The 55878-nt window shown below is 70.4% G+C and carries 47 protein-coding genes and 1 tRNA gene; 19 read left to right on the top strand and 29 right to left on the bottom strand.

All coding sequences use genetic code 11. The annotated features are described in order from the left end of the window. Window positions 1-154 precede the first annotated feature (154 nt). Entirely contained in the window at window positions 155-1003 is an 849-nt protein-coding gene (locus ACI1V7_RS22950; protein ID WP_404534593.1) for an aldo/keto reductase, read from the top strand. A 13-nt stretch (window positions 1004-1016) separates the two neighbouring features. Here ACI1V7_RS22950 and ACI1V7_RS22945 read toward each other — a convergent pair whose 3' ends face one another. From ACI1V7_RS22945 to ACI1V7_RS22935, 3 genes are read right to left on the bottom strand one after another with little or no spacing between them, the layout of a single operon-like run. Beyond that, window positions 1017-2807: a putative bifunctional diguanylate cyclase/phosphodiesterase gene (locus ACI1V7_RS22945; protein WP_404534230.1), complete on the bottom strand. Its 1791-nt coding sequence runs from the start codon at window positions 2805-2807 to the stop codon at window positions 1017-1019. Between the two features lie 13 nt (window positions 2808-2820). Further along, window positions 2821-4140 (bottom strand): sensor domain-containing diguanylate cyclase, encoded by a 1320-nt coding sequence (locus tag ACI1V7_RS22940; protein ID WP_404534229.1) that lies wholly within the window; start codon window positions 4138-4140, stop codon window positions 2821-2823. Window positions 4141-4147: 7 nt separating this feature from the next. Further along, window positions 4148-4537, bottom strand: a complete 390-nt coding sequence (locus ACI1V7_RS22935; RefSeq protein WP_404534228.1) for a phosphonate transporter — start codon at window positions 4535-4537, stop codon at window positions 4148-4150. 175 nt (window positions 4538-4712) lie between these two features. Here ACI1V7_RS22935 and ACI1V7_RS22930 point away from each other — a divergent pair, with 175 nt between their 5' ends. After that, a complete protein-coding gene (locus ACI1V7_RS22930) occupies window positions 4713-5930 on the top strand; it encodes an AMP-binding enzyme (protein WP_404534227.1) in 1218 nt (405 codons plus the stop codon). A 6-nt stretch (window positions 5931-5936) separates the two neighbouring features. Here ACI1V7_RS22930 and ACI1V7_RS22925 read toward each other — a convergent pair whose 3' ends face one another. Next, entirely contained in the window at window positions 5937-6377 is a 441-nt protein-coding gene (locus ACI1V7_RS22925; protein WP_404534226.1) for an acyl-CoA thioesterase, read from the bottom strand. A 91-nt stretch (window positions 6378-6468) separates the two neighbouring features. Here ACI1V7_RS22925 and ACI1V7_RS22920 point away from each other — a divergent pair, with 91 nt between their 5' ends. Further along, complete coding sequence (locus ACI1V7_RS22920) at window positions 6469-6822, top strand: hypothetical protein (RefSeq protein WP_404534225.1); 354 nt, start codon at window positions 6469-6471, stop codon at window positions 6820-6822. Here the strand turns inward: ACI1V7_RS22920 and ACI1V7_RS22915 are convergent, their stop codons facing one another. From ACI1V7_RS22915 to ACI1V7_RS22905, 3 genes are all read right to left on the bottom strand, one after another. After that, window positions 6823-7479, bottom strand: a complete 657-nt coding sequence (locus tag ACI1V7_RS22915; RefSeq protein WP_404534224.1) for a hypothetical protein — start codon at window positions 7477-7479, stop codon at window positions 6823-6825. 94 nt (window positions 7480-7573) lie between these two features. Beyond that, window positions 7574-10237 (bottom strand): aminopeptidase N, encoded by a 2664-nt coding sequence (pepN, locus tag ACI1V7_RS22910; protein ID WP_404534223.1) that lies wholly within the window; start codon window positions 10235-10237, stop codon window positions 7574-7576. Window positions 10238-10415: 178 nt separating this feature from the next. After that, the gene (locus ACI1V7_RS22905) at window positions 10416-10907 is read right to left on the bottom strand and encodes a type II secretion system protein (protein WP_404534222.1); all 492 of its coding nucleotides are present in this window, start codon (window positions 10905-10907) and stop codon (window positions 10416-10418) included. A 171-nt stretch (window positions 10908-11078) separates the two neighbouring features. On the opposite strand from ACI1V7_RS22905, the gene ACI1V7_RS22900 reads away from it, so the two are divergent. Next, window positions 11079-11219, top strand: coding sequence for a hypothetical protein (locus ACI1V7_RS22900; protein WP_404534221.1), 141 nt, complete (start codon window positions 11079-11081; stop codon window positions 11217-11219). Window positions 11220-11236: 17 nt separating this feature from the next. On the opposite strand, the gene ACI1V7_RS22895 is transcribed toward ACI1V7_RS22900, so the two are convergent. Next, the gene (locus tag ACI1V7_RS22895; RefSeq protein ID WP_404534220.1) at window positions 11237-12211 is read right to left on the bottom strand and encodes a succinylglutamate desuccinylase/aspartoacylase family protein; all 975 of its coding nucleotides are present in this window, start codon (window positions 12209-12211) and stop codon (window positions 11237-11239) included. Between the two features lie 225 nt (window positions 12212-12436). Between ACI1V7_RS22895 and ACI1V7_RS22890 the strand changes: the two genes are divergently transcribed. After that, window positions 12437-13021 carry a hypothetical protein gene (locus ACI1V7_RS22890; RefSeq protein WP_404534219.1) on the top strand — a complete coding sequence of 195 codons (585 nt, stop codon included), beginning with the start codon at window positions 12437-12439 and terminating at the stop codon, window positions 13019-13021. A 12-nt stretch (window positions 13022-13033) separates the two neighbouring features. On the opposite strand, the gene ACI1V7_RS22885 is transcribed toward ACI1V7_RS22890, so the two are convergent. The 3 genes from ACI1V7_RS22885 to ACI1V7_RS22875 form a co-directional block, all read right to left on the bottom strand. After that, window positions 13034-13513: a hypothetical protein gene (locus tag ACI1V7_RS22885; protein ID WP_404534592.1), complete on the bottom strand. Its 480-nt coding sequence runs from the start codon at window positions 13511-13513 to the stop codon at window positions 13034-13036. A 126-nt stretch (window positions 13514-13639) separates the two neighbouring features. Continuing rightward, window positions 13640-14515, bottom strand: coding sequence for a pirin family protein (locus ACI1V7_RS22880; RefSeq protein WP_404534218.1), 876 nt, complete (start codon window positions 14513-14515; stop codon window positions 13640-13642). Window positions 14516-14576: 61 nt separating this feature from the next. Then, entirely contained in the window at window positions 14577-15167 is a 591-nt protein-coding gene (locus ACI1V7_RS22875) for an FMN-dependent NADH-azoreductase (RefSeq protein ID WP_404534217.1), read from the bottom strand. 117 nt (window positions 15168-15284) lie between these two features. Between ACI1V7_RS22875 and ACI1V7_RS22870 the strand changes: the two genes are divergently transcribed. Beyond that, window positions 15285-16196 (top strand): LysR family transcriptional regulator, encoded by a 912-nt coding sequence (locus ACI1V7_RS22870; RefSeq protein WP_404534216.1) that lies wholly within the window; start codon window positions 15285-15287, stop codon window positions 16194-16196. Window positions 16197-16311: 115 nt separating this feature from the next. Here the strand turns inward: ACI1V7_RS22870 and asd are convergent, their stop codons facing one another. Further along, window positions 16312-17163, bottom strand: coding sequence for an archaetidylserine decarboxylase (gene asd, locus ACI1V7_RS22865; protein ID WP_404534215.1), 852 nt, complete (start codon window positions 17161-17163; stop codon window positions 16312-16314). 182 nt (window positions 17164-17345) lie between these two features. On the opposite strand from asd, the gene ACI1V7_RS22860 reads away from it, so the two are divergent. Continuing rightward, window positions 17346-19592 carry a TonB-dependent receptor plug domain-containing protein gene (locus tag ACI1V7_RS22860; protein ID WP_404534214.1) on the top strand — a complete coding sequence of 749 codons (2247 nt, stop codon included), beginning with the start codon at window positions 17346-17348 and terminating at the stop codon, window positions 19590-19592. Here the strand turns inward: ACI1V7_RS22860 and ACI1V7_RS22855 are convergent. The 5 genes from ACI1V7_RS22855 to ACI1V7_RS22835 all read right to left on the bottom strand — a co-directional run bounded on the left by ACI1V7_RS22855 (window position 19589) and on the right by ACI1V7_RS22835 (window position 23755). Continuing rightward, a complete protein-coding gene (locus ACI1V7_RS22855; protein ID WP_404534213.1) occupies window positions 19589-20488 on the bottom strand; it encodes an EamA family transporter in 900 nt (299 codons plus the stop codon). The genes ACI1V7_RS22860 and ACI1V7_RS22855 overlap by 4 nt on opposite strands. Then, a complete protein-coding gene (locus tag ACI1V7_RS22850; protein ID WP_404534212.1) occupies window positions 20485-21711 on the bottom strand; it encodes a TCR/Tet family MFS transporter in 1227 nt (408 codons plus the stop codon). Before ACI1V7_RS22850 ends, ACI1V7_RS22855 begins: the two co-directional genes overlap by 4 nt. Window positions 21712-21784: 73 nt before the next feature. Then, the gene (locus ACI1V7_RS22845) at window positions 21785-22432 is read right to left on the bottom strand and encodes an HD domain-containing protein (protein ID WP_404534211.1); all 648 of its coding nucleotides are present in this window, start codon (window positions 22430-22432) and stop codon (window positions 21785-21787) included. Then, window positions 22422-23111, bottom strand: coding sequence for a ribonuclease HI family protein (locus ACI1V7_RS22840; protein WP_404534210.1), 690 nt, complete (start codon window positions 23109-23111; stop codon window positions 22422-22424). Before ACI1V7_RS22840 ends, ACI1V7_RS22845 begins: the two co-directional genes overlap by 11 nt. 86 nt (window positions 23112-23197) lie before the next feature. After that, window positions 23198-23755, bottom strand: a complete 558-nt coding sequence (locus ACI1V7_RS22835; protein WP_404534209.1) for a hypothetical protein — start codon at window positions 23753-23755, stop codon at window positions 23198-23200. Between the two features lie 163 nt (window positions 23756-23918). On the opposite strand from ACI1V7_RS22835, the gene ACI1V7_RS22830 reads away from it, so the two are divergent. From ACI1V7_RS22830 to ACI1V7_RS22800, 7 genes are all read left to right on the top strand, one after another. Then, on the top strand, window positions 23919-27089 hold the full coding sequence (locus ACI1V7_RS22830; protein WP_404534208.1) for a penicillin-binding transpeptidase domain-containing protein: 3171 nt from the start codon (window positions 23919-23921) through the stop codon (window positions 27087-27089). A gap of 107 nt (window positions 27090-27196) precedes the next feature. Beyond that, window positions 27197-28543: a hypothetical protein gene (locus ACI1V7_RS22825; RefSeq protein ID WP_404534207.1), complete on the top strand. Its 1347-nt coding sequence runs from the start codon at window positions 27197-27199 to the stop codon at window positions 28541-28543. After that, window positions 28530-29111, top strand: coding sequence for a hypothetical protein (locus ACI1V7_RS22820; RefSeq protein WP_404534206.1), 582 nt, complete (start codon window positions 28530-28532; stop codon window positions 29109-29111). Before ACI1V7_RS22825 ends, ACI1V7_RS22820 begins: the two co-directional genes overlap by 14 nt. A gap of 15 nt (window positions 29112-29126) precedes the next feature. Next, window positions 29127-30272, top strand: coding sequence for a hypothetical protein (locus ACI1V7_RS22815; RefSeq protein WP_404534205.1), 1146 nt, complete (start codon window positions 29127-29129; stop codon window positions 30270-30272). Further along, the gene (locus ACI1V7_RS22810; RefSeq protein ID WP_404534204.1) at window positions 30269-31294 is read left to right on the top strand and encodes a hypothetical protein; all 1026 of its coding nucleotides are present in this window, start codon (window positions 30269-30271) and stop codon (window positions 31292-31294) included. Before ACI1V7_RS22815 ends, ACI1V7_RS22810 begins: the two co-directional genes overlap by 4 nt. Window positions 31295-31403: 109 nt before the next feature. Further along, window positions 31404-33425 (top strand): coiled-coil domain-containing protein, encoded by a 2022-nt coding sequence (locus ACI1V7_RS22805; RefSeq protein WP_404534203.1) that lies wholly within the window; start codon window positions 31404-31406, stop codon window positions 33423-33425. Next, window positions 33422-35722, top strand: a complete 2301-nt coding sequence (locus tag ACI1V7_RS22800; protein ID WP_404534202.1) for a bifunctional serine/threonine-protein kinase/formylglycine-generating enzyme family protein — start codon at window positions 33422-33424, stop codon at window positions 35720-35722. The genes ACI1V7_RS22805 and ACI1V7_RS22800 overlap by 4 nt, the downstream gene beginning before the upstream one ends. A 137-nt stretch (window positions 35723-35859) precedes the next feature. Here the strand turns inward: ACI1V7_RS22800 and ACI1V7_RS22795 are convergent, their stop codons facing one another. The 8 genes from ACI1V7_RS22795 to ACI1V7_RS22760 all read right to left on the bottom strand — a co-directional run bounded on the left by ACI1V7_RS22795 (window position 35860) and on the right by ACI1V7_RS22760 (window position 46564). Further along, window positions 35860-37452, bottom strand: a complete 1593-nt coding sequence (locus ACI1V7_RS22795; RefSeq protein WP_404534201.1) for a methyl-accepting chemotaxis protein — start codon at window positions 37450-37452, stop codon at window positions 35860-35862. A gap of 439 nt (window positions 37453-37891) precedes the next feature. Continuing rightward, window positions 37892-39448, bottom strand: a complete 1557-nt coding sequence (locus tag ACI1V7_RS22790; protein ID WP_404534200.1) for an FHA domain-containing protein — start codon at window positions 39446-39448, stop codon at window positions 37892-37894. 127 nt (window positions 39449-39575) lie between these two features. Further along, on the bottom strand, window positions 39576-40550 hold the full coding sequence (locus ACI1V7_RS22785; RefSeq protein WP_404534199.1) for a PP2C family protein-serine/threonine phosphatase: 975 nt from the start codon (window positions 40548-40550) through the stop codon (window positions 39576-39578). 80 nt (window positions 40551-40630) lie between these two features. Further along, window positions 40631-41122, bottom strand: coding sequence for an SH3 domain-containing protein (locus ACI1V7_RS22780; RefSeq protein ID WP_404534198.1), 492 nt, complete (start codon window positions 41120-41122; stop codon window positions 40631-40633). Next, entirely contained in the window at window positions 41119-42708 is a 1590-nt protein-coding gene (locus tag ACI1V7_RS22775; protein WP_404534197.1) for a hypothetical protein, read from the bottom strand. Before ACI1V7_RS22775 ends, ACI1V7_RS22780 begins: the two co-directional genes overlap by 4 nt. Next, window positions 42678-45041 carry an FtsW/RodA/SpoVE family cell cycle protein gene (locus ACI1V7_RS22770; RefSeq protein ID WP_404534196.1) on the bottom strand — a complete coding sequence of 788 codons (2364 nt, stop codon included), beginning with the start codon at window positions 45039-45041 and terminating at the stop codon, window positions 42678-42680. The genes ACI1V7_RS22775 and ACI1V7_RS22770 overlap by 31 nt, the downstream gene beginning before the upstream one ends. Beyond that, entirely contained in the window at window positions 45038-46009 is a 972-nt protein-coding gene (locus ACI1V7_RS22765) for a protein kinase domain-containing protein (protein ID WP_404534195.1), read from the bottom strand. The genes ACI1V7_RS22770 and ACI1V7_RS22765 overlap by 4 nt, the downstream gene beginning before the upstream one ends. Window positions 46010-46114: 105 nt before the next feature. Continuing rightward, complete coding sequence (locus tag ACI1V7_RS22760; RefSeq protein WP_404534194.1) at window positions 46115-46564, bottom strand: PXPV repeat protein; 450 nt, start codon at window positions 46562-46564, stop codon at window positions 46115-46117. Window positions 46565-46814: 250 nt separating this feature from the next. Between ACI1V7_RS22760 and ACI1V7_RS22755 the strand changes: the two genes are divergently transcribed. Both ACI1V7_RS22755 and ACI1V7_RS22750 read left to right on the top strand, forming a co-directional pair. After that, window positions 46815-47951, top strand: coding sequence for a metallophosphoesterase (locus ACI1V7_RS22755; protein ID WP_404534193.1), 1137 nt, complete (start codon window positions 46815-46817; stop codon window positions 47949-47951). Window positions 47952-48047: 96 nt separating this feature from the next. After that, on the top strand, window positions 48048-49556 hold the full coding sequence (locus ACI1V7_RS22750) for a M20/M25/M40 family metallo-hydrolase (RefSeq protein WP_404534192.1): 1509 nt from the start codon (window positions 48048-48050) through the stop codon (window positions 49554-49556). Window positions 49557-49666: 110 nt separating this feature from the next. Here the strand turns inward: ACI1V7_RS22750 and ACI1V7_RS22745 are convergent, their stop codons facing one another. Further along, window positions 49667-50011, bottom strand: a complete 345-nt coding sequence (locus tag ACI1V7_RS22745) for an Lcl C-terminal domain-containing protein (protein ID WP_404534191.1) — start codon at window positions 50009-50011, stop codon at window positions 49667-49669. Window positions 50012-50482: 471 nt separating this feature from the next. Here ACI1V7_RS22745 and ACI1V7_RS22740 point away from each other — a divergent pair, with 471 nt between their 5' ends. Beyond that, a complete protein-coding gene (locus ACI1V7_RS22740; RefSeq protein ID WP_404534190.1) occupies window positions 50483-52042 on the top strand; it encodes a choice-of-anchor Q domain-containing protein in 1560 nt (519 codons plus the stop codon). Between the two features lie 74 nt (window positions 52043-52116). On the opposite strand, the gene ACI1V7_RS22735 is transcribed toward ACI1V7_RS22740, so the two are convergent. Further along, window positions 52117-52788 carry an SOS response-associated peptidase gene (locus tag ACI1V7_RS22735; RefSeq protein ID WP_404534189.1) on the bottom strand — a complete coding sequence of 224 codons (672 nt, stop codon included), beginning with the start codon at window positions 52786-52788 and terminating at the stop codon, window positions 52117-52119. A gap of 236 nt (window positions 52789-53024) precedes the next feature. Here ACI1V7_RS22735 and ACI1V7_RS22730 point away from each other — a divergent pair, with 236 nt between their 5' ends. After that, complete coding sequence (locus ACI1V7_RS22730; protein WP_404534188.1) at window positions 53025-54230, top strand: GGDEF domain-containing protein; 1206 nt, start codon at window positions 53025-53027, stop codon at window positions 54228-54230. A gap of 39 nt (window positions 54231-54269) precedes the next feature. Beyond that, a tRNA-Leu gene (locus tag ACI1V7_RS22725) sits at window positions 54270-54356 on the top strand. Window positions 54357-54427: 71 nt separating this feature from the next. Here the strand turns inward: ACI1V7_RS22725 and ACI1V7_RS22720 are convergent. Then, the gene (locus tag ACI1V7_RS22720; protein ID WP_404534187.1) at window positions 54428-55468 is read right to left on the bottom strand and encodes a tyrosine-type recombinase/integrase; all 1041 of its coding nucleotides are present in this window, start codon (window positions 55466-55468) and stop codon (window positions 54428-54430) included. Window positions 55469-55472: 4 nt separating this feature from the next. Then, a complete protein-coding gene (locus ACI1V7_RS22715) occupies window positions 55473-55718 on the bottom strand; it encodes a DUF4224 domain-containing protein (RefSeq protein WP_404534186.1) in 246 nt (81 codons plus the stop codon). Window positions 55719-55878 lie beyond the last annotated feature (160 nt).

The raw sequence follows: 55878 nt of genomic DNA, 5'->3' as shown, positions 1-55878 counted from the left end.
CCGTTAGCACCAACCGACGTCGTCCCTGCGCAGGCAGGGACCCAATGTTTCCGCGCTGCCGAGCTGCATGCGAAATTGGGTCCCTGCCTGCGCAGGGACGACGTTTTTCATTTTGCGGTATGGTGGATGCCACGACGTCGAACGAGGAGGCATGATGAAACATCTCACCTTATCCAGCGGCCGCACGATCCCCGTCCTCGGCCAGGGCACCTGGTACATGGGCGAAGACCCGTCCGCCCGCGCCGCCGAGGTCGCGGCACTGCGCCTGGGCCTGCAGCTCGGGATGAACCTGATCGACACGGCCGAGATGTATGGCGAGGGCGGCGCCGAGGAAGTGGTGGGGGAGGCGATCGCCGGCCGCCGCGACGACGTCTACCTGGTCAGCAAGGTCTATCCGCACAACGCCAGCCGCGCCGGCGTGCGGGCCGCCTGCGAGCGCAGCCTGCGCCGGCTGGGCACGGACCGTCTCGACCTGTACCTGCTGCACTGGCGCGGCAACGTGCCCCTCGCGGAAACGCTGGACGCCTTCGTGCAGCTGAAGGACGAGGGCAAGATCCTCGACTACGGCGTCTCCAACTTCGACCTCGACGACATGCTGGAGGCAGTGGCCTTGCCGGGCGGGGCCGGCATCGTCGTCGACCAGGTGCTGTACAACCTGGCCCAGCGCGGCATCGAATGGGACCTGCTGGGATGGTGCCGCGAGCGCGGCATGCCGGTGATGGCGTATTCGCCGCTGGAGTCCTTGACCTCCGAGCAGGCGGGGCTGCTGGGCCGGCCGCAATTGCGCGCCGTGGCGGCGCGTCATGGCAAGACGCCGGCGCAGATCGCGCTGGCCTGGGTGCTGCACCAGGAGGGCGTGGTCGCGATCCCGAAGGCCGTGCGGCTCGAACACGTGCGCGCCAACCGGGAGGCGCTGGACATCCGGTTGAGCGCGGAAGACCTGGCCCAGCTCGACGCCGGCTTCCCGCCGCCGCAGCGGCGCCGGCCGCTGGCGATGCGCTGATGGCGCGGCGGCGTCAGGCGGCGGCTGCGCTCGACGGCGCGGCCGTCGCGGCCAGCCAGTCGAGCAGGTCGCCGGACGGCAGCGGGCGGCTGAACAGGTAGCCTTGTCCCTTGGCGCAATGCAGTTCGCGCACCACGCGCGCCTGCGCCTCCGTCTCGATGCCTTCGGCCACCGTGTTCATGCCCAGGCTCTGCGCCACCTTGACGGTGGCTTCGATCAGCACGCGGTGGTGATTGCTCGTGTCGGCCTGGCACACGAAGGAGCGGTCGATCTTGACCGTGTCCACCGGCAGCAGGTGCAGGCTGGACAGCGAGGAATAGCCAGTGCCGAAGTCGTCCAGCGCCAGCCTGATGCCGAGCGCCTTCAGCTCGTGCAGGCGTTCCTGGACCTGCTGGTCCTGGGCCGCCAGGCTCTCGGTCACCTCGAGCTGGAGCTGCTGCGGCTGCATGCCGACTTCGCGCAGCACGGCGGCGACGGTGGCGGGCAGGTCGGCCTGACCGAGCTGGGCGCGCGACAGGTTCACGGCGATCAGGCGCGGCGCGCCCGGCCCCAGTTCGCGCTGCCAGGCGGCGAAGTCGCGGCAGGAGCGGCGCAGCACGAAGTCGCCGAGCGCGCCGATCAGGCCCGATTCCTCGGCCACCTGGATGAAATCGATCGGCGGCACGATGCCGCGCACCGGGTGGCGCCAGCGCACCAGCGCCTCGACGCCGGCGGCGTGGTCGACCGTGCCGGCCGGCGCGAAGCCGACCACGGGCTGGTACACCACGAACAGCTGGTCGTCGGCCAGCGCCAGGCGCAGGTCCGCCTCGATGTCGGCGCGGCGCGCGGCGCGTTCGCGCATCGCCGTCTCGAACACCACGCAGCGGGCGCCGCCGGCGCGCTTGGCCTCGACCATCGCGATGCTGGCGTCGCGCAGCATCTCGCCGGCCAGCCCGCCCGCATCGTCGCTCCATACGAGGCCCATGCTGAGGCGGCAGGTGATGTCCTGGCCCGGCAGCTGGTGCGGCTTGGCCAGCGCATCCAGCAGGCGCGCCGCCACGCGCTCGGCATCCTCGCGCCGGCGCATGCCGTCCAGCACGACGGCGAATTCGTCGGCGCCAGTGCGCGCCGCCAGCTGGCCGCTGCCCGCGGCCAGGTCGATGCGGTCGCTGGGCGGGCGCAGCGCGGCGCGGATGCGCTCGCCGACCTGCACCAGCAGGCGGTCGCCGACGGCCTGGCCGTGGGCGTCGTTGATCTGGCGGAAGCGGTCGCAGTTCAGGAACAGCAGGGCGAAGCCGCTGGACGTCTCTCCCGCGGGCCGCGCCAGCATCTGCTGCAGCTGCTCCAGCAGCGCTTCCCGGTTCGGCATGCGCGTGAGCGCGTCCGTGCGCGCCTGGCTTTTCAGGCGGCGCGCCAGGCGTTCCTGCTCGCGCAGCATCTCGGCGGTGGCATCGGTCACGGTGGCCATCAGGCGCGTGCCGTCGAGCTTCAGCACGGACAGCGACAGCACCTGCGGCCCGCCCGGCGTTGCGGCGTCGCCCAGCGGCAGGCGCAGGCCCTCGCACACGACGCCGGACGGCTCGGCGAAGGACGCGGCCAGTTCGCGCAGTTGCGGCGCCACGTCCTGCAGCACGGTGAACAGGTTGTCCAGGCTGCCGTCGCGCGCCAGCGGCATCAGGAGGCTGGACGACATCGGGTTGAGCATGTCCACGGTCCCGTCCAGGCCCGCCTGCACCAGCCCGATCGGGGCGCGGTACAGGAACTGGACCAGCGCCTCGTAGGCATCGATCTTGTCGGCGTGCTGAGCGATTTCGTCGTGTGTCATCGGATCCTCGAGGTCAGGAAGCAGACCAGCATTCGATGCGGTTGCGCCCGTTCGCCTTGGCGGCGTACAGGGCGCTGTCGGCGCGCTTCATGAGCGTGTCCAGGCTCACCGGCTCGCCGTCGGTCGCGGCCACGCCGACGCTGACGGTGCACTCGATCTGGCGGCCGTCGAACACGATCGGCTGGCGCGCGATCGCGAGGCGCAGGCGCTCGGCGACGGCGGCCGCGCCGGCCAGCGTGGAAGAGGGCAGCAGCACGGCGAATTCCTCGCCGCCCACGCGGGCCACCACGTCGACCTGGCGGAAGGTGCGCGTCAGCAGGCCCCCCAGCGCGTGCAGCACGGCGTCGCCGCCGGGGTGGCCGTAGCGGTCGTTGACGTCCTTAAAGTGGTCGGCGTCGATCAGGATCAGCGCCGTCGGGCGCGGCGCGCGGCGGTTGCGCTGCAGTTCCAGCTCGGCCGCCTCGAAGAAGGCGCGGCGGTTGGCGACCCCGGTCAGGTGGTCGGCAAACAGCGCGTGACGGCGCTGCTCGATGGCGTCGTGCTTGTCGCTGATGTCGCGCACTACCATGCAGTAGGCCGGTTCGCCCGGTTCGTCGATGCCGTCCAGGCCCGCCTCGTCGCGGTCGGGCAGCGGCGAGATCATCGTGCTGCCCCAGAAACGGCGGCCGTCGGCGCGCTGGCGCGGGCCTTCGTCGAGCGACCAGCCGTTCTGGTCGGCCTCGCGCAGGCGGTCGCCGACCTGGTCGGCCGTGGTCGCGTCCTGCGGATAGAACACGGAATACGGCTGGCCCACGACGCTGTCGTCGTGGCCTGTCACGCGGCCGATCGTTTCGTTCCACTCGCTCACGCGCCCGTCGCGGTCCAGGCCGATGAGCGCATAGTCGGTGATACTGGTGAGCAGGGCGTTCAGCCAGGCGTCGTTCTGGCGCAGCTGGCGCTCGCGCCGCACCTGTTCGCTGACGTCCTGCAGCACGGCCATGAGGCGGCTGTCGTCCAGCTTCAGGAGGCTCAGCGACAGCACTTGCGGGCGCCGCCGCGCGGGCACGCCGCCGCCGTTCAGGTGGATGTGCAGGCCGTCGCAGACCATGCCGCTCGGTTGCGCGAACTGCGCGCACAGGTGCCGCAGTTCCGGGGCCACGCGCTCCAGGGCCGTGAACAGGTTGGTCAGGTTGCCGTCGCGCTGCAGCGGCATCAGCAGTTGCGCCGAGATCGGGTTGATCATGACGATCTCGCCGTCGGTACTCGTCTGCACCAGGCCGACGGGCGACAGGTACAGGAACTGGATCAGGGCCTCGTGCTCGGCGGCGAGCTGGGCGCAGGCGTCGTGCGTCATCGCTGCATCACACCTTGCGCTGGACCAGCACGTAGCGCGTCGCCTTGCCCGGTTCTGCCAGCAGGCGCAGCGCCACCTTGATGGGCCGCATGCGCAGCGTCAGCACGTAGTCGATGGTGTCGTCCAGGCTCGTCGCATCGTCCTGCGCATCCTCGAAACGCTGGGCCACCATGAAATTGTTCAGGCACGGGGCGACGTTGGTGAACAGCGGCTGCCCCACCACGCGCGGCGCGGTCAGGCCGGCGGCTTCCGATTCGACCCGGTTGTAGCGGCTGACGTTGGTGTCGCCGTCGAAGCCGATCACGCCGAAATCGAGGTTGTCGAGCGCGTCGGCATCGAGTTGTTCGAGGCGGGCGAACAGGCCCGGGGCGGAGAAGGTGAGGTCGGCGGCGTTCATGATGTCTCCAGCGGGAATTTGGGCGAGAATGTTGCAGGTGAGAAATGTATAGTGACATGGCGCCATGTCGCTGTCAAATCAATCGTGCGCAGGTATTGACATGGGTGCGGCTGGCGATTTGACAAGCCCGGGACATGGGTTATGCTGCGTTCCCCGTCACCTTCGCGATGCCGCCATGCCTGATTCTAGCCTCCCTGACGCCTCCTGGTGGGAGGATGCGAGCGCCCTGCGGCGCTTCGTCGCCGACCTTCTCGCCGCCGAGCTGGCGCTGGCGCGCCCCGGCCGGCCGCCGCTCGCACCGCCCTGGCCGGACGCGCTCGACCTGGCGCGCGACGTGGGCGCCGATTCGCTCGAACTGATGGGCATGTCGACGGCGCTGGCCGAGGCCTTGCACATGGAGAAGGGCAGCGCCGACGCTCCCCTGCTGTCCGCGCCGCGGCTCGCGCACTGGCTCGCGGCCGCCGCGGCGTCGCTGCGGGCCGACGGCGGCCGGCTGACCTTCCGTACCTCCGGCAGTTCCGGCAGCCCGAAACCCTGCACGCACGCACTGGCGACACTGTGGCAGGAAATCCACACGCTGGCCGATCTGCTGCCCGGCCGGCGCCGCATCCTGTCGGCCGTGCCGTCTCACCACATCTACGGCTTCCTGTTTACCGTGCTGCTGCCGCGCCGCCTCGGCATCGGGGACGTGGTCGACCTGCGCGCTGCCGGTCCCGCCGCGCTGGCCGGCATGCTGCGTCCGGGCGACCTCGTGGTGGCCCATCCGGGTTGGTGGGAGGCCGTCGCGCGCCTGGCGCCGGCATTCCCGGCCGACGTCGTGGGCGTGACGTCGACGGCGCCGTGCCCGGATGCGCTGGCCGATACGCTGGCCGCCGCCGGCCTGCGCCTGCTGCAGGTGTACGGCAGCTCGGAGACGGCCGGCGTCGGCTGGCGCACCGGGGGCGGGGCGCCGTTCGCGCTGCTGCCGTACTGGTCGCGCACGGACGACGCGGCGCAACTCGCGCGCGCACTGCCCGACGGGAGCACGGCGCGCTATTCGCTGCAGGACAAGCTGGCGTGGGACGACGCGGGCCGCTTCCTGCCGGCCGGCCGCATCGACGCGGCCGTGCAGGTGGGCGGCACCAATGTGTTTCCGGCCTATGTGGCGGACGTGCTGGCCATGCATCCGTCGGTGGCGCAGGCCAGCGTGCGCCTGATGCGTCCGGATGAAGGGGTGCGCCTGAAGGCCTTCGTCGTGCTGCGCGAGGGTCTATCCACGTCGCCGGAGGCATTGCTGGACTGGTGCGCGCAGCGCCTGTCCGTGCCGGAGCGCCCGGCGGCCGTCACGTTCGGCGGCCGCCTGCCGCGCCAGGCCAGCGGCAAGCCCGCGGACTGGATCATCGACGCGCAGTAGCAGGCGTCACGGAGCAGCGGCCACCACCACCGGCATGTAGGTATCGAGGAATTCCTGCGGCATGCGGCGCGGCCGGCCGCTGCTGATCTCGATGCAGACGAGGTCCCACCGTCCGCGCAGCACGGTGGCGCCGTCGCGCTCGCGCACGAGCTGGAAGCGGCGTTCCATCGCCAGCTTGCCGTCGCCGCCCACGAGCCAGGTCGCGATCAGCAGCGCCTCGCCTTCGGCCGTCGGCAGCAGGTAGTCGTATTCGCCGCGCCGGATCGCCATCGCGCGGTCCAGGCGCCGGTAATCCTCCAGCGACAGGCCCAGCGCTTCCGAATGCGCCCAGCCCACCTGCTCGCACCAGCGCACGTACACTGCATTGTTCGTGTGGTTCAGGCCGTCGATATCGGCCGGCTGCGGCGTGCGCGGCAGCGTGAACGGATTCGGGTAGTCCCAGTCCAAGTCGTTTCCTCGTTCGGTCGGTGCAGCCGTATTCTACGCTGTCGCGGCGTTTGCGATAATGACAAGAAAACGGAGTGCGAGAAAGGCCCCCATGTATACGATGATTCTCTTGATGTACCTGCAGCAGAACCTCGACGTCTCGCTCGACCAGGCCAGGCTGCGCGGCCAGTACCTGCGGCAAGCGGATTGCGAGGCGGCGGCGCGCAAGCTGCGCGGCCCCGTGCCGATTCCGGCCAACTATGCGGCCGCCTGGCAGGACGTCATGTGCGTCAAGGTCGCCAACAACGTGCGCGTGAACGAGTCCGCGCCGCTCGACCTGGCCAGGGCGCTGCAGGCCCACGCGCCGCTGCGCTGCCAGGCCGAGGGCGCGTGGGAGCGGCTGGCTGCCCAGTGCCGCCCGGCGGAGTCGAATGGATCGGCGGAGGACAGGGCGGCGCGCCGCTAGTCAAGGATCGCGCTGCCAGGTGGCGCCGCTGGGGCAGGGCACGTTCGCGGCCGACCCCGCTTCCGCCATGCTCTGCGGGAGCACGCCCACGCCGCCGCTCCTCCGGCAGCGCACGCTCTTGCCCTGGCGGTAGCGGTAGTAGATCACGCCGTCGGGCGACGTGTAGGTGTCCGTCGTCAGCGTGAGCGAACTGTCCACGTGGGCCGCGTCGAGGCCGCGCCGGAAGCGCGCCCACGGCGTGTGGGCTTCGACAGGCACGCCGGATTTTCCCTTGCGCAGTTCGCGGTCGATACGGCCGGCCTGGCGCCGGGCCAGGCCCAGCGCGAAGCTGTTGCCGGCCGACGTGTCACCGGTGGAGGGCGGCGTCGCAGGTGCTTGCTCGGTGGGCGCGTCCGCGGCGGGCGGCGTATCAGGCTGCGCTGTCGGCTCGGCGGTGGCGTCGGGAACTGCTGCCGGCGTGGCTGGCGCCGTCGCGCGAACGGCCGGGTGCAGCGGGATGGGGATGGGAGACGGAAGGGGCGCCGGTGCGCGTGGAATCACGGTCGGCGCCCTTGGTGCGGGCGGTTGCAGCAGGACGCCGACGACTTCCGGCGCCTGCGGGTCCTGTGGGTCCGGCGGGCGGGTCTGCTGGCGCAGGAACAGCAGCAGCGCCAGCACGTGAACGGCACAGGTGAACCCCAGCGCCAGCCGCCTACGGGCGGTGTCTCGCGACCCGTCCCACATGGCGGTGGCGCCGGTGCTCATGCGTGCGTCACTTCGCCGTCATGGCCTGCCTGATCGCCACGCAGCGCTGGTCTTCCTGCAGCGTGTCGAGCAGGTTGCGGCGCGTGCCGGCCGTCAGGTCCTTCATGGAGTCCGCGGCCGCCTGCAGGCGCTTGACGCTGGCCGGCGTGCAGCCGACCGGGATCATCGAGGCGCCGTAGGCACGCATGAACACGGGGCCCGCGGCCTTGTCGATCGCGGCCAGGCCGTCCAGGCGCTGCTGGGCCGTCGGCTCGCTCAGCGCGTTCTGGCCGGCCGGGTACATATTGCCCATGGCCGTGCGCACGCGCGAGAACTGCAGCTTGGTCTGCAGGTCCTGGATCTTGCCCAGCCACTCGGCCTTGACGGCGGGATCCGGACGCACGACGGTCGCGCCCAGCGCCGCGGCCTGGCCCGTGTCCGACTTGTCGCGCGCCTGCTCGGCCGCGACGAGGGCGGCGGCGCCCGGATAGTCGTGGCGGTTCAGGCGGTTGATGATGGCCCAGCGCAGGTCCTGGTCGACCGTGAGGCCCTGCACCTTCTGCTTGCCGTCCAGCAGGGCGGCCAGGCGGTCCAGCGCGGGACGCGAGCTGGCCACGGACAGGTAGGTGCTCAGCCAGCGGCGCTGGAAGTTGGCGTCGGCGCTGTTGGCCTCCATGGCCGTCCACGCCATGTCCTCGAGCTGGCGCGTGGCGGCCTGGGTGTAGGCGCCGTTCGGGTCGATATTGTCCAGGTAGCGCTTGGCTGCGTCGATCTTGCCCGTGATGTCGCCCAGCAGCGTGTAATCCTTCTCCTGCGGCGCATTGTTCAGGGCCGTGGCGATGAAGTCGTTGAGCGGCAGCTTGGCGTCGCGCACGCCGTCCCACAGCGCCTGCCACAGCATGGCGCGCAGCAGCGGGTCGTCGACCTTCGCCAGGTGGGCGCGCGCCGTGTCGAACGAGCGCCCGTCGAGCTGCACCTTGACGAAGCCCCAGTCGCCGTAGTTCGGGTAGACCAGGTCCGGGCAGGCGGCGCCCGCCAGCGCGGGCACGGCCGTCTTGCCGCCCTTGTAGATCACGGGGACGGTGCGGTCCAGCTTGACCTCCTTGCCGTCCAGCTTGAAGGTGGCGATCTGCACGCGCTGCTCGCGCAGCGTCGGCAGGGCCTTGCTCGGCGCCGTCTGCTCGATGGAGAAGGACGTCACCTTGCCGTTCGCGCAGGTGAAGTTGGCGGCGATGGTGTTCACGCCGGCCTGGTACAGCCATTCCTTCGTCCAGCCCGAGAGGTCGCGGCCGGCGGCCTGGCCCAGCGCGCCGATGAAGTCGTCCAGCTTCGCGTTCTTGTACTGGTACTTGACGAGGTAGTTGTGGACGCCTTTGCGGAACACGTCCGCGCCCAGCAGGTGGCGCAGCTGCATCAGCGTCGACGCGCCCTTCGAGTACGTGATCGCATCGATATTGTCGAAGGCGTTCTCGGTCGACGGCACCGGCACCTCGATCGGGTGCGTGGTCACGCGCTGGTCCTGCGCGTAGGCGGCCTGCTTGCCCTGCGAGTAGAACGCGCGCCAGGCATCCTTGAATTCCGTCGCCTCGGCCGTCGCCAGGGTGCCCATGAAGGACGCGAAGCTCTCGTTCAGCCACAGGCCGTTCCACCACTGCATGGTGACGAGGTCGCCGAACCACTGGTGCGCCATCTCGTGCATGATGACGCCGGCCAGGCGCGCGCGCTGCTCGGCCGTCATGTCGGCCTTGAACAGGAAGCCGCCCTCGGCGAAGGTGATGGCGCCCGCGTTTTCCATCGCGCCGTACAGGAAGTCCGGCACCAGCAGCTGGTCGTATTTCTCGAACTGGTAGGGGATGCCGAAGTAGTCGTCGAAGAAGGCCAGTCCGGCCTTGGTGTAGCGGAACCATTCTTCCGGCTTGACCTGGGCGGCGACGGACTGGCGGGCCATCAGACGCATCGGGTACTTGCCGCTGTTGTCTTCCCAGATCTTGTAGGGGCCCGCGTGCATCGAGAAGTTGTAGGGGCTCAGCTTCTTGGTCTGCTTGAAGGTCCAGCGTTTGGCGTCGCCCACCGTGTCCACCCTCGTTTCGCGCGTGGTCGACACGACGGTCCAGTCGGCCGGCGCCGTGGTGGTGACCGTGTAGGTGGCCTTCAAGTCCGGCTGGTCGAACACGGGGAACATCTGGTGCGCTGCGGCCGGCTCGAAGTGCGAGTAGGTGTAGACGCGGCCGTCGACGGGGTCGACCATGCGGTGCAGGCCTTCGCCATTGGTGCTGTGCTTGCGCTCGTAGGCGACGACGACGGTGTTGCGGCCCTTGGCGAGGTCCTTCGCCGCCAGCGTGATGAACCAGCCGTTGTACTGCGGCGTGACTGTCTTGCCGTTCACCGTCAGCGACGTGATGGTGGCCTTGTCCAGGTCCACCGTCAGCGGACTCGCCGTGTCCTTCAGGTCGAAGGCGAGCGTGGTCGTGCCCGAAAAGGTTTCCTTGCCCGTCAGCGTGAAGTCCAGCTTGTAGTCGACGTTCGACACGCGCGCCGCGCGGGCCGCGGCATCGGCCTGCGACAGGAAGGCATTCTCGGCGCGCGCTGCCTTGGCGGTTGACCCGGGGGCGGCGTGGGCGATCGAGATGGAGGCGAGTGCCAGCGCGGAAGCGACGGCGAGCGACATCAGGCGGGGGACGAAGGGTTTCACGATGATCCTTGCGAGCGTTAGTTGCGGGCATTAGTTGCGCGCATTAGCGACATGGGCGCGGCTTGTGGCCGCACCCTTGGGAAGTTCGCAAGAATAGCATGAGGGCAACGCTATCCGGACAGCATGGAAACGGTTTTTTTGCGCGGCGCCGCCCTGGCTATATGCATGCGGTCGGGCGTCAGCTGCAGTCCGCCGTCGTGATGGCGATCGTGGGGGCCACGCCTGGCGCCGGTGCTTGCTGGTATGTGACGTTGCACCGCTCCACGGCATGCACGCCGGCCGGCGCGACGACGACCTTCCCCTCGGCGGACGCGACCTGCCAGTTCGACTCTCCATCCTCCGTCATGAGACCGGCAGCGGCGGCCAGGCCGGTGTCGGCCGCCGGATAGCCGTTGCGCACGGTGACGGTGGCGGATTCGAGCCGCAGCGCGCTGCCTTCGCCGCGCGATTGCGGATCGGCCAGGTGCCGGGCATGAACCGTGTGCGCGACCGTCGACAGCGATGCCCGGGCCGACTGCAGCACGGCCGCGCGCGCATCGGACTGCAGATGCGCATAGGCTGGCAGGGCCGTGGCGGCAAGCACGCCGACGACGGAGATCGTGGCGAGCAGTTCGATCAGCGTGAAACCTGACTGCGCGGACGGCGTGCCCTTGACGGTGATGGTGTGCATCGGGTCCTCATCCTTCATGGAAGCGTTGGACCCGATTGTATTGTTAGCAATAATGCAATGGCGCGCGATTGGGGACGCTCGCTTGCACGCGCAAAAGTGCGTGGTTATGCTTGGGTCATCCTGCGGCCGGTCAGCCCGGCGGCGACACCGATAGATGACTCAAGGAAAACCATGAAAGACGTGAAAGTAGACGTGCGCGTGAATGTCGGCGTCGACGCCGCGAGCGTGATCCTGCTGCTCGCCTCGGCGGCGACGGCCCTGTTCCTGTACAAGCAGCACAGGGAAGACAAGTTGAAGCTCGCCGGGTCCTGAGCGGACGCCGGCCGGGCTTATTCCCGGCCGAAGTCGGGATTGCGGCGTGTCATGTAGTACCACTCCTGGTTCGGGCCAGCGTTGGTGTCCGGGAACAGGATGCGGCCCGAGAACTCGGCCAGCACGGGCGTGCCGTCCGCGCGCGTGCCGATCCGTTCGCCTTCCTCGACGGGATCGAAGCTCGCCCAGACGCGGCTGAACGTGTCACCCGCGTCCAGCTTGTCGTGCACGACGACCATCTGCAACGCTTCCATCTCCTCGAACGGCACCGGCTGCGGCGCCGGCGCATCGACGATCTTCAGGTGGGCCAGCGTGTTCATGATGGCGCGGTAGGCCACTTCCGGCGCCTGCGGATCGAGGTGCTGGCCGCATTCCAGCGTCAGCGCATAGCCGCCCGTGCTGCGCATGTATTCCGTCGTGCCCACGCCATAGCGCAGCACCGTTTCCAGTTCCACCGCATTGCCGCGCGCACGGCGCTGCACGCCGCCGCCGTAGGCCGCCATCCAGCCCGTGACGAAGCGGCGCACGCCCAGCACGCGGGCCAGCGCGCGCTCCTCGCGCATGTGCGTGAACGGTTCGATGGGGCCGTCGTTGTCGAGCGGGCCGACCATGACGAAGGGCTCGCCGTGCGCCGCATTGAACGAGTGCAGGTCGAGCAGCACGTCGTGCTGCGCCAGCAGGGGGCACAGCCAGTTGGCCACGTGGTCCTCGAAATCCTGCGGCGCGGCCTTCGGGAACAGGTCGCGGTTCAGGTTGCGGTCGCCCGAGCGGGTGTCCTTGTCGTAGGCGAGCGGGTTCACGATGGGCACGAAGGTCACGCTGCCCGCCGCGACGCGCAGGCGCCCGCTGTCGAGGTCCTCGATGACGCGGCGGATCGCGATCGTGCCGCACTTTTCGTTGCCATGGGTCGCGCCCATGATGATGACCTTCGGGCCCGGCTGCATGCCGGTGTAGTTGACGGACTTGAACTGGTACTGGCTGGCGGCGCTCATGCGGCGGCTTCTCCGTGGATTGAATCCGGGAATTCTAGCGGAACTTCGGGGCCGGATGACAATGTGTGAGTATTTGCCGGTCTTGCCCTCGCTATGCTGGGTCCCGCTGTCGCCCGCGCGGCCCGGAGTGCGAGGGAGCCGTCCAGGGCGATATGCTGGTTCGACAGGGGGACATGGGGAAGGCTTCGGATGTTACTTGATAGTGCGTGCAGGATCCTCGGCAGCGTGGCAACGGCCGCGGCATTGTGCCCTTGCCTGGCGTGGCTGAAGCCGGGCAGCAGCACGGCGGACAAGGCCATGGTACGGGGCGCCCTCGGCCAGGCGCTCCTCGTGGCCATCGTGGCGGCAGGCGCGGCGATGGGGTGGACGTTCTCCCACCATGGCGCGAATGTGGTTGCCGTCGTCGCGGCCTTCGGCGCGGCCGCGCTGTTGACGCTGTTCGTTTTCACCATGCGTCCGCGGTCCGTGGCGCTGGGGCTGGGAGGATTGTGTGTCATGGCATGGGTGTCCGCGGCCCTGCTGGCCTTGCTGCTGGGCGCTTTCGAGGGCAACTCGGCGGCGGTCGCCGACCTGGGCGGCGGCATGGCATGTCGGGTGTCCGTGTATGGCTCCGCAGCCGCCGACTCCGGCGAGGATATCGAACTCTTCGAGCGTCACTGGCTGTTCGACTACCGGCGCGCATGGATCAGGCAATCGGCGGTCCATCCGGAGGACGATGCAGCCCTCGGCCCCGGGATGTCGGAGCTCGCGGTGTTGTGCCGCGCGCGGGTGGAGCAGCAGCGCACTCGAGTCGCGGGTCCGCGACCATGACGGACCGTTGGTTCAGTGCCGTCCCGGCGCCTCGATGACGTCGAACGCCGCCGGCATGTCCAGCAGGTACGCCTGCAGGTGCGCCACGCGCATCGACGGGTCGTAGCCCTGCGTCGAGGCGATGGCGGCGCGCAGGCTGGGCAGGGCTTCCGGCGTGTGCGGACTGTCGTAGGCGTCGACCAGCATGGCGACCAGGTCCGTCGGTGCGCTGGCGCCGCGGCGCAGGCGCGCGTGGATGACGCCCAGGAGCGTGCGCTGCATGCGCGGGGTCGGGTGTTCGATCCAGGCGAACACGCTGGGCGTGTTGGCGATCGCGTCGCAGATCGCCGTTTCCATCTGGTCGGCCTTGAGGTCGGAGGCGATGTCGAAGTAGGCGCGGTCCCAGCGCGTGCGCGGGTACTGGTGGCCGGGCGGGAAGCGGTCGACGCTTTCCAGGCCGAGGGCGCGGCTGGCGCGCGAGAGCAGGTTCGAGAGGACGTGCAGCAGCGGCATCGTGGACAAGAGAGCTACGTTGGAATGCCGCGTAGTGTAGCGCAAGAGAGGACACCGCAAGCCATGAGCGCGGGGGCGGCCGCAAGGACCGCCCGCCCGCGCGGAAAACGGTGGGGGAGCCGCCCCTCAGGCGGCGGCGAAGCGGCCGGCGCGGAAGTCTTCCACGGCCTGGAAGACCTCGGCCTGCGTGTTCATCACGAACGGGCCGTACTGGGCGATCGGCTCGTTCAGCGGACGCCCGGCGATGAGCAGCAGGCGGGTCGGCGCGACGGCCTTGATGCGCACGCCGTCGGCGCCTTGCGCATTGTCGAGGATCGCCATGCGCGCCTGCGGCACGCCCTTGCCCTCGACCACGGCTTCGCCGCGGAAAACGTACAGGAAGGCGTTGTGCCCGGCCGGCAGCGGCTGCTCGAAGGTCGCGCCTTCCGGCAGGTCGATGTCCAGGTACAGCGGCTGGGTGCCGTCGCGCTGCACGGCGCCATCGACGCCATGGCTGCTGCCGGCGATCACCTGCACGGTGGCGCCGGAGGGCAGGGCGAAGCGCGGCACTTCCCCGTTCGGGATGTCGCGGTACCACGGCGCGCTCATCTTGTCCTTGGCAGGCAGGTTGAGCCACAGCTGGAAGCCTTCCATCAGGCCTTCTTCCTGCTCCGGCATCTCGGAATGGATCACGCCGCGGCCGGCCGTCATCCATTGCACGCCGCCGTTGGTGACGAGGCCTTCGTTGCCGGCGCTGTCGCGGTGGCGCATGCGCCCCGTCAGCATGTAGGTCACGGTCTCGAAGCCGCGGTGCGGGTGTTCGGGGAAGCCGGCGATGTAGTCGCCGGCCTTGTCGCTGCCGAAGGCGTCCAGCATCAGGAACGGGTCGAGGCGGCGCTGCAGCGGCTGCGTCAGCACGCGGTTGATCTTGACGCCCGCGCCGTCCATCACGAACTGGCCGCCGAGCACGCGCTCGACGCCGCGCGTCCTGGTCACGGTCTGGGTTGCCACTTGCTGGGTCATGATGTCGGTCTCCTTCGGAAAACGCCGCCCGGACGAGTGCGGGCGGCGGTGGTGCGCTTGCTTAGATGGCGGCGACGGCGGCGTCGGCGGTGGCCTGGCCCTTGGCCGCGGCTTCCGGACCCATCGCCAGGCCTTCCGAGTAGATGAAGGTGCTGTCGGTCATGCCCAGGAAGTTCAGCAGCATGCGGATGTGCGGGACTTGCGGGTCGGCGTCGGCCGGGTACACGCCGCCGCGGGCGATCGTGACGTAGACCTTCTTGCCCTTCAGCAGGCCTTCCGGGCCGGTCTCGGTGTAGCGGAAGGTGGTGCCGGCGCGGCAGATGGCGTCGAACCACGACTTCAGCTGGCTCGGCATGCCGAAGTTGTACATCGGCGCGCCGATGACGACGACGTCGGCGGCCTGGATCTCGGCGATCAGGGCGTCATCCTGCGCCACGCGTGCCGACTGGGCGGCGCTGCGGTTCTCGGCCGGGGTGAACAGCGCGCCCAGGGCGGCGCCATCCAGTTGCGGCAGCGGATTCGCGCCGAGGTCGCGCACGGTCACTTGCGCACCGGCGTTGGCGGCGGTCAGCTTGGCGACGATCTGCTTGGCGACGCGGGTCGATTCCGAATCGGTGGCGCGCTGGCTCGAGTTGATTTGCAGGATGTTCATGTGTTCTTCCCTTCGTCGTTGGTGTGGGTTGGACTTGCGATGGAGACACTTTAGCGGTTCCAAATAACGAACGGAAGACGGTAGAATGGATAACATTATTCAACCGATGGAACAATAATGGACGTCGAACCGAACGACCTGCTGCTGTTCGCCCGCATCGTGGAAGCGGGGAGCTTCAGCATGGCGGCGCAGCGCCTGGACCTGCCCAAGTCGACCGTGTCGCGCCGCATCGCGCTGCTCGAAGCCAGCGTGGGCGAGCGCCTTCTGCAGCGGACCACGCGCCGGCTGATGCTGACGGAATTCGGCACCAGCCTGCTGGAACACGCGCGCAAGGTGGCCGAGGAGGTCGAGGCGGCAGGCGCCCTGGCCCAGCACCGCCAGGCGGAACCGAGCGGCAGGCTGCGCGTGTCGGTCCCGAACGACTTCGCCAACATCGGCATGACGGAACTCATCCCGCGCTTCTGCGAGCGCTATCCGGCCGTGTCGCTGGAACTGGACCTGTCGCCGCGCCGCGTGGACCTGGTGGCGGAGAACTTCGACGTGGCGATCCGCATGGGCGACCTGCCGGAGGATTCGACGCTGGCCGCCCGCCGCATCGCCGTCGAGCGCTTCGGCCTGTACGCGGCGCCGCGCTACATCGCCCGGCGCGGCCTGCCGGAACAGCCGGACGACCTGCTGGCCCACGACCTGCTCTGCATCCTGAGCCGCAGCGGCGGTCCCATGCCCTGGGTGCTCACCCGCGGCAAGGTGAAGTGGGAGCGCGCGCTGCCCGCGCGCCTGACGGCCAATTCGCCGGAGCTGCTGGCGCGCATGGCGCGCGGCGGCGCGGGCATCGCGGCCAGCTCGGACCTGTTCGTGGCGGACTACGTCAAGAAAGGGGAACTGGTGCGGGTATTGCCGGAGTGGGAACTGCCGACGGCGACCGGCTGGGCCGTGTTCCCCGGACGGCGGCTGATGCCGGCCAAGACCCGGGTATTCCTCGACATGCTGGAAGAGATGTTCTGCAAGGACCGGGAGAAGGACGCTTGAATCACAGGTAGAACGCCGTCGCCCCTGCGCAGGCAGGGGCCCAAGGTTGCATGCGTAAGCGCAGCGCGTCGAAAATTGGGTCCCCGCTTGCGCAGGGACGACGTGCTTGTGTCGCTCAGGCCGGCCGGTTGCCCATCAACTCGCCCAGCCGCACGGAGCGTTCCGGCGCCCAGTCGCCATTGAAGGCGATCGTGTCCTGCTGGAACAGCATGACGATGGTCGAACCGAGCAGGAAGCGGCCCATTTCCTCGCCTTTCTTGAGGACGATGTCCTGGTCCGCATACGTCCATTCGGACACCTTGTTGGTGCGCTTCGGATTGACGACGCCGTGCCACACCGTGGCCATGCTGCCGACGATCGTCGCGCCCACCAGCACCAGCACGAACGGGCCGTGCTCCGCCGACTCGAACACGCACACGACGCGCTCGTTGCGGGCGAACAGGTTCGGCACGCCGCGCGCCGTCGTCGGGTTCACGGAGAACAGGGCGCCCGGCACGTAGATCATGCGCGTCAGCTTGCCGTCGCAGGGCATGTGTAGGCGATGGTAATCCTTGGGCGACAGGTACAGGTTGGCGAAGCTGCCGTGGCGGAACTGCGCCGCCAGCGTGGCGTCGCCGCCCACGAGTTCCGTCGTCGTGAAGCGGTGGCCCTTGGCCTGCAGGATGTGGTGGTCGTCGATGCTGCCGAACTGGCTGATCGCGCCATCCACGGGGCACACGAAATCGGCCTGCGCGAGCGGGCGCACGCCGGGCTTCAGCGGGCGTGTGAAGAATTCGTTGAAGCTCTTGTAGCTGGCGATGTCCGGGTTCTCGGCCTCGTTCATGTCGACCCCGTATTTACCCACGAACCAGCGGATCAAACGGGTCGTCATCGTGCCGCCCTGGGCGCCCGCGACGCGGCCGGCAAAGGAGGTCAGGCGCTGCTTGGGCAGCAGGTATTGGGGCAGGACTTTCAGACGATCGGACACGGTAAACCTCGGATGGAAGACGGTTCATTATAGCCGCACGGGCGGGAGGGGGAATGGTTTTGCCGACCAGCCCCCCTGGCCGGACATGCATATCAAATTTATTTTCGTAAGAGCAACAAAAAGATTGCAAGATCGAGCACAATATCGCCGCTTCCACTTCGACGATCCCGCCCGACTCTCCCATGCCTGCCACCGCATTCCCGTTCCGCCCGACGCTGCTCGCCACCGCGCTGTCCCTCACGTTTTGCGCCCATGCCCAGCAGGCCGCGCCGGCACCGGCACCCGACCGGGCGCCCGACGCCGCGCCAGTGACCCGCACGCAGGCAGGCAAGACGCAGGAGCCGCGCAAGACCGAGAAGATGCAGACGGTCGAAGTGAAGGGCGCAGCCGAGTCCTACGACCCGCGCCGCGACGACACGGCCAGCAAGATCGTCGTCAACCACGACGAGATCACCAAGTACGGCGACACCAGCGTGTTCGACGTCCTGAAGCGCGTACCGGGCGTGACCGTCAGCGGCAGCGGCGGTCGCGGCAGCGAGATCCGCATGCGCGGCCTGGGCGCCGGCTACACCCAGATCCTGCTCAACGGCGAACGCGCGCCGGCCGGCTTTTCGCTGGATTCGCTGGCGCCGGACTCGATCGAGCGCATCGAGGTCCTGCGCGCGGCCAGCGCCGAGTATTCGACGCAGTCGATCGCCGGCACCATCAACATCATCCTCAAGAAGACGATCAAGACGGCGCAGCGCGAGGTGAAGACGCACTATGGGTACGCGTCCAACGGCCAGAACCGCGGCGTCAACGCGCTGCTGTCGGACAAGGCCGGCCAACTGTCCTACTCCGTGAACCTGAACCTGTTCCGCGGCCACTTCATGAACGAGAGCACGTCGACGGAGGAATTCTTCGACGCCGCCGGCAACCGGTCCGGCCTGCGCCTCGGCGTGGAGCGCGGCCCGGGCACGTTCACGGCCATCAACCTGGGGCCGCGCCTGAACTGGACGTTTGCGAACGGCGACACGCTGACCTCGCAGACCTTCGTCAACATCCTGCATTTCAGCCAGCACAACGACGAATCGGTCGACACGGTGTCCGGCCGGCCGCCCGCATATCCCGTCAACGCGCAATCGATCGCCAACGACAACCGCTTCTTCCGCGAGGAGCTGAACTGGGTCCACAAGTTCGCCTCGGGCGGCAAGCTGGATGCCAAGGCGAGCGCCTTCTTCGCGAACACGGCCAGCGACAGCTGGCGCTACGGCGACGGCAACCCGGCCGTCGGCGACCTGCACGACCGGATCCTGAACGACGGCGTGGAGCGCGGCGCCTCCAGCCAGGGCAAGTACACGAGCGCGCGCTGGGAAGGCCACGCGCTGGCCTTCGGCTGGGACGGCGGCTACTCGACCCGCGGCGACGCGCGCCGCGAAAGCGACTACCTGCGTCCGGAACTGCCGCTCCCGGGCGGCATCGAGGACTACGATTCCTCGCTGGCGCGCCTGGCCGTGTACGCCCAGGACGAATGGAACGTCACGCCGCGCTGGTCCGTCTACCTGGGCGCGCGCTGGGAAGGCATCCGCATCCGCACGGAGGGCGAATCGTTCGGCGTGGGCCACTCGCGCTCTTCCGTACTGAGCCCGCTGATGCAGACGCTGTACAAGCTGCCCGACACGAAGGGCGACCAGGTGCGCTTCGCCATCACCCGCACCTACAAGGCGCCGGGCCTCGGCAGCCTGATCCCGAGCCGCAACATCTCCGTCAACAACAGCCAGACCGAGCCCGACTCGATCGGCAATCCGGACCTGAAGCCCGAGCTGGCGCTGGGCTTCGACGCAGCCTACGAGCATTACTGGGCCGAAGGCGCGCTGCTGTCCGTGAGCGGTTCCACGCGCCGCATCGAGGACTACACGCGCAACCTGACCGTGTTCGACGGCGCGCGCTGGGTGTCGACGCCGTCCAATGCCGGCAATGCCCGTACCTACGGCCTGGAACTGGAAGCGAAGTTCCCGCTGAAGGCGGTGATCGACACGAAGGAAGCGCTGGACCTGCGCGCCAGCCTGTCGCGCAACTGGTCGAACGTGGACTCCGTCCCGGGGCCGGACAACCGCCTGAACGCCCAGACCCCGCTGTCCGCCACGCTGGGCGCCGACTACAAGAAGGGCCCGTTCACGGTGGGCGGCACCTACGTCTTCAAGAACGGCGGGCCGGTGCGGGTGTCGGTCAACCAGTACAGCTACCAGTCGGTGCGGCGCGACCTCGACCTGTACGCGCTGTGGAAGTTCGATCCGAAGCTGCAGCTGCGCGTGGCCGGCAGCAACCTGCTGGCCCAGGACTGGATCAACGCGGGCAGCTACCTGACCCCTGGCGTGGGTGCGCAGACGCTGCGTACGCTGCAGCCGGGCCACCGCAGCGTGCGCGCGACGCTGGAGATGCGCTTCTAGCCGAGCCGCATCGCCGCCGCCCCGCAGGCGATCAGGCAGGCCGCCGCCACGCGCGCGCGACCGACCCGTTCGCGCAGCACGAAGGCGGCGATGGCCGTGGCGAACAGGATCGACGTTTCGCGCAGCGCGGCCACCGCCGCCACCGGCGCGCGCGTCATCGCCCACAGCGCGATCCCATACGAGGCGAGCGATGCCAGGCCACCCAGCGGCGCCACCAGCGGCCGGGCGCGTGCCTGCGCCAGCAGGGCGGGCAGCCGCCGGCGCGCCGCGAGCAGCCACACGGCCAGGCCCGTGCACAGGAAGATCCACAGCGTGTAGGCCGCCGGCGCGCCGGACCGCCGCACGCCGGCGCCATCGACCAGCGTGTAGGCGGCGATGACGCAGGCCGTCAGCAAGGCCAGGCCCGTCGCCCGTCCGCGGCCGCGCGCGCCCAGCCACATGGCCAGCACGCCGCCGCAGATCAGGCCAGTGGCGAGCCATTGCGCGCCGTCCAGGCGTTCCCCCGTCAGCGGACCATTGACGAAGGCCACCAGCAGCGGCGCGCTGCCGCGCATCAGCGGGTAGGCGTGGCTGACGTCGCCCGCGCGGTAGGTCGCGGCCAGCAGCAGGTAGTACGCGCACTGCAGGACACTCGAGGCGGCGATGAACGGCCAGCTGGCCGGCGACGGCGCGTCCAGGAACGGCAGCAGGATGGCGGCGCAGCCGGCGGCGCCCGCGACCACGAGCAGCGTGGCGACGAGCGGGTCGCCGGCGTTGGAGTCGGCGTTGGAGTCGGTGCTGGCGTCGTTGTTGGCGTCGACCTCGCGGTGCTTCAGCAGCGCATTCCATCCCGCATGCAGCAGCGCGGCGCCGAGCACGGCGCCCAGCACGGACGGCGGCATCGCGCCGGCGCTCACGTCCTGGCGCGGAAGTGGTGGCGCGCCGCGAGCAGCGCCGCGGCCTGCATCGCCGCGCACAGGAAGAAGGTGCCGCCGACGCGCCAGTCCTGCGGCGGCAGGTGGCTGGCGGCGCCGAGGATGGCGCTGCCCAGCAGCGGCATCAGGACCAGGCCCAGGCTGGCGATCGATTGCAGGGATCCCATCAGCTCGCCCTGCGCGCGGGCCTCGGTGGTCTTGGACAGGATGCTCTGCAGCGCCGGGCCGGCCGCGAACGCGAGCACGTTACACAGGATGAACACGTACATCATCCAGCCGCGCGTGGCCAGGCCGTACAGCAGGTAGGTGATGGCGCCCGAGCCCAGGCCCAGCAGCGTCAGGCGCACCTCGCCGAAGCGGCGGATCAGCAGCGACAGCAGGCCGGCCTGCACGGCGATCGAGCACACGCCCACGCAGAACAGCGACAGGCCGTTCTCGCGCGGGCCCCAGGCGAAACGGAAGGTCGTGTACAGCACCCAGGTCGACTGCAGCATCATCTGGGCGAACTGCAGCAGCGTGTAGCACACGAGCAGGGCGCGGATGTCCGTGCGGCGCACGAGCCGCAGCAGCGCGGAGAAGGGATTGATGCGGTCCCAGGCGAAGGCCGAGCGGCGTTCGGGCGGCAGCGATTCCGGTACCGCCACCCAGCCGTAGACGAAGTTCGCGGCGGACAGCGCCGCGGCCACGTAGAAGGGCAGGTGCAGGTCCTGGTTGCCGAGCAGGCCGCCCAGCACGGGCCCGCACACGAATCCCAGGCCGAAGGCGGCGCCGATCTTGCCGAAGCTTTTCGCGCGCGTTTCCGGCGTCGAGACGTCGGACGCGTAGGCGGAAGCCACCGACATGCTGGCGGACGACGCGCCGCCGATCACGCGGCCAATGAACAGCCAGGCCAGGCTCGGCGCCCAGGCCGTGCTGAGGAAGTTGATGCACATGCCGGCCATCGAATACAGCAGCACGGGCCGGCGTCCGACGCGGTCGCTGAGCGCGCCGACCATGGGCATGCACAGGAACTGCATCAGCCCGAACACGGCGCCCATCACGCCGTACCACAGCGCCTGTTGTTCGCGCCCCTGCACGTAATCGCCGACGAGGGCCGGCAGCACGGGCACGATCAGGCCGATGCCAAGCATGTCGACGAACACGCAGATCAGGACGAAGTTCAGGTTGCCGGCCGGCGGCTTGGCCAGGGTCGCGCTGCTGGTCATGGGAGGCTGCTCGCGGAAGAGGGACTCCCATGGTAGCACTGATTGCTACAAAGACATCACAACCCGGCGGCGATCAGCTGCCGCGCCACTCGGCGGCGAACGTCGCCCGGAAGTCTTCCAGCAGTGCCAGCCGCGCCTCCGCCAGGGCGCGCCCCGCGGCCGTCTGCATCATGCCCGGCAACAGCGCGAGCTTGACGGGGATGTGGTCGAGCGCATAGCGCTTGTCGTCCAGCGGGCGGTCGCACGCGAGCGGATCGCCGTCGTGCGCCAGGCTGCTGCCCATCCGCCCGGCGATGTAGAACATGCGCGCCAGGCCGACCGCACCCAGGCCGTCCAGGCGGTCGGCATCCTGCACGATCTGCGCTTCCAGCGTCTCGGCTGGAATGGCCGCCGAAAAACTGTGGGCGGCGATCGCGTGGGCGACGGCGTCGAGCCGGTCGGCCGGGAAGCCCTGGTCGGCCAGCAGGCGGCGCGCCAGGTCGGCCGACAGCGTGGAGGCCTGGGCGCGGCGCGGGTCGTTCTTTTCCAGGTTGACGAGGTCGTGCAGGTAGCAGGCCGCCAGCACGACGAGGCGGTCGGCTTCCGGATGGTGTTCCATGATCGACTCGGCATTGCGGCGCACGCGCTCCAGGTGGCTGGCGTCATGGGCGCCGTCGTCGCCGGCGGCGCTCCTGGCGATGGCGGCCAGGCGCGGCTGCCAGGTATCGAGTTCAGTCTGCATCGGGTTCCATCGTGAGGGTGCGTTCGAGCGCGCGCTGCGACAGCGCGTCGGCATCGAGGTTCTTGTGGCGAGGCACCCAGCGCAGCGTGGCCTGCGGCAGGCGCGCCAGCAGGGCTTGCGCCCGGGTGCGCCAGGGGGCCAGCACGGGTGCAGCCATGGCGTCTGGCGCCGCGACGTCGTCGATCACGACGCGGCTGTCGCCGTAGACGGTGAGGTCGGCCGCGCCATGGGCCAGCGCCGCTTCGAGCACGGCGACCAGCGCCGCGTATTCCGCTTCGCTGCTGTTGCCATGGCCGACGTCGCGCGCGATCTCGACGGAGAATCCGCCCGGTCCCGTCAACAGCGCGCCGATGCCACAGCGGCCCGGATTCGGCCGCGCGGAGCCGTCGAACCACGCGCGCCAGGCCGTCGGCCGGCCCGCATGCCGGGCGTCCCGCCTTGCCTTGGCGGCGGCGCGCAGCGCGATCCGCGCCGAGGCGCGTTCGGCGTCGCGGGCGCGCAGCAGCGCGCGGTCCGCCAGCAGGGCAGGCAGGCCGGCCTGGCCGGCGCTCGCCACCAGCGTGCGCCGCAGCGCTTCCGCTTCGCTGAGGCCGTGCGCGCGCGCCAGGCGGCGGCTGGCCGTGCGCTCGCTCTTGTAAGCGGCTTGCAGCAGGTCCTGTTCGTCGACTACGTCATTCATGCCGGGAGGATACCCGATTTTGGCGCCGTGCCGCCTGAAAGCAAAAAAGCGCCCGGAGGCGCTTTGTCGTGGAGACCGGCGGCAGCTCAGCGCCGCCAGGCATTGTCCGGGCGGTGATCGTAGCGGTTCGGGACGCCGTCGCCGTCGCGATCGCGGTCGTAGCGGTTCGGGATGCCGTCGCGGTCCTCGTCGTAGCGGCCGCGGTGGGGGCGCTCGAAGCGGTCGGGGACGCCATCACGATCGCGGTCGCGGTAGCCCGGACGGTCGTAGCCGTAGCGCGGGCCGTCGTAGCGGCGTTCGAAGCGGTCCGGCACGCCGTCGCGGTCGCGGTCCGGGCCGTAGGGCGTACACGCCGCCGGGCGCATTGCCCAGCCGCCGCGCGACTGGTACCAGACCGGCGCGCTGTAGGCATAGCCCGGGCGCTCGACGACCCACACGCCGCGCGACCATACGTGACGATGGCCGTTCCACTCCCAGTGGCCGGGCGCCCAGACGTAGCCGTGGCGCGGGGCCGGCACGACCTCGTACAGCGGCGGCGGGGGCGCCGTCGAGACGAACAGGCTGACATTGGCCTGGGCCAGCGAGGGGAGCGGGGCGGCGATGGCGCCAACGGCGATCAGGGCGGCGAGTGCGAAGGGTTTCATGTCTGTCTCCAAAAAAACCGGGATTCCGATGGCTTCACTATAGCGTGGTCCGCAGTGAAAAAAGCCTGTTGAAGCAACTACTTACATCTGATACGACTTTGTTCGGCCGACGTTTTCGGCACCCCTCGGCTAGGGACAGGAAACATGCACGGGGAGAGGACGGATGATCGGAGCGGTAGTCGAGGCCCTGGCGGCCAACCGGACGCGCTGGCGGCGCGCGCGCAACCTGCGCGCGGGGGCGCGCGGGAGTGCTCCCGCCACGCTCCGCCCGCACCGGGGCTGGCGCCTGGCGTTGCCGTCGCCCCTGGGTTGGCTGACGGCCGGCTGCGCCGTGCTGGCCGTCGCCGGTGCCGTCGTCATCGCCCTGCATGCGCGCTGGCTTGCGGGCGCCGCCGGCGCGGCGGCCGAAGGCGATGCGCGCCTGGCTGCCTTCCAGCCCCTGCTGCCGGGTGCCGCCTTCACGGTGCCGGAGCACGCGGGCGTGCAGGTCCAGGTCCATGGCGGCACGGCGCTGCTGATCCTGTCCGGCATGCGCGCCGAGCCGGCCCAGCGCATCGACCTGTGCACGCAAATGCTCGATCCGTCGCGCCCCGGGCGGCTGCTGGCCCTGCGCGCCGGCTGGCGCTTCGACGACGTGGCGGCCCTGGCGGCGCGCAACGCGGCCGCAGCCAGCCCCGTCGCGCTGCGCAACATCGTCCTGGCCGCCGATGCCATGCCGCGCATCGTCGTCGACGGCTGGGCCGCGCCGGACTTCCGCCAGCCGGGCGCGCGCGGCCTGGCGCTGCGCTGGGAAGGCCAGGCGGCGCAGTGGCTGGGCGGCGGCGCGCCCCTGGCCAGCACGCCGACTGGAGAAGCGACACTGGGCGCGGGCGGCTGGCTGCTGTGGGGCGACCGCGCGCTGCGCATCGCGCGCCATGCCAGTCGCAGCTGCCCGACCGCCGGCGAGATCACGTTCCAGCTGTATCGCCCGGCCGCGCCGGAAGCGGTGCCGGCGCGCGCGCTGGTGGCCGCCTTGCCCGCCGCCGGCGATTCCCTCGAGACCTGGCTCGCGCCCGGCGACTGGCGCGTCCCGGCCGCCGTCCCCGCGGCGCGCGAAGACCAGCAGCTGTTCGAGCGCCTGAGCGCGCGCGGCCTCGTGCGCCTCGGCGCCGGCGGACTGGCCGAGCTGGCGCCGCCGGACCTTGCCGCCTGGCGCACGCTGGACCCGAAGGCGTGGGAAGGCGTCACCGTCGACGACGAGGCGAAGCGCCTGCTGGAACAGCTGTACCGCCGCGCCGACGGCGCCTACGTGCGCGAACAGGTACGCATCTTCAACGGCGAACGGCGCCTGCTGGCATGGCGCACGAGCGCCGGCCAGCCGCTCGCCGCCCGTGCGGAGGCCTGGGTCGACGCGGCGCGCGGCGACGCCATGCCCGTGCCGCTGGCCGACGACATGCCGGCGGCGGCCGCCCGCCTGTTCGCGCGCCTGCCGCAAGGCTGGGCGCCGTGGCAGCGCATCGCGTCCTGGCCGGCGGCGGGCGGCGGCGCGCGCCTGCGCCTGCAGGCGCCAAGCGGGCAATCGGTGCGCCTGATGCTGGCCGGCCGCCTGCTGGGCGTGCAGGGCGCGCAGCTGCGCGGTGCCCCGCTGGCCGCGTGCGACGGGCGCGCCTGCCGCCAGCCGGACGAGGTGCAGGTGCTGGACCTGGTGCCGCAGGCGGGCAGCCGCGAGATCGTGCTGGACGTCGCACCGCTCGGCATGGACGCGCTGGCGACGCCGGGCGACGCGCGCTACCGTCACCTGGCCGTCAAGGATGGCCGCCTGGCGTGGCAGACGCTGCCCATCGGCGCCGGGACGGCGCGGCCCGCGACGGCCGACGTGGCGCTGGCCGACCGCAACGGCCGGCCCCTGTGGCGCGCCGGCGCGCCCGTGGATGCGGCGCGCGACGCGGGCCTGGCCACGCTGCTGGGCGCGCACGCGGGCCAGGACGGCGGCGTGGCCGGCATGCTGGGACGCCTGCGCGGCCCGCGCCACGCGGCCCGCCTGACGCTCGACCTGGACCTGCAGCAGGCAAGCCAGGCCGCGCTGGACTGCATCGGGCTGCGCGGCGGCCACTGGGACGGCAGCGCGTGCAGCGGCGCCGGCGCGGTGCCGGCCGGGCGCCAGGCCGGCATCGTCGTGCTGGACACGGAAACGGGCGATATCCTGGCCGCGGCCGGCGCCGGCAACGGCCGCGTCGATGCCGGCAACTGGCGCGAGGCGCGCGACTTCGACCGCATCGACCCCGCCGCGAGCCCGCTGCGGCTGCCCGCCTGGCAGCACGACGGCGGTGCCGAACGCAGTCCCGGCTCGACGTTCAAGATCGTCAGCGCGCTCGGCCTGGAGCTGGCGGCCCGGCGCGACCGCGAGCTGGATGGGCTGCTGGACGGGATGCCGCTGTCCGCCATCAATGCCCTGGCAGCGCGCCGCGGCTACGCCTTCCGCACCGATGCCCCCTTCTATCCGCTCGACCGGGGCGCGAAGATCACGAACTTCCGCGACCAGGGCCTCGACCGGCGCGCCCAGGACGGCCGCCTGGGGCTGTCCCAGGCGCTGACCTACAGCCTGAACACCTGGTTCGCCTGGACCGGCGAGCTGTCCGACCGCAGCCTGCTCGGCAAGCCGGACGGCGGCGCGCCGGACCTGCAGCCGCTGCAGGCGGACAGCCTGGACGACGTCCGTCCCATCGTCGCCATGGCGCGCCGGCTGGGCTTCGGCACGGCGCTGCGCCTGGATGGCGGCCTGCTGCCGCCGGAATACCGCTGGTCGGCCTGGGATGCGCTGCAGGCCAGCGCGGCCGGCATCGACCCCGTGCACACCCGCCACGAGCTGCGCCAGATGGCCATCGGGCTGCGCATGCAGGCCACGCCGCTGCAGATGGCCCTCGTCGCCGGCGCCGTCGGCCAGGGCCGCGCCGTGGTGCCGCGCCTGCTGGCGGAGCTCGACGGCCAGGCGGCGGCGCCGCGCAAGGGGGCGGAGCTGGGCGTGCGCCTGGACCGCATCCGCGCCGGCATGAAGGGTGTCGTGGACGCCGGCACCGCGTCGGGCGCCTTCCGCGGCGCCGGGCTGGAAGGCGTGCGCCGCGGCCTGTCCGGCAAGACGGGCACGGCCCCCATCGGCGACGGGGACCTCGCCACGGTCTGGTTCACGGGCTGGCTCGAACCCGGCAGCCTGCCGGACCAGCCGCACCGCCTGGCCGTCGCCGTCTTCGTCAGCCGTTCCGACGGCACGGGCGGCGGGCATGCGGCGCCGGTGGCCGCATCGGTGCTGCGCTGGATGGCGCAACGGGGCCATAAGGACAAATTGACGGGTAAATAAGCGTCTGCTGCGCGCCTCGACGATGTGTTTGTGTGGCATGATTTAGTGAAAGGATTCACGCAAGTCAGCCAGGCCGGCGCCCGCGCCGGCACATCGAAGAGGGAAGTATGCGTTTGCCGGGCACCCGGTACCAGGAACCTGGTTGGGAAGAAGTGCGCAAGCTGCTGGGGCAGTGTTCGCTGGCCGCCTTGCGCGGCTGCGATCCGGCGCGCCTGCTCGACCCCGCTGCGCGCGCCGCCCTGCTGGACGATTACGTGGAGGCGGCCGGCGTGCAACTGCACGCATCGCGGGGGAGCGCCCGCGCCCAGGCTGCCGGCAACGGTTACGGCGACAGCGTGCTGGAGCTGGCCACGGACCTGCTGTTCGAACTGCAGGCACGGCAGGCCGACTGGGACGCGTTCTGCGCGGCCGTGGCGGGTGAAACCGCCCGCGACCCCGCGTTCTGGGGCCCGGCCGGCGAGGGCCTGCTGCGCAAGAAAGTGAACGACATGTATGCGCAGCTGCGCGACAAGGTCGACGCCGACAATTACCAGGCCGCCTGCGGCCGCGCGTGCAGCCCGAACCGCATGTATGCCTACCGGATGCTGGACACGGCCTACGGCGAACTGGCGCGCCTGTTCGCCGGCTGGGAGCAGCACCGCGGCCAGGTCGGCGCCATCCTGGGCCGCGACGTCCCGCCCGGCGTCGCGCCCATCGAGGTACGCCAGCTGCGCTCCATCGGCGACTGCCGGCCCGAGTGGATCCTGCGCTGGAGCGCGACGCTGCAGGAATTCGGCGGCGCCCCCGGACCCCTGCATACCCGCTCCAAGCGCTTCGCCAGCCTGAAGACGAGTCCCGACAAGATCGGCGCCATGTTGCGCGAGATCGGCGACTACGAGGCCTTGTCGGCGAACCGCGACCAGGATTGGCTGCAGGACCTGGACGACGCCTCCGTCTGGGTGGAAGATTACTGGCGCGTGATCCAGGAATCGCAGGAGTCCGCGACGCCCGGCCCGGACCGCATCCTCGAAGCGGCCCAGGATGCGCTGGACGCGGGCGAGCCGGAGTCCGCGGACGACGCCGACCCGGCGGACGCTTTGTCCCCCGGCACGGCTCCCGACCCGGCCTGGCCGGCCCTGGCGCTCTCCGTTTCACTGCCCCCCGGCTTCATGGAAGCGGCGGGCCAGCCGGCCGGCGCGCTCGGCCCGGCCGAGCGCCTGCTGGCGCAGGACGGCGTGCCGGTACGGCTGGCCGTGTATGCGAAATTGCTGGGGCCGGGCGACGAGTCCTATCCGGACGGCTGGCGCGATCCGGCCACGGGCGAGTTGCCGACCATGCAGCAGCTGGCAGCGCTGGCCCGGGTATCGCTGCCGACGCTGCGCAAGCGGCGCGACGCCGCCATCTCGCGGCTGGAGGCGGCGCTGGGCCGGTCGATGGCGAACGAGGTACAGGAGGAGGCGGATGCGCATGGATAGCAAGGGATTACCGACGACGCGCAGGCTGGAGGAAAGCCTGCTGCTGGGACGCCGCGTCGACGGCGACCGGCTGGTGCTGGACGACGCGACGCTGGCCGCGGCGCTGGACGGCAGCCGTCCCCTGACGGCAGGCGAACGGGCGGCGCTGCAGGCATCGCCCCTGACAACGCGCCGGCTGCGCCACCTGGCGCTGGAGCGGCGTGCGCGCCAGGCGCCCGTGCGCTGGCACGGCAGCCGCGGCATGCTGCGCGCCGCCAGTACGGGAACGGGCAGCGGCGGGGGCGGCAAGCTGCAGTTGCACACGGACGACGGCTGGTGGACGCTGCACCTGGTGCCCGATGGCGGCGCCGGCTGGCGTGCGATTTTGCAGCTGGCCCCGCAGGCGCCGTTCGCCGGCGCGTTGCTGGCCGAGCGCGCGCCGCTGCGGGTGCTGGACGGCGCCGGCCACACGCTGCTGGAAGGCTGCCTGGATGCCGACGGCGAATGCGAGGCCGACTGGCCGTTCGCCGGCACCCCGTCCGGCCACCTGCAGGAACACGGCGCGGCGTTTTCCGTCGCTCCCGCTTGAGACCATGAGGACACCATGATCGGATTCTTCAAACGCGCCACCCCGCCCGCCGAAGCCTGCGACCTGGGCCGTTCGGCGGTCGCGTTGCCCATGCGTGCCGGCTGCGCCGCGCCGCCGGGATGTCCGGTCGTGATCGTCGATGCGGGCGGGCGCACGCGCCGCGCCACGGCGGCGGCCGGCAAGCCCGTGCCGCTGCGCGACGGCGAGCTGGCCTGGACCTATCATCCGGGGCCGTACACGGTCGATCTGGTGCCGTTCGCCCAGGCGCCGGAACTGGGCCTGCGCACCAGCTTCGCCGTGGATGCCGCGGAAGCGCTGGCGCAGCAGCGCTTCGACCTCTACCTGTCGGCCGAGGCGGCGGGAAGGCTGGACCTGGCGGAGCTGGGCGGCGCCATCGAGGCCGCGCTGCAGCGCGAGCTGGCGCAGGGCGGCCTCGACCTGCCGCCGTGCACGACGATCGAGGAGTGGAACGCCTTCCGCCAAGGCCTGAACCAGCTGCTGTACATGCGCTTCGGGCTGACCGTCGACGATTGCGTGCCCGTGGACCTGGGCGAGACGCGCGACCATGCGGCGCTGCTGGCCGCGCGCGCTGCCGGGCAGCCGGCGACGCAAGCGCTCGACGGCGCGCCGTTGCCGCCGCCCGTGCCGGCCTTGCAGCACGAGAGCGGCGAGCGCTTCGAGCCGGCCGTGGCCGATGCGCGCGCGCTGCGCCGCCTGTTCCTGGAATTGCCGTGCCTGATGTGCGGCCTGCGCGGGGCCGCGCTGCCGTCCGGCCAGGACCTGTTCCGGCGCCAGCAGGCGCTGCTGCAGCGCCTGGATGTGCTGAGCGTGGGCGCGAACGCGATGCCGGCGCTGGCGCTGGCGGCGCCGGGCCAGCCGCTTGACGCCGGCGGCCAGTTGCGCCGCGCGCGCCACAGCCGGCGCGCCACGGTGGCGCTGGATGAGGCCTGGGCGCTGCTGGCGCGCATGCGCCACGGCGGCCAGAGCGCGCCGATGGGCGACGCCGAGCTGGGCAACCTGTACGACGAGGCCGAGCGCATCGTCGCCAACCTGGAGGCCGATTGCGCCAGCCGGCGCGCCGTACGGGCCGATGTGCAGGCCGACTTGCAGGCCGACATGCAGGCCGACGCGCAGGCCAGCGCGGCAGGGGAGGCGGCATGAACGCCGCACCGACCCAGGCAGTCTGCCGCAGCCGGCTGGCCGACGGCACGCTGCTGACCGTGACGGCCACCCGCCGCAGCCGCGACGGCCGCGCCGACGTCAAGTGCAGCGCCCCGGGCGACGCCCGCCTGGCCGAGCGCATGGCCGAAGTGGTGCGCCTCGCGCGCCACACGGAAGCGCGCTTCGACAGCCGCGACCAGGTGGTGCTGGGCATCGACCGGCTGCCCGCGGCCGGCGCGGGCAAGGTCGAGCGCGACTGGGAACTGGCGCTGGTGCTGGCCGACCGCATGGTGCGCGGCCTGTGGCAGCCGCGCGGCGAGATCGTCGCCAACGGCTGGTCGGACAGCTGGCAGCTGGGCCGCGTCGACGGTCACGGCATCGAGGGCGCGCCGTCCGGCACGCTGCTGGGCGGCGCGGACGGGCTGGCCCACCTGGGCCAGCTGCTGGGCCATCCGGATCCGGCGGCCGCCGTGTCCAGCGCGCGCGCCTGGTTCCCCCTGCACAGCGGCGGCGTGGCCGACAGCCTGGGCTGGGTCGACGTCAGCGTCCATCCACTGGCGCGCGACGGCCAACCGGCGGAGGACGAGGAGCAGTCGATCGCCGTGCCGGGCCAGGACGCGGCCCTCCAGCTGGCCGTGCGCCAGGCGCTGGCGGCGGCGCGCCACTTCGACGGCCGCGGCCTGGGCCGCTGGCGCACCACCGTGCGCTTCGGCGCCGGCCGCTTCCAGGGCCGTTCCTACGAACTGGCGCTGGTGCTGGCCGACCGCATCGCGCGCGGGCGCGAGTTCGTCCCGCGCGGGCGCCTGCTGGCGACGGGTTGCTCTGACGCCTGGCATGCCGGCCGCGTCGAGACGGTCGACGGCCTGGGGCCGAAATGCGCGCTGCTGCTGCGCGAAGCGGCGCCGGGCGACCGCATCCTGCTGCCGCGCGCCTGGCAGGACGGCCTGCCGCAGGGCTTCGCTGCCGGCATCGCCGCGGCCGGCGCCAGCCTGGCGTGCGTGGAACGGATCGGCATCATATAGACGGGCAATCGGCAAGGTATGAGCGGGCGTGCGCGCCGTGGCGCGTACGCCGGATTTCGCGGCCGGCTGCTAGAATCCGCCGGTTGCACAGGGCAAGAAGGAGACGGAGATGGTGAAGATGTTCGGATTCGGCGGCGCAAGCTGCCCGCGCTGCGACCGCAGGCACCAGGCGGCGGACGGCTATTGCGCCGGCTGCGGCCTCACGCTGGGCGCGCCGCGCAACCCTCCCGTGCTCGTGGACAACCGCTGGATGCCGGGCCCGGACGAACTGGCCGTGTTCTTCGGCGTGCGCGAACTGTCGGGCGTGTTCGTCAAGACGCTGCGCGTGCCCGCCACCGCCAGGGCCTTCATCCTGCAGGGCGACGGGGCGACGGAGGTGCCGCAGGGCGAGTACGAGATCGAGGGATTCTTCACCCGCCTGAACCACCTGCTGCGCGACCAGCATGCGGAGATCCTCGTCACGCGCAGCAGCGCGCTGCCGGTGGACTTCGACTTCGACGACCTGCCCAGCGCCGAGCACCTGATGGTGAGCGCGCGCCTCGTGCTGCAGCTGCGCATCGAGAACGTGCCCGCGTTCGCGCGCCATGTCATGACCATGCCGGGTACCATCGGCGCGGCCCAGCTGCGCGAGCTGCTCGCGGCGCCGCTGCGCCAGCTGGCCGCCGAGTTCGTGGCCGCGCGCTCGCTGCGCGACATGGCCGGCCGCGCCGAGCTGCGCCCGGAGCTGGACCAGCATCTGCAGGGCGGCCTGGCGCTGCTGCTGGCCGACCACGGCCTGGCCGTCGTGCGCGTCGAGACGCTGGCGTTGCGCCACGACCGCTTCGACGCCAACCGCCAGCGCATCGCCAGCCTGTGGCTAGCGGCCGACGAGACGCGCGTGCGCATCGAGCACGCGGCCCAGCTGGACACCCTGTACACGGAGGAAGAGTGGCGCAAGATCCGGCGCGAGGAGCAGGATTACCGCCTGCGCCACAAGCGCACCGAACTGCGCCAGGAACACGGCCTGGAGCGCGCCGAGTTGTCGCTGCAGAACGCCGAACGGGCCCAGGCGATCCGCGCGCGCGAGATCGAGCTGTACGGTCGCATCGTCGAATCGCGCACGCGCAAGCAGGCGATCGAGCGCGGCGCCCAGGACCTGGTCGCGGAACTGGAGCACGAGCTGGCGCAGAAACGGGGGGCGCGCACCGACCAGGACGCGGAATGGGCGCACCTGCGTGAACTGGCCGCCCTGCGCATGCGCGAGGAAGTGGCGCTGGCCCAGGCCGACGCCGCGCAGGTGCGCACGGTGGCGGCCCAGCGCTTCACCCACCAGCTGCTGCAGCAGCAGATCCGCAACAAGATCGAGCAGGCCAGGCAGATCGAGGATGCCGCGCGCCAGCGCGCCGAGCTGGCGCGGCTGCACGAGGCCGAGCAGGATGCGGCCCGGCGCGCGCGCGACATCGACGCCGAGGAGCATGCGGGGCGCCTGAAGCAGCTCGAGCTGGCCCATGCCGCGCGCCGCCGCGAGGCCGAGCGCGGCATCGAATGGGACGATGCCCAGCTGCGCCAGCGCATCGAGGCGCTCGACACCGAGTCGCGCCACGACAAGCTGCTGCGCACGATCGAGGCCGACGCGCTGCTGGCGCGGCGCGAGCAGGAAGTGCTGCTCGATGCGGAGCGCACGCGCACGGGGCTGCGCCTGGAAGAGCAGGATGCGCAGCGCCGCCACGAGCTGCAGCGCATGGAGACGCTGGGCGCCCTCGACGATGCCGCCAAGCTGGCGTTCGCGCCGGAGCCGAATGCGGCGCTGCTGGCCGAGCTGCTCAAGACGCGCGTGCATGCCGGCATGGACGCGGATCAGCTGGCGGCGCTGGCCGGCGTGACCCCGCAGGAGGCACAGGCCATGGCCCGCGCCCAGGTCGAGGAAGAGCGCCTGCGGCGCGAGCGCGAGGTCGACAAGGACCGCCGCCACCAGCTCGACCTGCTCGACCGCCAGAACGACGTCAACAAGGCGGCGCTGGCGACCCAGGCCAGCCTGGGCGCCGGCCTGCTGGCTGCCGCCCCCGCCGCGGGCCGCTGCGGCCACGCGGCGGCCCGTCCCGAAGACCGTTTCTGCGCCGATTGCGGCGCGGCGCTGCCGGCAAGGGGATGATGCAGACGGCGATGGACAAGCTGCGCGAATTGCGCGCGCTGCACGAAGACGGCTTGCTCAGCCGCCAGGAGTTCGACAGCCGCAAGAACGCGATCCTGGACGCCGCCTACGCGGCGGCGCCGTCCCCGTCCGCCTCCAGTTCCACCGCGACCGATCCCGGACTGGCGCGGGCCGGCACCGAGATTGGCCTCATGGCGGGCCAGGAAGTGGGGCCGCCGAACCGCCGCTACCGGCTCGAAAGCCTGATCGCCTACGGTGGCATGGGCCAGGTGTGGGAAGCGACGGACCTCGCCACCCATGCCGAGCTGGGACACAGCGCGCGCGTGGCCCTGAAGATCCTCCCGCCCCAGCTGACCGAGCAGAGCGCATGGGCCAGGCTGCTGGTCGAGGAAGCGGCAAGGGCGCGCCAGCTGGCGCACCAGCACATCGTGCGCGTGTACGACTGGGCGCGCGACCCGGCCACGGCCAGCTATTTCATCATCATGGAATGCCTCGAGGGCGAGGACCTGGACAGCCTGCTGGCGCGCGAACGCCGCCTGCCGCTGGCGCGCGCGCTGGACCTGCTGGCGCCCTTGGCCGATGCGCTCGACTACGCCTGGGACAAGCACCGCCTCGTGCACCGCGACATCAAGCCCGCCAACGTGTTCCTGGCCGGCGGCGACGTCAAGCTGCTGGACTTCGGCATCGCCGCGCGCGCCCGCGCCAGCACCGCGCAAGGCGTGGAAGCGCCGGCCACCTCGGGCACGGCGGGCTACCGCGCGCCCGAGGCGGGGCACGGGGACGGCGCCCCCGGCCGCTCCCTCGACGTGTATGCGACCGCCGTGATGGCTTACCAGATGCTCGCGGGGACGATGCCGTTCGCCGGGCAGCGCGCGGCCGGCGACGTCCCCGCGCGTCCCGACGGCTTGCTCGACGCCCAGTGGGAAGCGCTGCAATCCGGTTTCGCCTGGGACGCGCAGGCGCGCCCCGCCAGCGTGCGCGATTGGCTGGACCGGCTGCTGGCGGCGGGCGACGCGGCGGCGCGCCAGGCTGAGGAACAGGGCCGCGCGGCCGCCGAGGCCGCGGCCCGCGCGCAGGCCGCGCGGCGCGAGCAGGAAGAAACCCGGCGCGCGGAATTGCGCGCCCGCGTGCAGGCCGAGGCCACGGCGGCCGCCAGGGCGGCCATCGAGCGCCAGCGCCGCGAGCAGGAAAGGCTGGCGCGCGCGGCGGCCGAAGAGGCGCGCCAGGCGCGCAAGGAAGAATTGCGGCGCCAGCTGCACGAGCGCCGCGCCATCGAGGCGGAAAAGGCGCGCCAGGAACGCGAGGAAGCGCTGCGCAAGGCGGCGCTGGCGAAGGCGGCGGCCGCCCAGCTGGCGCAACAGAAGCGTGCGCGCCCCGATGCCGCGGGCCAGGACGAAGTTGCCCCGCCGGCCGCCCCATTGGCCGCCCCCGCTGCGGAAGCCTCCATCCTCGCCGCGGCACCCGTGCCCACGGAGGGCGTACTCACCGAAAGCGTGCTGCGGGACCGCTTCCTGGACGGTTCCTCGACGGGCCCGGAACTGGTGGTGCTGCCGACGGGGCGCTTCGAGATGGGCTCGCCGGAGCACGAGCGCAAGGTCGCGACGCAGGCCGGCGCCCAGAAGGGCTGGCTGGCGCGCGAACTGCCGCAGCACTGGGTCGGCATCGCGCGCGCGGTGGCGATGGGGCGCTATCCCGTGACGGTGGGCGAGTGGCGCGCATTCGTGCAGGCCACGGGCTGGACCCAGGGCGGCGATGTCGACTGGGAGGCGCCGGGATTCCCGCAGGATGCGCGCCACCCGGTCGTGGGCGTGAACTGGTTCGATGCGGTGCGCTACACGCGCTGGCTGTCGGACGTCACGGGCATGACCTACCGGCTGCCCAGCGAGGCCGAGTGGGAATACGCCTGCCGCGCCGGCACGAAAACGGCGTTCTCGTTCGGCGACGGGATCACCAGCGACCAGGCCAACTACGACGGCAACTTCAGCTACAACGGCGGCCCGCGCGGCGAGTACCGGGGCGGCACGACGCCGGTCGGCAGTTTTCCCGCCAATCCCTGGGGCCTGCACGACATGCACGGCAACGTGTGGGAATGGGTGCAGGACGTCGTCCACGACAACTACGAGGGCGCGCCCGTGGATGGCAGCGCCTGGGAAGAGGGCGGCGACCAGGCCCGCCGCATCCTGCGCGGGGGCTCGTGGCTGTACAACCCGCGCTACCTGCGCTCGGCGCTGCGCAACGGCTTCTCGGCCGTGCTGTCGAACGACATCGTGGGATTCAGGGTCGTGCGCGAGCTGTAGAAACGTACCGCGTCAACAACGCCGAGCACAAAAGCGTCGCCCCCGCGCAGGCGGGGGCCCAATTTCCGCACGCGTCACCATGATGCATGCAAGATTGGGCCCCCGCCTGCGCGGGGGCGACGTGTTCTGATACGTTCTTAGGCGGCCGTCAGGGCCGGCAGGCGGCGCTGTTCCAGGCGCTGCTGGGCGGCGTCCAGGCGGAAGGTGTCGACCAGGTGCGACAACGCCTGTGCCTGTTCCTGCAGCGAGTCGGCGGCGGCGGCGGCTTCCTCGACCAGGGCGGCGTTCTGCTGGGTGACCTGGTCCATCTGCACGATGGCCTGGTTGATCTGCTCGATGCCCGAGCTCTGCTCTTCGCCGGCGGCCATGATCTCGGCCATGATGTCGGTCACGCGGGCCACGCTCGATACGATGTCGCCCATCGTGGCGCCGGCCTTGTCGACCAGCTGGGCGCCGGTGTCGACGTTGTTCACCGAGGTCGTGATCAGTTCCTTGATTTCCTTGGCGGCGGCGGCCGAGCGCTGCGCCAGGTTGCGCACCTCGCCGGCGACGACGGCGAAGCCGCGGCCCTGTTCGCCCGCACGGGCCGCTTCGACGGCCGCGTTCAGGGCCAGGATATTGGTCTGGAACGCGATGCCGTCGATGACGGCGATGATGTCGACGATCTTCTTCGACGAATCGTTGATCGAACCCATGGTCTGGACCACTTCGCTGACCAGCTGGCCGCCGCGCACGGCCACTTCCGAAGCGCTCAGCGCGAGCTGGTTGGCCTGGCGTGCATTGTCGGCGTTCTGCTTGACGGTAGAGGTCAGTTCTTCCAGCGACGAGGCGGTTTCTTCCAGGCTGCCGGCCTGCTGTTCGGTGCGGCTCGACAGGTTCAGGTTGCCCGCGGCGATCTCGCTGCTGGCGGTGGCGATCGACGAGCTGCTATCGCGCACGCTGCGCACGGTGACGGCCAGCTGGCCCTGCATCTCGGCCAGGCCGTGCAGCAGCTTGCCCATTTCATCCTTGCGGTCGACGTCGATGTGCGCCGACAGGTCGCCCTTGGCGATGGCATCGAAGTGTTCCAGCACGCGGTCCAGCGGGCCCATGATGGCGCGCAGCAGGGTCACGGACGACACGACGATCAGCAGGGCGCCCAGTACGATCGCGGTGATGGCGGCCGTGTGGATGCGGCCCGACAGCTGCTGGCTCGCTTCATAGCTGGCCTTGGCGCCGTCGACCTGGTACTCGTCGAGCTTCGTCGACACGGTATTGAACTCGCCGTAGGCGGCCTGCATCTGCTTCATGAACAGGGCTTCCATCTTGTCCTTGTCCTGGGCGCGGATGGCCTGGGTCAGGTCCTTGAAGCCGTTGATGTAGGCGGCGCGCTTGTCCGCGACGGCCTTGGCCAGCTCGGATTCGCCCGCGTCCTGCGGCAGCGACATGTAGACGCCCCACGACTTGTCGGCATCCTTGATGAAGCCTTCCATGCGGCTGATCGTCTTCTCGATGTCCGGCGAGTCCGGGTGCAGCACGGCACGGTCGAGGTTGAAGCGCGCGCGGCTCAGGAAATTCTTCGATTCGGCCAGGTTGATGATCGACTGCATCTGGTTGGCGTAGGTGTTTTCCAGCGCAGCGCTGGTCGACTTGATACCGTAGATGCCCAGCAGGCCGACGGCGAGGATGATCAGGCCGAGGAGCGCCATGGTGGCGATCAGGCGGAAGCGAAGGGTCAATTTACTGAACATAGCGTCTTTGAAGGTGACAGCGGCGCACGGCCCACTGGTTGAACGATACTTGCTCTCATGTCCATGCTGACTGTTGGTCCGGCACGGGCTAGGTTCGCACTGTATCTGCTTAATTTCCGCACTGCAATATTTTCCGTACTTTTGTTCCGTATCTCGGCCATGCGGGTTGCGTATGTCCAACAAAAAATACGGTCGTGCCCAAAAACGCGATACAAAATCACAACCTCCATGCAAATGGCATAATGACCTTCTGTCATCCTCGTGAAAGCACCGTATTTCATTTTGATGATGGGAAAGGAAACTGCCATGCGCATTCCCGAGCACCTGCGGGCGCCGGCGATCGTCTTCGGCTTGCAGTTCGCGCTGCTGGCCGGATGCGGGCTGGTGTTCGTGCTGCTGGCCCAGCGCTGAGCCCGGGCCGGGCGGCCGGCCCGCAGGATCAGCCGAACAGCACCGACGGCGGCGCGCGGCGGCGCTCGCCCGCGCCGCTGCGCCGGCTGCCGTCCTCGGGGCGCGGCTGGGCGGCAAAGCGTACCCGGCCGTGGAAGCCGGACAGGCGCTCGAGCGAGGCGGCCGCGGACAGCGGCGTGTCCTGGCCGGTGGCTCGGTCGCGGTGCCAGAAGCCGCCGTCGCGGTGGAACAGCAGAGGCAGGTGCGCGGCGCGCGGGAGGCTGGCGCCGGCGCCGCGCTCGGCGTCCGGCTCGACCCCGGGCGCCATCAGCATGAAGGCTTCGGCCGCCCCGCCCGCATCCACGCGGTGCAGCACGACGGCGTGCGCCAGCACGGCGCTGACGACCAGCGTGACCACGCCGCGAATGCTGGCGGTGAGCTCGATGCGCATGCCGGTGCGCAGCAGCACGGGCACATGCTTGCCCGGCCAGACGCCATCCAGCAGCAGGCCGTAGCGCGACACGTCCTCGATTTCGAAACCGTTGCGGCCGGCGCGGATGATGGCGTGGCGTCCCGACAGCCGCCGCGTGAGGCCGTCCGCGCGCGCGCCCCTTTCGTCATGGTGCTGCAGCAGCAGGTCGGCTTCGGCGCCGACCGTTTCATGGCGGCCCAGCACGCATTCGTCCAGCGCGAACAGGCGCAGGTGGCGCTGGAAACCCGCTTCCGGCTCGGCATGCACGATGCAGCCGGCCGAGGCGGGGGCCGGGTGGGCGCGCGCCGTCGGCAGGTCGATCTCGATCAGGTCCTCGTCCCAGGCGATGGTCGGCAGTCCGACGGCGATCTTGCCGCCATCGGCGGGCGCGGCATCGAATGCCAGCCGCGCGATGCCCGCGTTGCGCGCGCTGATGTCGATGTCCATCGGGCCACCGCCGCCCAGGCCGCTGAGCCGCGCGATCGAGCCGTCGTCGGCGCTGATGCGCACGTTCTTGTGGGTCGACAGGAAGGTCTGGTGGATCTCGCCCAGCGAGGCATCCGCGCGCGGCACCAGCAGCACCAGCGTGGCCACCCAGCTACGCGCCGCGCCGGCCGCGCCAGGGGCACGCGCATGCACTTCGACGTCGATGCGGTACTGGCCGTGCTCGCGTCCGCGCGAGGAGAATTCCAGGAACAGGGGGCGCCAGCTGCCGTCCATGCCGCGCGCCAGCGGACGCGGCCCCGCTTCGAGCGGCAACAGGTCCGATTGCAGCAGCAGCGTGACGTTGCCCGGCACGTCCGCCGGCATGCCGCGCAGCTCCAGCCGGATCGCATGGCGTCCCCCGGCCGCGCGCGGATCGAAGCCGCTCACGTGCAAGTGGGGACGCGCCGATGCGGGCGCGGGCGCGGCTGCGGGTGCAGGACGGGCGGGCAGCACGTGGTCCGTGCGGGGACGGATCGCATCGCCCGCGCGCTCCGTGCGCAGGCGGGTCAGCATGTCGAAGCTGGAGCCCAGCGCGCCGGCCGCGCCGGCTGCCTGCGCCGGCTGCGGGTGGCCGTGCGCGCACGCCGCCGCGCCGGGGGCGACCCAGACGGTGCAATGCGGGTGGGCAGGGCTGCTGCAGCGTTTCATGACGGCGTGGACAAGGGACAGCGTAAGGAATGGTTGGTGGGCAAAGCTTACGCGATTCTAGCGCGCCGCGGCGCACGCGGTTCAGCAAATGGCAAGACTTTTTTCCAAAATGCATCATTTACAACGATCAAGCTACCGGGAGTACCGTTTCCTCGGCTGCCGGCGGGCCGGGTACGCGCAGCAGCACGGCCGTGACGTTGTCAGGATGGAAAAACGCAGGGGGATGCGCCTCGTAGGCGTCGAGCAGCGCCGCCAGCAGCGTGGCCGCGTCGGCATGGCCGCCGAGCAGCTGCGGCCACTGCGCCACCCAGCCATAGGGATCGGCGCACGACCACAAGCCGTCGGTCGCCAGCAGGTAGCACGCGCCGGGGCGCAGCGCGATGGTGCGCCGGTCCGCCAGCGGTGCCAGCCAGGCCGGCAGCCCGTCCGGCGCCAGCGCGAACAGGCCATCGTCCAGCCGCGCGGGATCGGCGAAGGCGTTCCCGAGGATGAAGGCTTGCGATAACTGGGGCCGGTGCTCGCCGTGCACCTGCTGCCACCACTGGGCTTCGTCGAGCAGGCCGCCGATGGCGAAGCCCGTCGCCGGCACGTGGTCGATGGTCATCGGGGTGGCGCGCGCGCGGGTGATCTCGTACAGGCGCGAATCGCCCACGTGGTACAGGAGCGGCGCCCCGTCGGCGGGCAGTTCCAGCAGCGTCAGCGTGGTGCCGGGGCGCGGGCCCGGACAATCGGCGAACGCGTGCTGGAGCCGGGCATGCAGCACGTCGAGGTGGCGTTCCAGCGTCGCGCCGTCCCGGCATGGCGGCAGTGCCAGCAGGCCGGCGACGACGGCCTCCGCCGCTTCGCGCCCGTGGCCGTGGCCGCCCATCCCGTCCAGCACGGCCAGGCGCGCATGCCCGGCCGGCCAGCCGGCCAGCGCCTGCCTTTGGAGGTGCTGGCCGTGCAGCCAGGCTGCGTTGCCCGCGTCGTCGATGAGCAGGAAATTGTCCTGGTTTTCCTCGCGCAGCCGGGGCCCGGCGCCACGCCGCGAGCAGGCGGCGACGTCGAGGTCGCCGATGCGCGCGGCGAGGGGAACGATGGGGAATACCGGGTAGGTGGACATGGCGTTACTCTAACCGACAATGCGGGCGCGCCGCCGCGCCGCGCCGTGACCGACGGATTTTTTGCCGGCACGGCGTCCGTTCACCGGCCAGGTCCCTCGTCGGCGCGCCGCAGCCACAGGCTGCTGGCCCAGCCTTCGACCGGTTCGCCGTCCACGCGGGCGCGCACCTGCCACCAGTCGCCGTCCGTCGCGCCCGTCGCCCGTACGATAGTGCCCGCGGCCAGCACGCGCAGGCGCGGCGCGCGGACGCCATTGCTGCTGCGCAGGTTCAGGTCGTCGACGACGCGGTAGCGGACGCCGGCGTTCGGCCGCGTGGGCGGCAGTGCCTCCAGGGCGGGCGCCGGCAGCGGCTCGGCCAGCGCCAGGCCGGGTGCGGCGGTCCCGGGGCCCACCAGCGCGCCGGACACGATGCCGAACAACGTGCCGAGGGCGAGCGTGCCGCCGGCGACGACGGCGAAGGCGCGCAGGTTGGCGCGGCGCCACCAGCCGCGCGGGGTCAGGCGCGCGGCCAGCGCCAGCGTCAGCACGAGGGCGGCGCCGTAGGCGAGGACGGCTGGCAGCCAGGCATTCATGCGTCGAAGCGCAGCACGTAGTGGCCGGCGACCAGGTGGTGCCCGGCGGGCAGGCGGTAGGGCGCGTCCGCCGTCGCGTCGCCGATGGCGGCCACGAACTGCAGCTGCTCGTCCAGGTGGTACAGCGCCTGCGTCGCCGACAGGCGCGCGATGCGCCAGCCGTCGGCGTCCGCCTCGAAACCGAATGCCGTGCGCGAGAGGCCGAGGCGGTCGGCGCTGGACGGCGCGCCGCTGCTCTTCAGGAAGCGCGGCGAATCGAGCACGCGCAGCCCGGCCAGCATGGGCGTGCCGCGGCCGAACACGAAGCGGGCGCCCGCCGCCACGGGCAGCGACGGCGGCTCGGGCAGGCGCAGCAGCGCGCAGTAGCGGTCGGCCATGGCCGGTGCCGGCGCCAGCAGGTCGACGCGGGTGCCGTCGGCGGGGCTGAAGCTGGCCGGCGCGGCGATCCGCTCGCGGCCCGCCGGGGTGATCGCCTGCAGGCCGTCGTGTTCGTCGACTGCGAAGCCGATCAGGGTGTCGGCGCCGGCGGCGGCCGGGGCGAAGGCCTTGTCGAGGCCGATCTCCAGTGCCTGGGCGCCCGTCTCGCGGTAGCGCGACAGGCGCGGCAACGCCAGTGCGGCGAGCGCCACGCGCTGGCGTGCCAGCGGCGCGAAGGTGGCCTCGGAGATCGCTTCGCTCGCGAGCGGCGCGGGCGCGGCGGCCTGGGCGACAGGGACGGCCGTCATCTCCGGCTGGGGTGCGGCGCGCGGCTTCCACACGGCCGGGCGCGCCGACGGCGCGGCGGGACGCGCGGACGCAGCGGCCATCGGGATGGGGCGCTGCGCCGCCGGCGCCGCGGGCACCTGCGCCGCCTGCGCGGGGGTGATCCGCAGCAGCAGGCGCAGCGGCGCGCCGGTGGCGTCGACGGCGCCGCGGCGCGACTTGACGGTGTACCAGCCGGCGGCGGCGTCGTAGCTGCACTCGAACGCATCCTTCGGACGCACCTGCACCTCGAGCGGGCTGCCGGGACCGTCGTTGATCAGCAGGATGGCGCCCTCGGCGCCGAACGGCCAGCCCGGGGCGGCGCAGGTGGCGCCGTGTTCGTCCTGGCCGATCACCGTCAGGCGCTGGTTCGGATAGATGGCGCAGGCGGTCTTCCAGACGGCGCTGTCGCGCGAGACGGCGACCGTGTACTGCACCTGTTCCCCCGGCGCCGGCAGGTAGACGGCGTGGCCGAACTTGACTTCCACCTCGCCCGGCTCCAGGCGCTCGGTGCCGACCACGTGGTAGCGCACGTCGTCGCCGGCGAGCAGGTCGCCGAAATCCTTCTGGTGCAGCGCGGCCAGGCCCTGGGCCAGGTCGCGCGCGCGGGCGCCGCGGGTCAGGTGGCGGTCGTCGTCGACGTCTTCCTGCGGCAACATCAGCGTCACGTGCGAGAAGCAGCGCGTGGCGGCGCGGCCGCGCTGTTCGCGCGGGGCGCGTTCGAGCAGGTCGCGCAGTAGCGGGCGGCGCGAGAACAGGGCGAGGCCGGGCGATTGCCAGATCGCGTCGGCATCGAACACATCGTCGATCCTGCCTAGGACCTGGTGTTGCACGTAGACGGGCATGATTCCTTCTCCTCTAAAGATTGGCTGCTGGCGGCAGCAAAGCCTAGCAGGGGGCAGATGAAAAACAGCAGGTGCGAGCCGCCGGCGGACAGGAAACTCATCGGCTGGCCCATGACGGGAAAGATCGCGAGGTTCGTGCCCCAGGACAGCAGCATGTGGCCGAACAGGAAGGCGGCGCCGCCGGCCAGGAAGAAGCAGCGGAACCGGGCCTGCCACGCCAGGCGGAAGTCGCGCGTGCGGCTGCCCGCCTGCCAGCAGCGCAGCGCCAGGCGCAGCAGGCCGGCCAGCAGCAGCGCCTGCAGCAGCCACAGCGCCAGCGCGGCGGCCAGGCCATGGCGGTTCAGGAAGAAGGACGGCGCGAAATCGTCCTGCACGGCGGGGATGCGCAGGGCGCTGCCGGACGGCGCGGCGCCGCCCAGGCCCAGTACCCCGTCGGCACCCCACCAGCCGCCGTCGCCGATGGCGCGCGCACCCAGCAGCAGCTGCTGGCCCGTATGCGGGTGGCCGGCCGGGTCGAGCCAGACGAGGAAGCGGTCGGCATAGAAATCCCAGCGCGCGATCTCGCCCGGCCCCGCGTCGCGCAGCCCGGCCACGGCCAGCACGCCCAGCAGCGCGCATCCCGCCAGCAGCCCGGCCGCCAGGCGCTGGCGGGTGGCCAGCGCGTGCGCGAACGCCATCGCGCCGCCCCATACGGCCAGCAGCACGAGCGGCGAGAAATCGTCGACCTGGATCACGGCCACGGCCAGCAGCAGCATGAACAGCAGGGCCGGGGCCACCATGCGCCGCAGGCGCCGCCAGGCGCCGCCGGGCAGCGGATGGCCCGCGCAGGCGAGGGCCAGGCAGTGGGCCGACAGCAGCGCCAGCGCGAGCTTGGCGAATTCCACGGGCTGCAGGTCGAACACGCCCGTCTCGCTGCCGAACGCCACCTGCAGCACGAGGCCGGCCAGGGCGAGGCCGGTCAGCAGCAACAAGCCCAGTTCGACGCGCGCCTGGCCAGGCGGCAGCGCCGGGCGCGCCAGACCGGCGAGCAGGCAGGCGCCCGTGCCCAGCGCGGCCAGCGCGCCCGTCTTGCCGGCGTGGCGCAGCCAGGACGAGTCGGCCGCATCCAGGCCCAGTTCGAGCTGGGCGAGCAGGCCGACGGCGAGCAGCAGCACGGCCGCGCCCAGTGCCGGTTCGAAGCGGCGCGGCGCCAGCACGGCCAGCCACAGGGCGCCCCAGGCGGGCAGCAGGGCAATGCCGGCACCGGCCGGCATGCCGGCCCGCTGCAGCCACAGGGAGAGGATGCCGCCCGCGGCCAGCAGCACGCCGCCGGCGGCGCGCAGGGCGGTGCGCGTGGACGCGCCGCGGTCGCGCGCGCGGGGCCGCAACAGGAACACCGCGAGGCCGGCGGCCAGGGCGAGCGCGGCGGCAGCCAGCAGCGGCAGCGTCGCCGCGTCCGGCACGTGCCACAGCGCGCGCTGCGCCCACGTCCAGACGACACCGTCCGGCAGGCGCACGCGCGGCTCGGCATACAGGCCCACGCCGGCGAGCGGCCGCAGGTGCAGCACGTCGCCGTTCGGTTCCACCAGGTAGCGCGTGCGCCCGGCGACGAGCACGTGGCCCGCGTCGGCGTCGAGGCGCAGCGCGCGGCGCGCCAGCAGGTCCGCCCGGCCGCCTTCCTGCAGCAGCAAGGGCGCGGCGTCCGGGCCGCCGGCGGCGGCGAGCAGCAGGACGCCGTGGTCGCGCGCGACGGTGGCGGCCGGGGCGGGCAGGCCGGCGATGGCGATGCGGTTGCCGCAATCGAGGTTGCCGCCGAAAACGAGCGGCCGCGCCATCGTCAGCGCGGCGGGCGCGATGCGGTTCCAGGCCGCGGCCAGCCGCGTGCCGAGACGCTCGCCCGGGCAGCCGGCTTGCGGGGCGCCGTCGCGCCGCAGCAGCGCGCCGTCATAGTCCCAGTGCGCGGCGCCGCGCGAGAACGACATCGCGTTGCCGTCGGCCGCGTCGATGGCGAAGCGGGCCGCGCCGAGCTGGAAGCGCTGGCCGCTGGCCACGGCCACGCTGCCACTGCGCTGCTGGCGCTCGCCGTCGACGAGGCGCAGGGACGTGGCGCCATGGTTGGCGATCCACCAGGCGCCGCCGCCGTCGCGGCGCAGTTGCAACTGGTCGTCGTCTGCCAGCGGCGCCGCCAGCGCGGCGCGGCCCAGCGCCAGCGACGCGTCGCGCGCGAGCGTGACGGTGATCTGGGACGGCATCCAGGCCGAAGGGGCGCGCAGCAGCGCGAGCAGTTGCAGGGCGCAAATGCACAGCAGGACGGCGGCGCAGACGGTGCGCGCCGGGTAGCGCAAGGCGTTCATGCGGCGGCCCTGAGGTTGGGAGCGGCGAGCGCCGCCGTGGCCTGTGCCAGCAGGCGGCTGATCTCGAGCGCGTGGCGCGGCCGCTGTTCCGGGCGCGGCGCCAGCAGCGCGCGCAGCAGGGCCAGCAGGGGCGCACGTGCGGTGTCCGCCGCCTGGCCGGTCGCGTGGGCGAGGAACAGCGCCCCTTCGTCCGGTTCCAGCGGGTCGGCGTGGCCGGCCAGGGCGCGCGCCGCGCCGGGGGCGCCCAGTTCGCGGTAGGCCTGGGCGCAGCGTGCGCACCAGCGCAGCACGGTGCCGGTGACGAGGTAGTAGAGCAGGGCGCCGAGCGCGAAATAGTCGCTGCGCGCGTCCGTCCGGTAGGCCTGGTCGGCCTCCGGCAAGCACTGTTCCGGCGCTTGCCAGCCCGCGGTGCCTGCGTAGGAATGGGCCGCGGCGTCGAGCAGCGGGCGGTTGGTGCCGAAGTCGGCCAGTTTCAGGGCATTGCGGGGCGCGTCCAGCAGCAGGTTCGAGGGCTTGAGGTCGAGGTAGCGCCAGCCGTACTGGTGCACCTTGGCCAGCGCCTGGTTGACCTGGCCGATCCAGTCGAGCGCCTGGACGGCGCCGACGGCGTCGCCCCGTTCGCGCCGTGCCGCCAGGTGAGAAGACAGGTCGCCGTCCAGCAGTTCCAGCGCCATCGCCGGCTCCCCTTCGTGCGTGCCGCTGTCCAGCAAGCGCACGATGTGGCGCCGGTCCCAGGGTTGCAGGCCGCGCAGGAACGCGATCTCGGCGGCGGCGCAGGCGCTCCAGCGCGCGCGCTGGGGCGGCAGGGCGAGTGCCATCTGCTCGCGGTTGACCAGTTTCAGGGCTGCCGGGGTGCCGCTGGCCAGCGACGCGGCTTCCCACACGATGCCGTAGCTGGACCCGGCCAGCGGGGCGCGCAGGCGCCAGGCGTCGCTACCGAGAGTGATGATGTCGCCCGCTTCGAGCATGTCTCCTCCTGTCTGCCGCGGCAGATGCCGCCGCAGGGGCCTAGCGGGGGGAGGGCGAAAAAAAACCGCGCACGGGGCGCGGTTTTTCGTCGGAGTCGGTCCGGATCAGCGGTGATGATCCCAGTGGCCACGGCCGTGGCCACGGTCCCAGCCGCGGTCCCAGCCGCGGCCGCCGCGGTCGATGACGACGACGTCCGGGCGCGCATCATAGTAATAGCGCGGCGACTCGACGTAGACGGGGCGCGGTTCGACGTACACCGGACGCGGTTCCACGTAGACAGGGGCGGGCTGCGCATAGCCCGACGAGTAATAGGTATTCGAATACCCGCGGTCGCGGTAGTAATAATCGTCGTTCGAGCGGATCGAGTTGCCGACCACGGCACCGATCGCGCCGCCGACCAGGGCGCCGTTGCGGCCGTTCGCTGCGCCGCCGATGGCTGCGCCGACCAGGGCGCCCGCTACCGTATTCGCACCGCGGTCCTGAGCCATTGCCGTAGTGGACGAGACGGCGGCCGCGGCCAGGAGTACCGCACCAAAGCATTTTTTATTCAACATGGCTGTTCCTTCTGCCGCAACGGGGATCGAATGATCGTGACGACGCCCGGCATGCAAGTATCATAGACCGGCGTTTTACCCATTCCACGCATTAATACGAATTCTTACATCCACGCCCGAGTTCGTAACAATCGGTATCCGTTTCGTTGCACAGGGCCCGCCCTCCGTCTTTCGATAGGGATGTTGGCTCTTGCACCAGAGACAACCCGCCCCATCTAATTGGCTCGACCAATTTACGCGATCCATTTCCATGGCCCGACGACGCTCCGGTATTTCCCTTCTCGTCATCCTGGCGCTGCTGCATGCCTATATCGGTGTGCGCCTCCTGCCCGCCATGGAGGTCGGCTTGCCCGGCCTGGCGCTGGGCGCCGTGCTGCTGGCCCTGTCGGCCGTACTCGTCCGCATCGGGCTGGTGGCGCCCACGCTGCGGCGCACGCGCTGGTCCGAGCAGGTGGCCTGGGCCGGTTTGCTGGCGATGGGATTCTTTTCCTCGCTGTTCGTGCTGACCCTGCTGCGCGACGTGGCGCTGCTGGCGCAGCACCTGGCGGGTGCCGGAGGGCCCGTCTTTACGCGCGATAGCGCCGTCGGCGTCCCGCTGCTGGCGCTGGCCGTGACGGCCATCGGCTTCGTCAATGCACGCCGGGTGGCGCGCGTGGTCAGGGTCGAAGTGCCCATCGCCGGGCTGCCGGCCGCGTTGAACGGCTACGCGATCGCCCAGATCTCGGACATCCATGTGGGTCCGACGATCCGCCGGCCCTACCTGAACGCCATCGTCACCCGCGTCAATGCCCTGAAGCCGGACGCCATCGCCGTGACGGGCGACCTGGTCGACGGCAGCGTGCAACGGCTGGCGCTGCACACGGAGCCGCTGTCGCGCCTGTCGGCGCCGGACGGCACCTTCTTTGTGACGGGCAACCACGAGTACTATTCGGGCGCCGAACAGTGGATCGCGGAGGTGCGCCGGCTCGGCCTGCGCGTGCTGATGAACGAGCACGTGATCCGGCGCCGCGGCGGCGCCGCCCTCATGATTGCCGGCATTACCGATTATTCGGCCCATTTGTTCAACCCCGCCCACAAGAGCGATCCGCACCTGGCGGCGGCGGGCGCACCGGAGGATGTCGCCGTGCGCATCCTGCTGGCCCACCAGCCGCGCAGCGCGCCGGCGGCCGCGGATGCCGGATTCGACCTGCAATTGTCCGGCCATACGCATGGCGGCCAGTTCTTCCCCTGGAACCTGTTCGTGCCCCTGCAGCAGCCGTTCGTCGCCGGGCTGAACCGGGTGCGCTCGCTATGGGTGTACACGAGCCGCGGTACCGGGTATTGGGGGCCGCCAAAGCGCTTCGGCGCCCCGTCCGAAATCACCTTGGTGAAACTGGTCCCAGCTTAAATTTCAACATTATATTTACGGCAACAAATTTTCCCGCAGTCGAGGCTTATGCGCTATCGTTGGGGTTTTTCCTAGCCCCACTAAAGGATAGTGCGCATGAATCGCCGTACCCGTCTTCCCGTCCTGACCATCCTGGCAGCCAGCCTCATCGCTAGTGCCGCTCACGGGGCGACGCCCGGCAACGACCCGGCCGCGCTCGCCAAGGTGCGCGATACGGCGCTGCAGAGCGACTACGCCTACCAGCGCCTGGAAGATTTGACGGACCTGGTCGGCCCGCGCCTGTCCGGTTCGCCGGGCGCGGCGGCGGCGGTGAAGCAGGTGGCGGACGAGCTGCGCAAGCTGGGTGCCAAGGTGACATTGCAGCCGGTGAAGGTGCCGCACTGGGTGCGCGGCGCCGAAGCGGCCTCGCTGGTCGACTACAAGGGCCGTCCCGAGGGCGTGACGCAAAAGATCGTCCTGGCGGCCCTGGGCGGATCCGGCGCGACGCCGGCCGCCGGCATCACGGCCAGGGTCGTCGTGGTCAGCAGCTTCGACGAGCTGAAGGCCAAGGCGGCCGAGGTCAAGGGCGCTATCGTCCTGTTCGACGTGCCGTTCGACCAGCGCATGGCCGACCGCGGCCTGGCGGGCACGGCCTATGGCCAGGCCGTCGCGTTCCGGGGCGCGGGCCCGCGCATGGCGGCCGAGATGGGCGCGTCCGCGGCGCTGGTGCGCGCCGTCGGCGGCGCGGCCTACCGCATCGTCCACACGGGCGCCACGAACCTGCAGGACGGCGCGCGCATCCCGGCGGCCGCCGTCACCATCGAGGATTCGATGCTGATCGCGCGCCTCGCCAAGCGCGGTCCCGTCACCATGCACCTGACGCTGACCCCGCAGATCCTGCCGGATGCCGACAGTTTTAACGTCATCGCCGACTGGCAGGGCAGCGACAAGGCCGACGAGATCGTGCTCGTGTCCGGCCACCTGGACTCCTGGGACCTGGCGACCGGCGCCAACGACGATGCATCGGGCGTCGTCAGTGCGATGGAAGTCATCAATACGCTGCGCAAGCTCGACTACCGTCCGCGCCGCACCATCCGCGTGGTGGCGTGGATGAACGAGGAAAACGGCGGGCGCGGCGGCGTCGGCTACGATGCCGCCTACCAATCGACGGCCGAAAAGCATTTCGCCGCCTACGAGGACGACAACGGTTCGGGCCGTCCGTTCGGCTTGCGCGCCGGCCTGAGCCAGGCATCGATGAAGCTGCTGGCGCCGCTGCAGGCGGCACTGTACCCGATGGGCGCCGGGGCGCTGCGCCGCGAAGACGTGGTCGGCTCCGGCGACCTGCATGCGCTGGAAAAATCGGGCGTGCCCAGCTTCGAACCGTGGATCGATTCGTCCGACTACTTCAATTACCACCATACGCCGGCGGATACCTTCGACAAGGTCGACCCGGACAACCTGCGCCGCCACGCAGCCGTGATGGCCACCACCGCATGGTTCCTGGCGAATATGGATCAGCCGATCGGCCGCTCCAACATCTATGCGAGCCCGGCCCCGGCTGCCAGTGCCGTCGCGGCCGGTGCCAATGCTGCGGGGAACGCGGGCGGCCCGTCCAAGGCGAAGTAAGGCCTGCGGCCAACGCGACGCGCAGGCCGTTCCCCGAGCCTCGGCGAAGGGCGTGCCGCGTCACGCCCGGGCGGGAAGCGCGGGCGGACGGGATACGCCTGTGACCGGTCTCAGCTGCTGCTGATGCGCCGGATCGCCCGCGCGTGGCCACGGAACGGACGGCCGTAGACGGTCTGGATGCCGCTGGCGAAGTTCTGCCCCCAGACCAGTTGCGGCCGCGTTTCGTGCTGCTCGGACGACCAGTACCAGACGCGATCGAAGGACTCGCGCTGGTTCGCGAACAGCAGGGCCAGCTCGCGCCGGGTCGGCAGCGTGCCGTCCTGCATGCTTGCCCATTCGCTCGCGGCCGGCCAGCTGACGTCCGACGCTTCGTCGGCCAGCAGTACCAGGTGGTAGTCGGGGTCGCCGTTCTTGCCGAGGATGACCCCGGCATAGGCTTCTCCCTCCTTCAGCATTTCTTGGATCCTCAGGTAATCGCCCATCGCGCAGTCCTTTCGTGATGTGTAGCGTTCCTTAAGACCGTGATCGCCGCGCTTGGTTGCGGCACGGGACTCGACATAGCTCATAACGGACAGCGTTGGCGCTGCTTCAAAGCGTACTGCCGGGGCTGCTTCTGGTCATCGATGGTGAATGCCGCTTTCGGCCGAACCGACACGATGGGCCACCGGACAGCCAGCCCGTTTTACGGCGTGCCGGCTGTCGCTGTATCTGGCGCTCGTTCCGTGAAATGTGAAGTGCGCGGGCGCGTCCTCGATGGTCGCCGGGTATCACCAGTTTGCAATTTCATGAATGCAAGTCATTGATCCATCAAGTAATTCTTCGTTGTAATTCATTATCTTCGGAAATATTTCTTCAAGTAAGTTGAACTTTAGAAGTTTCCTTGCCTCAAAGGGGTATCTTTATTTTTGATGCTAGGAAATCTTCCGATGAAAAAACTCGCCACTGTCGCTTCCGACTTCCGCCTGGGTACGCTGCTGTCCTGCAGCGCCGCCGTCCTGCTGACCGCTTGCGGCGGCAGCGCCGACCCCGGCACCGACCAGGCCCAGACCGCCGCCTCTGTCGAAAGCACTGTGACCGCCTCCGTAACCGCCAGCAATGCGCCAAACGCGGCCGATGCCGGCGATGCGTCGGGCGCCGTCGCGAATCCGAACGAGTTCGTCGTCAAGGGCTACGAAGGCGACGCGCAACCGCGCCTGCTGGCCAGCGTCACGTCCGTCGATGCCGCATCCGCCATCACCGGCGCCGATGCGACCGCGCTCGTCACGCAGCTGTATCGCACACTGCTGAACCGCGATCCGGAACAGGCAGGCCTCGCGCACTGGACCCAGGCCCTCGCGAACGGCATGACGGCCGGCCAGCTGGAGGCGTCCATCCGCGGCAGCAACGAATATGCGCGCCTGCACCCGGCTGGCGGCAATACCATGAGCACCCCGGCCACCGCCTATAACTATTACGTGTCGCCGACGGGTTCGGACACGGCGGCCGGCACCAAGGCCGCCCCGTTCAAGACCCTGGCACGCGCCGCCAAGGCCGCCACCAAGGCCGGCACCACGGTCTGGGTCGCCCCGGGCACCTACGCCGGCGGCATCAAGACCACGGCCAACGGCACCGCCTCGGCCCGCATCTACTGGGTCTCGACCACGAAGTGGGGCGCGAAAGTTGTCCCGCCGAGCAGCTCGACCATGGACAGCGCCTGGGACAACCGCGGCAACTACGTCAGCATCGTCGGCTTCGACATCGACGGCAGCAACGGCGGCAGCGGCAAGGCCTGGACCCACGGCATCTATACGGGCGGTTCCTACGGCATGATCGCCGACAACCACATCCACCACCTGGCAACGAAGGTGGCGTGCACCAGCGCCGGCGGTTCGGCGATCGGCGTCGACAGCTACTACCATGGCGTGATGACCGACGTGGTCAGCAACGTGGTGAACGACATCGGCCCGGCCGGCTGCACCTATGTGCAGGGCATTTATTTCAGCACCTCGGGCTCGATCAAGAACAACCTCGTGTACCGCGTGGGCGCGGTGGCGATCCACCTGTGGCACGACGCCAACAACGTGATCATCACCAACAACACGGCGGCCGCATCGAACTTCGGCATGGTCATCGGTGGTGGCGACTTCTATTACACGACGGCCGGCGCGAATAATGTCTTCGTGGCGAACAATATCGTGTACGACAACAAGTACGGCATCTCGGAGCAAGGCACGACCGGCAAGGCCAACCAGTACAAGAACAACCTGGTGGTCAAGAACACCTCGTACAACTTCTCGCTGCGTAATGGCCTGACGCACACAGGTACCGTCAGCTCGGATCCGCTGTTCGCCGGCTATTCGCGCACCGCGGCGACGCCGAACTTCCACCTCTCGAGCAGCTCGCCGGCGATCGGCCGCGGCATCGTGACCAACGCCTATCCGACCGACCTGGACGGCAAGGCGCGCAATGCCTCGACCGGCTACGACATCGGCGCCTACCAGCACTGATCGGCATCGTCCGACGGCAACCAGCCCGCACGCCTCACGGCCTGCGGGCTTTTTTGTGGTCGAACGGAGAATGGCTAGTCGTCGATCGGCGCCGCGATCTGCGGGCCGTTGCTGCCGACCCGGTTGACAGCCGTGCTGACCTTGTACCATTCGAAGCGGTCCGCCGGCACGGCGCTGCGGCGCACCAGTTCCAGCGCCGCCTCCGGCGGCAGGTCCGGATCCAGCCAGAGCTGCGCATCGGCGGCCTCGAGCACGACAGGGCGGCGGTCGTGCAAGTCGAGCATGCCACCCGAGGCATCGTCCGTGACGATGACGAAGCCCGCCTCCGCGCGGTGCTCCTCGAACGTGCCGAAATTAGCCAGCGCGACCATGAACAGTGGGGCGCCATCCTTGCGGTGGATGTGCCAGGGCTGCTTGTGGCCCTTCTCCCCGGTCCACTCGTACCAGCCTTCGGCCGGCACGATGCCGCGGCCCTTCTTGACGAGGCGCGACCAGTAGCGGTTGGCGAGCTTGTCCATGCGTGCATTGATCGAGATGGGCACCTTGCCTTCGGCCCACTTGGCGCGGTAACCCCAGAACACGTCGTCGACGCGCCGCTCGCCCTCCTGCACGTGCATCACGGGGTGATAGCTGCCCGGCGCCGCATTCGTCGTCGGCGCGGATTCGCTGTCGTAGACGGCGTCCAGCCAACCCATCAGCCTGGCGTAATGGCGCGCGGTCTCGCTTTGGTCAAATCGTCCACACATGACACGATGTTAATGCAATCGGCATCGTCGGGTCGTCCGTTACGCCAGCCACGCGGGTCCGGCGACTGACTTCAACACAATCGTGCTGGCAGGCAACGGTCTTTGTAAAGATGTGTCGTCGGCATAGGAGAAAAAGAGGGAATTTGATAAGATGAGTCGCTTAATTTCTTTAGCGCAAGTCTTGCGCCGTCACCTGGCAGCTGATCGCGTCGGCCGCCGCACGCCGTCGAATTGTTGTGAGTGTCTTCCTTCTTCTTCTCGTGACCACTGCGCTGTCCGTGGTCATGCTCATGGTGCTGTTGTCGCTGGCGCGCCATGCGGTGGCCGGCATGCGCGCATGGTCGCTGGCGAACGCGCTGGCGATCGCTGCGCTGCCCTTGTTCGCGGCACGCGGCCACGTGCCGGACCTGCTGTCGTTCGACTTCGCCAACCTCTTGCTGCTGTGTGCGCCCATCCTGATGTACGCGGGCTTTCTGCAGCACCTGGGCAAGCCGGTGCCGGTCCGGCGCCTGGGCGCACTGGTGGTCGTGTCCACGGCGGCGCTGGCCTGGTTCCACTACGTCGTCGACATGACGGCGCTGCGCATCGCGCTGACGTCGCTCTTCCACGGCGTCGTGAATGCCGCGATGGCCTGGGCGCTGCGGCGGTCGGCCCATCATCCTGCGCCCCATCCCAATGCAGCGCGTTATCCGGCCCGCTTCGCCTTCTGGGCAGCGGCCTGGCAGGTGGCCGGCTACGGCGCGCGCTTCGTGCTGTACATGGGCAACCTCGATGCCGACGTGTCGCTGTTCGACGCGTCGGTGCTGAACGTGGCCTTCGTGGCGCTGGGCACGCTGGCCTTGCCGACACTGACGCTGGGCGCCGTCATGATGGCCAATGCCGACATCATCGCCCGCACCACGTACGCGGCCGAACACGACTACCTGACGGGCGCCTGGACGCGGCGCGCGTTTTCCCGCCTGGCCGAGCGCGAACGCGCGCGCATCGGCCGCGGCGGCGGGGCGCCGTCCGTGCTCGTGTTCGACGTCGACCACTTCAAGTCCATCAACGACACCCATGGCCACGCGCTCGGCGACCAGGTACTGGTCGACATCGTCCTGCGGGCCGGCAGCGTGTTGCGCGGCATCGATGCCTGCGCGCGCCTGGGCGGCGAGGAATTCGCCGTCCTGCTGCCGCAGACGGGCCATGCCGACGCGCGCGCCGCCGCCGAGCGCCTGCGTGCGACGCTCGAGGGGGGCGCGGTGCGCGACGCCGTCGGCGGACTGGTCCGCTACACGGTCAGCGTCGGCGTGGCGACGCTGGACGGCGGCGAGCCGATCGCCAGCATGATGGAGCGCGCCGACGCGGCGCTGTACGCGGCCAAGGCCGCAGGCCGCAACCGCGTGTGCTGCGCGCAGGATGGGGCAGGGGCGCCGGCGGGCGGTGCAACCTTGCAAGTTTGACCCTGAATGGCCACGGGCTGTGCTAGAATCGCGGCCGCAGCCCGGATGGTGAAACTGGTAGACACCCGGGACTTAAAATCCCGTGCCGGAAACGGCGTGCCGGTTCGATCCCGGCTCCGGGCACCAGTATTCATGCGGGTTTGAGCAATTCTGGTATCTTGGCTGTAGTTCCGCAAAAAGCTAGTAGTTCCGCAAAATTACCTTGTGGGAGTAACTAGCTTCCCTTTCCGGTGGCGCACATAGTGCTGGGTCATCGTTGGCGTCGAGTGCCCCAGTTGGTCTTGGGCAGCCGCGATGCCGTGCTTCTCTTCCTTGTCCGTAGCGGCTTTTGCGCGTAAGTCGCGGAACTGGAACTGCTTAATCGCTTCCTTCATCTCGGGGTGAGCCGCAATTGCGGCAAGGCGGGCCCGGACCACTGCATGCTTTAGGCTCCAGAGAGAAAGAGGCGTGCCGTCCCGACGGCTAACGAGATACATGCTCGTCACGCTACGGCTCTTAATCCGATCAATTACCTTCGCAAGCTCTCCTTCGATTGCGACTCGCAGCCGCGCGCCAGTCTTGTTCTGTGTAACCCAAAGCGCCCCGTCTTTAATGTCCGACAGCTTGAACTTGAGCACATCTGCCGGCCGTTGAGCTGTTAGATAGGCTAGGTCCATCGCATCCTGGAGAGAGGCCTCCGCCGCGTCGTAGACGACTTTGAATACCTGGTCCTCCACATACGCATCCCGGCCTTTCTCCGTGTACCCTTTGATGCCGGCGCACGGGTTCGCTTTATTTGTGACCCCCTTGGATCGGGCAAAGTTCCAGATGTGCGAGAAAAGCGCCTTTTCGCGATTGGCTCGCACCTTCGCAGTTTGGCCACGCCAGTCCAGGTACTGTCTCACGTGTACTGGCTCGATTTCATCCAACGGCACAGGAGGGTCATCGAAGAACTTCAGCAGGTGTGCGAGCTCTCGTAAATTCGACTCTTGGGTCGAGCGAGCTTTCGTAGGCAAGACCTCTCGCTGATACCGCTCAGCGGCCTGGCGGAACGTCACCAAGTTTCCAGCCTTTTTGGAGCTGGCCGTCAGCTCTGCCCACTTTCGCACCGCTTCGACATAGTCGCTGCCGAGTGGGATCTCCTTCCTCGGCTCCCCAGCCTGCTTGCCGGTGTCAAGGTAGTAGTACGTCCCGTACGGTCGCTCACGTACACGCATCCCTGCGGGCAGGTTGAGATTTTTTGTTGGCTTGCGCCCCATCTTCTTATCCTGTCGTCAGTACTCTTGGCTGCCAAGCCTTTTTCTGTTGCGTTGCCGCGTTGCCGCGCCCCTCGATCGCTGATCTAGTGACGACGGGCCTGCCAATCGCGTTTACGAAAAACGGTATGCCCATGTTTTTCAGGGCTTCAATCTGAAGCTTGACATAGCTGCGGCCGGTCAGGGCCTTGATCTCGTCGCGCTCAAGGAAAGTTCCAGGGCGTTGATCTTGCTGCTCTGTTGCTGCGCTCATGTCTCGTTCCTCGCCTCGGCCCGCACGCCGAACTCCTTCGCCTCTCTGTCTGCTGCATTAGCAGAGAGAGCAGCGCGGGCAATTGCAACGCCAGCAGCGAATGCCTCCGCCTGATCGCAGACAGCGCCGCTGCTGTATAGCCCGTCGCCAATGTAAGTCG

The organism is Massilia paldalensis (assembly GCF_044901715.1).
Taxonomy (GTDB): domain Bacteria; phylum Pseudomonadota; class Gammaproteobacteria; order Burkholderiales; family Burkholderiaceae_D; genus Telluria; species Telluria paldalensis.
The sequence above is the reverse complement of the archived record's forward strand: the minus strand, read 5'-3'. Positions and strand labels throughout refer to the sequence as shown.

Bases quoted from the DNA above. Each gene is read 5' to 3' on its own strand.
- ACI1V7_RS22950 (WP_404534593.1), top strand. From the start codon at position 155: ATGAAACATCTCACCTTATCCAGCGGCCGCACGATCCCCGTCCTCGGC.
- ACI1V7_RS22945 (WP_404534230.1), bottom strand. From the start codon at position 2,807: ATGACACACGACGAAATCGCTCAGCACGCCGACAAGATCGATGCCTAC.
- ACI1V7_RS22940 (WP_404534229.1), bottom strand. From the start codon at position 4,140: ATGACGCACGACGCCTGCGCCCAGCTCGCCGCCGAGCACGAGGCCCTG.
- ACI1V7_RS22935 (WP_404534228.1), bottom strand. From the start codon at position 4,537: ATGAACGCCGCCGACCTCACCTTCTCCGCCCCGGGCCTGTTCGCCCGC.
- ACI1V7_RS22930 (WP_404534227.1), top strand. From the start codon at position 4,713: ATGCCTGATTCTAGCCTCCCTGACGCCTCCTGGTGGGAGGATGCGAGC.
- ACI1V7_RS22920 (WP_404534225.1), top strand. From the start codon at position 6,469: ATGTATACGATGATTCTCTTGATGTACCTGCAGCAGAACCTCGACGTC.
- ACI1V7_RS22905 (WP_404534222.1), bottom strand. From the start codon at position 10,907: ATGCACACCATCACCGTCAAGGGCACGCCGTCCGCGCAGTCAGGTTTC.
- ACI1V7_RS22900 (WP_404534221.1), top strand. From the start codon at position 11,079: ATGAAAGACGTGAAAGTAGACGTGCGCGTGAATGTCGGCGTCGACGCC.
- ACI1V7_RS22895 (WP_404534220.1), bottom strand. From the start codon at position 12,211: ATGAGCGCCGCCAGCCAGTACCAGTTCAAGTCCGTCAACTACACCGGC.
- ACI1V7_RS22885 (WP_404534592.1), bottom strand. From the start codon at position 13,513: ATGCCGCTGCTGCACGTCCTCTCGAACCTGCTCTCGCGCGCCAGCCGC.
- ACI1V7_RS22880 (WP_404534218.1), bottom strand. From the start codon at position 14,515: ATGACCCAGCAAGTGGCAACCCAGACCGTGACCAGGACGCGCGGCGTC.
- ACI1V7_RS22875 (WP_404534217.1), bottom strand. From the start codon at position 15,167: ATGAACATCCTGCAAATCAACTCGAGCCAGCGCGCCACCGATTCGGAA.
- ACI1V7_RS22870 (WP_404534216.1), top strand. From the start codon at position 15,285: ATGGACGTCGAACCGAACGACCTGCTGCTGTTCGCCCGCATCGTGGAA.
- ACI1V7_RS22860 (WP_404534214.1), top strand. From the start codon at position 17,346: ATGCCTGCCACCGCATTCCCGTTCCGCCCGACGCTGCTCGCCACCGCG.
- ACI1V7_RS22850 (WP_404534212.1), bottom strand. From the start codon at position 21,711: ATGACCAGCAGCGCGACCCTGGCCAAGCCGCCGGCCGGCAACCTGAAC.
- ACI1V7_RS22845 (WP_404534211.1), bottom strand. From the start codon at position 22,432: ATGCAGACTGAACTCGATACCTGGCAGCCGCGCCTGGCCGCCATCGCC.
- ACI1V7_RS22840 (WP_404534210.1), bottom strand. From the start codon at position 23,111: ATGAATGACGTAGTCGACGAACAGGACCTGCTGCAAGCCGCTTACAAG.
- ACI1V7_RS22835 (WP_404534209.1), bottom strand. From the start codon at position 23,755: ATGAAACCCTTCGCACTCGCCGCCCTGATCGCCGTTGGCGCCATCGCC.
- ACI1V7_RS22830 (WP_404534208.1), top strand. From the start codon at position 23,919: ATGATCGGAGCGGTAGTCGAGGCCCTGGCGGCCAACCGGACGCGCTGG.
- ACI1V7_RS22825 (WP_404534207.1), top strand. From the start codon at position 27,197: ATGCGTTTGCCGGGCACCCGGTACCAGGAACCTGGTTGGGAAGAAGTG.
- ACI1V7_RS22820 (WP_404534206.1), top strand. From the start codon at position 28,530: ATGCGCATGGATAGCAAGGGATTACCGACGACGCGCAGGCTGGAGGAA.
- ACI1V7_RS22815 (WP_404534205.1), top strand. From the start codon at position 29,127: ATGATCGGATTCTTCAAACGCGCCACCCCGCCCGCCGAAGCCTGCGAC.
- ACI1V7_RS22810 (WP_404534204.1), top strand. From the start codon at position 30,269: ATGAACGCCGCACCGACCCAGGCAGTCTGCCGCAGCCGGCTGGCCGAC.
- ACI1V7_RS22805 (WP_404534203.1), top strand. From the start codon at position 31,404: ATGGTGAAGATGTTCGGATTCGGCGGCGCAAGCTGCCCGCGCTGCGAC.
- ACI1V7_RS22800 (WP_404534202.1), top strand. From the start codon at position 33,422: ATGATGCAGACGGCGATGGACAAGCTGCGCGAATTGCGCGCGCTGCAC.
- ACI1V7_RS22795 (WP_404534201.1), bottom strand. From the start codon at position 37,452: ATGTTCAGTAAATTGACCCTTCGCTTCCGCCTGATCGCCACCATGGCG.
- ACI1V7_RS22790 (WP_404534200.1), bottom strand. From the start codon at position 39,448: ATGAAACGCTGCAGCAGCCCTGCCCACCCGCATTGCACCGTCTGGGTC.
- ACI1V7_RS22785 (WP_404534199.1), bottom strand. From the start codon at position 40,550: ATGTCCACCTACCCGGTATTCCCCATCGTTCCCCTCGCCGCGCGCATC.
- ACI1V7_RS22780 (WP_404534198.1), bottom strand. From the start codon at position 41,122: ATGAATGCCTGGCTGCCAGCCGTCCTCGCCTACGGCGCCGCCCTCGTG.
- ACI1V7_RS22775 (WP_404534197.1), bottom strand. From the start codon at position 42,708: ATGCCCGTCTACGTGCAACACCAGGTCCTAGGCAGGATCGACGATGTG.
- ACI1V7_RS22770 (WP_404534196.1), bottom strand. From the start codon at position 45,041: ATGAACGCCTTGCGCTACCCGGCGCGCACCGTCTGCGCCGCCGTCCTG.
- ACI1V7_RS22765 (WP_404534195.1), bottom strand. From the start codon at position 46,009: ATGCTCGAAGCGGGCGACATCATCACTCTCGGTAGCGACGCCTGGCGC.
- ACI1V7_RS22760 (WP_404534194.1), bottom strand. From the start codon at position 46,564: ATGTTGAATAAAAAATGCTTTGGTGCGGTACTCCTGGCCGCGGCCGCC.
- ACI1V7_RS22755 (WP_404534193.1), top strand. From the start codon at position 46,815: ATGGCCCGACGACGCTCCGGTATTTCCCTTCTCGTCATCCTGGCGCTG.
- ACI1V7_RS22750 (WP_404534192.1), top strand. From the start codon at position 48,048: ATGAATCGCCGTACCCGTCTTCCCGTCCTGACCATCCTGGCAGCCAGC.
- ACI1V7_RS22745 (WP_404534191.1), bottom strand. From the start codon at position 50,011: ATGCTGAAGGAGGGAGAAGCCTATGCCGGGGTCATCCTCGGCAAGAAC.
- ACI1V7_RS22740 (WP_404534190.1), top strand. From the start codon at position 50,483: ATGAAAAAACTCGCCACTGTCGCTTCCGACTTCCGCCTGGGTACGCTG.
- ACI1V7_RS22735 (WP_404534189.1), bottom strand. From the start codon at position 52,788: ATGTGTGGACGATTTGACCAAAGCGAGACCGCGCGCCATTACGCCAGG.
- ACI1V7_RS22720 (WP_404534187.1), bottom strand. From the start codon at position 55,468: ATGGGGCGCAAGCCAACAAAAAATCTCAACCTGCCCGCAGGGATGCGT.
- ACI1V7_RS22715 (WP_404534186.1), bottom strand. From the start codon at position 55,718: ATGAGCGCAGCAACAGAGCAGCAAGATCAACGCCCTGGAACTTTCCTT.